Source organism: Actinokineospora cianjurensis (genome assembly GCF_003663795.1).
In the GTDB taxonomy this organism is placed as follows: Bacteria; Actinomycetota; Actinomycetes; order Mycobacteriales; family Pseudonocardiaceae; genus Actinokineospora; species Actinokineospora terrae.
In genome coordinates this window covers 115,343-161,835 of sequence record NZ_RCDD01000010.1, presented here as the reverse complement: position 1 = coordinate 161,835, position 46,493 = coordinate 115,343, and the positions used below count along the sequence as shown (strand labels likewise).

The following is a 46,493-nucleotide window of genomic DNA, read 5'->3' as shown; positions in this document are numbered from 1 at the left end:
CATCTCAAAGGAACCCACAAATGGGGTTCAATCATTCAAGCTCTACTGGCTTAAATCGGCACACTGTTGAGTTCTCAAACAACACACGCACATCCGAATCAACCGCCACCCAGGGCGACCTCATCCGAGGCTGGTTACCGCTGAAGTTCTTGTGTCCGCTCCGTTCCGGTTTTCCCGGCCCGTTCCGCTGACAAGAAGAAAGTTACACGGCCGCCAACGCGGGATCAAATCGGGGGTCCCCCAACGCCAACGGCGGCCACGAAACCCTTGTGCCGCAACGCATCCACGACAACCACCGGTACCGCACCGACGAACCGGCCGACACGCCCCGAACACCGCCCGGAAGCAGAGTTTCCGCTGATCACGATAGCCGCGCGGACACCCGCCGTTCACTTATGGAGGTTCCCCACCCTGGGAAAGTCAAACCCTGTGATCGCGGTCACTATTGCACTGGATCTCCAGGAGCACCGAGTACCCATGGTCACGGGGCACCGCGTCGACCGGGTGCCCCGTGCGTTGAGCAGCGGCAGGTTCGACGTCGTCGCCGTCCCTTCGGCGTGGCCGACCGCATGGCAACCACCCGGGTTCGACCCGTCCCGGCGGGTCGCACAACACCAGGAGATACCCATGCAACGACGAACGCTCGCGTTGATCGCGGCGAACGCCTTCCTCGGCGCCGCCGTCGTGGTCGGGGTCGCCACCCCGGCCACCGCGGCCCAGGACTCGGCGGCTCTGGTCACCACCCTGACCTACGACGACTCCGGCGCCAGCCAGTACCGCACCGAGATCGCCGCGGCCGCGGGCATCTGGAACGCGGCCGCGCCGAACGTCAAGATCGTGAAGGCCACCTCGGGCCAGCGGGTCAACATCCGCATCGTGTCCGACCCGGGCTGGCCGCGGGCCACCCTCGGACCGGTCCGCTCCACCGGATCGGCGCAGGTGTGGTTCGGCAAGCAGGCCGTCGACCAGGGCTACAACAAGACCCGCATCATCACCCACGAGCTCGGCCACAACCTCGGCCTGCCCGACAACCGGACCGGGCTGTGCTCGGACCTGATGTCGGGCAGCTCCGCCCCGGTCAGCTGCGCGAACGCGCAGCCGAGCGCGGCGGAGCGGGCGCGGGTGCAGCGCAACTACGCGACCGGGATCGCGGCGAACCAGCAGCCGCTGACCGTCGTCATCCACGACGCGGCCTGATCCACCGCCGACGGCGGCCGTCCCCACCGGGGGCGGCCGCCGTCGCACATCCGGGGTGAACCGGACCGGCCCCGGCCCCGTGTGGGGTGCGTACCTTCGATCCCCACGGGAGACACCCGATGCGCAAGCTGATCCTGACCGTGTCCGCCATCGCCCTCGCCGCAGGACTCGCCGCGTGCGGTCAGGAGCAGACCGTCCCCGGCGCGGCCCAGTCCGCCGCTCAGTCCACAGTGGACATCGAGCAGAAGGCGGCGGCCGTCGCGCTCACCGCGGGCCTCACGACCGCGCGGTCCGCCGAGGTGGGCGCGTTCGTGACCGATGGCGACGGCCGTTCGCTCTACCGGTTCGACAAGGACACCGCGAAGCCGCCGACGACCGCGTGCGCCGGTGAGTGCGCCACCGCGTGGCCGCCGGTGATGGTCGAGGACCCGACCGCGCTGCGGGTGACCGGGATCGATCCGACGCTGCTCGGCACCATCGAGCGCCCCGAGGGCGGCAGGCAGCTGACGATCGCGGGCTGGCCCGCCTACCGCTTCGCCAAGGACGTGGCGTCCGGTGACCTCAAGGGCCAGGGCGCGGGCGGCACCTGGTTCGCGTTCCAGCCGGACGGCAAGAAGGCCGTGGCGAAGACGGCGGAGGCGGCCAGGACGGTGCCGCTGACGGTGATGAAGGTCGGCAAGCTGGGGCAGATCGTCACCGACCAGGCGGGCATGACCCTCTACCGGTTCGACAAGGACACCGCCAAGCCGTCGACCACGACCTGCGTCGGTGACTGCGCGGTCAAGTGGCCGCCGGTGCTGCTGCCCGACGGCGCGGCGGTCGCCGGGCTGGACCCGTCGGTGGTCGGCAGCGTGACCAGGCCGGACGGCGCCAAGCAGGTCACGGTGGGCGGCTGGCCGGTCTACCGCTTCTCCGGCGACAAGGTCCCGTGCGACACCAACGGCCAGGGCGTCGGCGGCACCTGGTTCGCCCTGGACGCGACGGGCGCCAAGGTCAAGTAGCCCCACAGCAGGAGGCGACCCCGGGCGGGGTCGCCTCCTGTGCTGTCAGGACTTGGCGACGAGGGTGAGCACGTCGTAGCGGGCGGCGGAGGTGCCGTCCTGCTTGGTGACGTCGGCGTCCCAGCGGACCTCGCCGTACTCGGCGTTCTCCCTGGGGATGATCTGCTTGGCGGTCAGCGTCACCGTCAGCTCGTCACCGGGGAACACCGGGGTGGTGAAGCGCAGGTTCTCCAGGCCGTAGTTGGCCAGCACCGGGCCGGGTTCCGGGGAGACGAACAGGCCCGCGGCGAAGGAGACGACCAGGTAGCCGTGGGCGACGATGCCGCCGAAGAACTCGTTGGCCGCGGCCGCCTCGGGGTTGGTGTGGGCGTAGAAGGTGTCGCCGGTGAACTCGGAGAAGTGGTCGATGTCGGCCTGGGTGACGGTGCGGGGGCCCGCGGTCACGCTGTCGCCGACGCGCAGCTCGGCCAGCGACTTGCGGAACGGGTGCACCTCGCCCTCGACGCGGGGCGCGCCGGGGACCCACTCCCCCGTGATCGCCGCGAGCACCCGGGGGCTGGCCTGGATCGCGGTGCGCTGCAGGTGGTGCAAGACGCCGCGGATGCCGCCCATCTCCTCGCCGCCGCCCGCGCGACCGGGGCCGCCGTGGATAAGAGCGGGCAGCGGGGAGCCGTGTCCGGTGGACTCCTTGGCGTTGTCGGTGTCGAGCACCAGCAGCCGGCCGTGCCACGGCGCGACGCCGAGGGTGACGGCGGTGGCGAAGTCAACGTCACCGGTGACGATGGAGCCGACGAGGCTGCCCTGGCCGCGCGCGGCTAGCTCTACCACCTCGTCGACGCCGTCGTAGGGCAAGAGGGTGCTGACCGGGCCAAACGCCTCGACCTCGTGCGGCTCGGCGCGGCCAGGGTCGTCAGCGCGTACGAGCAGCGGGGACAGGAACGCGCCGCGCTCGGAGTCGGCGTCGACGGTGTCGACCCGGTCGAGGTTGCCGTAGACGAGGGTGCCCGCGTCGGTGAGGGCGCGGACCGAGCGGCGGACCTCCTCGCGCTGGTCGAGGCTGGCGAGGGCGCCCATCCGGACGTCCGGGTTGGCCGGGTTGCCGATGGCGATCTTGGCCAGGCGGGCGGTGACGGCGTCGGTCACGGCGTCCAGTTGGCCGCTCGGCACGAACGCGCGGCGGATGGCCGTGCACTTCTGCCCCGCCTTGACCGTCATCTCCGCGACCAGCTGCTTGACGAACAGGTCGAACTCGGGGGTGCCGTCGGTGGCGTCGGGACCCAGGATCGAGCAGTTGAGCGAGTCGGCCTCGGCGGTGAACCGCACGGAGTTGGCGATGACGACCGGGTGGCCGCGCAGCTTGCGCGCCGTGCCCGCCGAGCCGGTGAAGCCGACCAGGTCCTGCGGGGTGAGGTGGTCGAGCAGGTCGCCCGCGCTGCCGCTGACCAGCTGGAGGCTGCCCTCGGGGAGGGCACCGGAGGCGAGCATCAGCTCGACCAGGCCGGCGGTGACGTAGGCGGTCTGGCTGGCGGGCTTGATCAGGCTGGGGACGCCCGCCAGGAACGCGGGGGCGAACTTCTCCAGCGGTCCCCAGACGGGGAAGTTGAACGCGTTGATCTGCACCGCGACGCCGTGCAGCGGGGCGGCGATGTGGCGGCCGACGAAGGTGCCCTCGCGGCTGAGGCGCTCGACCGGGCCCTCGGCGAGGACCTTGGCGTTCGGGAGTTCGCGGCGGCCCTTGCCGCTGTAGGTGAACAGGACTCCGATGCCGCCGTCGATGTCGACGAGCGAGTCGCGCTGGGTGGCGCCGGTGCGGGCGGACAGGGCGTAGAGCTCGGCCTTGTGCTCGGTGAGGTAGGTCGCGAGGACCTTGAGCAGGGCGGCGCGCTGGTGGAAGGTCAGCTCCCGCAGCGCGGGCCCGCCGATCCGGCGGCCGTGCTCGAGCGCGGCGCGCATGTCGACGCCGTCGGAGGAGATCCGGGCTACCTCGTCACCGGTGACCGCGTCCAGCAGCGGGGTGCCGTCCACGCCGGGGGTGTGCCATCGGCCGGATACGTAGCTGCGCAGCAGCGCCATCGGGGTCGACCTCCTGAGTCGATCGCGGACGCGGCCTCGTCGCCGCGCCCCGCGAGCCCGATGCTAGTGGCGGCGGACCCCGGCAGCGGCCGGGCGCGAACCCCGGCACCCCACGCGGCCCCCTCGGGTGAATGTGAAAACACATTCACGCAATCCGGGGGTCGTCGTTACCAATTGCCAATTCGGTGAATGTGAACGCGGTGGGAACATCCGACCCTTGCGATTAGCCGGTTTTGGGTGAAAAAGTGGCTTCCGGACGGTGTGACGGTCCGAGTGCGCACGGTGCCAGGACTAGCTGACCTGGGGTTCCCCCGGGCGCGTCGATCGGATCGGGCCGCTGTCGCCGAAGTCCACACGGGGCCGACTCTGTGGACGATTCCCGATTCACCCCTGCCGCGGCCTCGGCCGCAGAATCGAGAAACGCATGAAGAAGACCAAGTTCGCTGTGGCGATCGCCAGTGCCGCGCTCGCGGTGCTGGCCGCGGCGCCGACCTCGTCGGCGGCGCCCGCCGGGGACCCGGTGCTGACCCCCGCCATCATCGGTGGCGGTACGGCGAGCAACGCGCCCTGGGCGGCGCGGCTGTTCAGCAACGGCCAGCAGTCCTGCTCGGCGACCATCATCGCCCCGCAGTACATCCTGACCGCCAAGCACTGCGTGGCCAGCGGCACGATCAGCTTCCGGGTCGGCAGCCTCGACCAGACCACCGGTGGCACCACCGCCAACGCCTCGCAGATCTACCGGCACTCCGCGTCGGACCTGGCCATCGCGCGCCTGGACCGCAGCGTCTCGGCGACCTACGCGCCGCTGGGCACCACCGCCGACGCCCGCGTCGGCCAGCAGGTCCAGGTCTACGGCTGGGGTGCCACCTGCACCGGCCAGCCCGAGATCAACTGCCAGTCGCGCTACCTCAAGGTCGCGACCGTGCAGGTGACCTCGACCAACGCGCGCGACGCCTACAACGGTGTCGCCGTGCAGGCCCGCCGGGTCAACGGCATCACCGCCGGTGGCGACTCGGGTGGCCCGATGTTCGGCAACGGCCGCCAGATCGGCGTCGCCTCCACCAGCGACCGGCAGAGCATCACCAACTACACCTCGGTGGGCTCCTACCGCAGCTGGATCCAGAGCATCGCGGGCGTCTGATCGAGACCCCGTAGGGAGGGCCGCGACCACTGGTCGCGGCCCTCTCTCTCGTTAGCGGGACGGGTGCTTCACGGGCAGGTGTTGAGCATCCGGGTCAGCTCGGCGAGTTCGACGTCGTCGACGCTGAGCTGGTACTTGGTCTTCACCGCGACGTAGCCGGTGGCGTAGTCGCACCAGTACTCGCGCATCGGCCGCCACTTGCCGGGGTCGCCGTCGCTCTTCTGCTGGTTGGAGCGCGCGGACACCGCGACCAGGTTGACCGGGTCGTTGTAGTAAGCCTTGCGCTGGGCGCCGGTCCAGTCGCGGGCGCCGGAGCGGGCGGCCTCGGCGAGCGGCACGATGTGGTCGATCTGCAGGTCGGCCGGGTCCTTGGTGGTGACCCCGTCGTAGCGGCTGGTCCAGCAGAACGCCCTGGGGCAGGTCGACTTGCACCTGCCGTCCACGGTCTCGCCGTCGCCGTCGCGCACCAGGATCTGCTCACGGGTGCTGCAGCTGTTGGACCGGTCGGTGACCCACTCGCCCCACTCGTCGCGGTTGTAGTGAGCGCCGGTGTCTTCCGGGCGCGGTTGGCCTAACGCGGCGAGTTGGGCCTGATGGTTGCCTGCCGCGCCGGGGGCCGGTGCGGGGACCGAGGTGCCGCCCGCGCCGAGCGCGTTGGGGTCACAGCCGGTCAGCACGAGGGTGGCGAGCACGGCCAGGGTGGGGACAACGGAACGCATGATCACTCCCGAGATGCAGGATTGACTGCATACATTCCATTGATCATCTCCCGATCGCGGGAGGCGCGCCGAACGGTGACGCATGATCGCGGGCACACGCGCGAAGGCCCCGTCGGCCGCTGTATCACTCTCTCCCGCCACCCACCCCCTCGTCCCCGCCTGGCACCGTCACTGCCCAGGAACGGGTGAAGGCCCCGTCGGCCGCAGGGGAGCCGACGGGGCCTTCACCTCACCCCGGCCTGACGACAGGTACCCGTCAGGCCGGGACATCAATCAACTGTCAATGAGACGTCGCTTTCTCGGCGCCGGTGCCGGTGAGGGCGCGGACCTCCATCTCGGCGTACTTGTCGTCGCGGCGTTCCTTGGACAGGACGGTGCCGAGGAAGCCGAGCAGGAAGGCCAGCGGGATGGAGACCAGGCCGGGGTTCTCCAGCGGGAACCAGTGGAAGTCGACGCCCTGGATCATCGACGGTGTGGCGGCCGTCGACGGTTTGCCGGACACCGCGGGCGAGAACACGATCAGCACGATGCTCGCCACGAGGCCGCCGTAGGTGCTCCACAGCGCGCCGGAGGTGTTGAACCGCTTCCAGAACAGCGAGTACAGGATGGTCGGCAGGTTCGCCGACGCCGCCACCGCGAACGCCAGCGCCACCAGGAACGCCACGTTCTGCCCGTTGGCCACGATCCCGCCGACGATGGCGACGATCCCGATCACCACCGCGGTGATCCTGGCGACCCTGACCTCGGCGTTCTTGTCGGTCAGCTTGTCCTTCTTGATGATGTTGGCGTAGATGTCGTGGGCGAAGGAGGCCGACGCGGTGATGGTCAGCCCGGCGACCACGGCGAGGATGGTGGCGAAGGCGACCGCGGCGATCAGTCCCAACAGGACCGGTCCGCCCAGCGCCTGGGCCAGCAGCGGCGCCGCGGAGTTGCCCTTGCCCGGCGCGTTCCTGATGGCCTCGGGGCCGACGATGGCACCGGCGCCGTAGCCCAGGACCAGGGTGAACAGGTAGAAGATGCCGATCAGCCAGATCGCCCAGACCACCGAGCGGCGGGCTTCCTTCGCGGTGGGCACGGTGTAGAAGCGCATCAGGATGTGCGGCAGGCCCGCGGTGCCGAGCACGAGCGCCAGGCCGAGGGACAGGAAGTCGAGCTTGCTGGTCCCGGTGGCGCCGTACTGCTTGCCGGGGCTCAGCAGCGCCTCACCGGTCTTGCCGCCCGCGTCGACGGCGCTGCCGAGCAGGCTGGAGAGGTTGAAGCCGAACTTGGCCAGCACCCAGATGGTCATCGCCAGCGCGCCGGTGATCAGCAGCGCCGCCTTGATGATCTGCACCCACGTGGTGCCCTTCATGCCGCCGACCAGCACGTAGACGATCATGATGACGCCGACCGCGGCGATCACCACGGCCTGGCCGGTCTTGTTGGTGATGCCCAGCAGCAGCGCGACCAGGCCGCCCGCGCCCGCCATCTGGGCCAGCAGGTAGAAGAAGGAGACCACCAGCGTCGAGGTGGCCGCGGCGGCGCGGACCGGGCGCTGGCGCATCCGGAACGCCAGCACGTCGCCCATCGTGTACTTGCCGGTGTTGCGCAGCAGTTCGGCGACCAGCAGCAGCGCGACCAGCCAGGCGACCAGGAAGCCGATGGAGTAGAGGAAGCCGTCGTAGCCGTTGAGCGCGATGGCGCCCGCGATGCCCAGGAACGAGGCGGCGGAGAGGTAGTCGCCCGCGATGGCGACGCCGTTCTGCGGTCCGGTGAAGGCGCGGCCCGCGGCGTAGTAGTCGGCGGCGGTCTTGGTGTTGCGGCTGGCGCGGAACACCACCACGAGGGTGATCGCGACGAAGGCGGCGAAGATGCCGATGTTGAGGGCGGGGTTGTTGCCGGTGACCCCGGCGGCGACGGCGCTCACTGTGCTGCCCCTCCCTCGACGGACTCGCGGATCCGGGTGGCCAGCGGGTCCAGTTTGCGGTCGGCGTAGCGCACGTAGAGGCTGGTGATCACGAAGGTGGAGACGAACTGGAGCAGGCCGAGCACGAGGCCGACGGTGATGTTGCCGACGAGCTTGGTGGCCATGAACCCGTGCGCGTAGTCGGCGAGCAGGACGTAGACCAGGTACCAGACCAGGAACAGCACGGTCATCGGGAACACGAACCGGCGTAATCTGCCGCGCAGTTCGACGAACTCCGCCGAGTCGTGCACCTTCTCCCAGTCGACCGCGGTGCTGTCGGGCTCGGGTTGGTTCGGTGTGCTCATCGGGCGCCTCCCCTCGATGGTGGTCCGCGTCACGGTAGGGAGGGCGCTCGGCGGCCGGGAGAGGTCAGCGGCCCAAACGACGGATGACGCGACGAGTGGCCGACGAACGGCGGGTCGGGGACGACGAGTGGCCTGGGTCACGGCCGGTGTCGCGCCGTTCCCGCAGGTGCAGCCGCAACATGGCGGCCTGCGACCAGGCCGGGGGCCTGCCGAGCAGCGACACCCCGACCATGGTGGCGAAGGCGAGCGGCACCGCCCACGGCGCGGGCTGGGCGATGAGGATCGCGGGCAGCCCCGACACCGGCGGGCCGAACAGGGCGAACGCGATCGCGCCCGCCGTTCCCGCGAGCCCGGCGGCGACCCCGGCGATGGCGCCCGCCGCGGTGAGCCTGGACCACCAGATGCCCAGCACCAGCAACGGGCAGAAGGTGGCGGCCGCGACGGTGAACCCCCAGGTGACCAGCACGCCCGCGTCCAACCTCGCCGAGGGCAGCGCGAGCAGGACCACCACGGCGGCCGCGGCGACGACGGTGAACCGGAGCCTGGCCAGGCCGCCGGGCACCAGGTCGTGCGAGATGGCGCCTGCGACGACGAGCAGCAACCCGAGCGAGGTGGCCAGGAACGCGGCGAACGCGCCAGCGGTGAGCAGGCCGGTGAACACGGTGCCGGTCAGCCCGTCGTCCACTTGGGAGGGTAGGGCGACGACGGCGGTGTCGGTGGCGCCGGAGAGGTAGAGCTGCGGGACGAGGACCTTGGCGAGGGTGCCGTAGATGCCGGGGAACAGGTAGAAGACGCTGAGCAGGCCGACGGTGATCGCGGCGGTGCGGCGGGCGGCGCGGCCGTCGGGGCTGGTGTGGAAGCGCATCAGCACGTGCGGCAGCCCCATGGTGCCGAGCATGGTCGCGATCAGGACGGCCCAGGTGCCCAGGACGGGGTGGCCCGCGTCGTGCGGGTCGAGCAGGGGGCGCTGCCAGTCGGGCCCGCCGGGAGCCGCGCCGCCGCGGACGCCGGGGACGGGTGCGCCCGCGGGGAAGACCAGGGTGGTGCCTTCCGAGACGCGGTACTCCCCCGCTGGGATCGGGATGGGGGCGCCGGTGGCGGACTGGACGGTCAGCGGGTCGTCGAGCAGGAGGGTCACCTCGAGGCCGAAGTCCACCGGGGTATCGCGGGTGAAGTGGGTGAACTCGACCGGGTGCACGGCCTCGTGGCGCACCTGCGGGCCGACCTCGAGCAGCAGCCAGATCGCGGGGACGATGAACAGCACCAACTTGAAGCAGAACTGGAACGCCTGCACGTAGGTCGCCGCCCGCATCCCGCCGACGGCCAGCGTCACGCTCACCACGACCGCGGCGATCACCACCCCCACCCAGTACGGACCGTCGCTGACGACGCTGAGCACGAGCCCGGCGGTGCGGAACTGGGGCACGAGGTAGAGGCCCGCGATCACCAGCACGGTCACGGCGGCGAGCTTGCGCAACGGGGTGGAGGCCAGCCTGGCCTCGGCGAAGTCGGGGACGGTGACCGCGCCGGACCGCCGCATCGGGGCTGCGACCAGGACGAGCATCGCGACGTAGCCCGCGGTGAAGCCGACCGGGTACCAGAGCGCGCCCATGCCGTCCTTGACCACGAGGCCCGCTACGCCGAGGAAAGAGGCGGCGGAGAGGTACTCACCTGACACGGCGGCCGAGTTGAGCAGCGGGGAGACGCGACGGGAGGCGACGAGGAAGTCGGACGTGGTGCGCACGGCGGCTACTCCGCGCAGGCCGACCAGGAGGGTGAGCAGCACTACCGGCGCGACCGCGAACAAGGCGATCACTCGGGCTCCTCGGCTCGCTCGGCGCGCCGCAGCTGCCAGCGGGAGATGGCGACCATGGCGGGGAACGGGATGGCGACGATCGCGATCCAGGACAGGGGGATGCCCAGTAGTCGGACGTCGTCCCAGGTGGGGGTGAGGTCCAGGAGGACGGGGAGTCCGAAGAGGAGGGTTGCCAGGGCTGCCAGGGCTGTGAGGGCGGGGGCGCGTTGGGCTCGGTAGACGCGTTGGGCTTGGCGGGTTTCGGCTGGGTCGAGGGTGGGTGGGCGCCAGGCTGTGCGGTGTCGTCTGCGGGCGTGGGCCAGGCGGGTTTGGGGGCTGGTGACGGCGATGCGGCGGTGGGGGGTCATGGTGTCACCGGTTGGCTTGTGCGGCTCTCGTGCTCGGCTTCGCCGTCGACGATCAACGGCTCGCCTGCGGCATTGCGGTGGGGCGCGAGTTTCGAGCTTTGCTCGATGGGGCGAACTTGTTTTGTGCGGGGCCCCTGAACTACCCGTGGCAGGACCGCAAAGCAGGGGCCGAAAAGCATGGCCCTGTCCGCGAACGACGCTACGGCCAGTCCTCCCCCACACAAAACAAGTCCACCCCATCGAGCCAGCCTGGCACCAGCGGATCCGAGGAGCGGTTGTCGGCCAACGTTGTTTGGGGGCGCTTGTTGGCCGACGTTGTTCGGGGGCGGTTGTCGGCCAACGTTGGTGAGGGGCGCGTTGAGGCCAACGATCGTGGCGGGTGCGTGGGGACCAGCATCGCCAAGTCCCAACCGGTTGGGAGCGGAGACACCGAGGGCCGCGCGGGGACCAACGGTGGCGGGCCGTTGCGGCAGTTGTCCACAACGGACGAGCCATCCACAGCCTGGGCGCGAGGGGTATTGACAGGGTCGGGAAGGCGATAGGTTCAGAGATGGGGCCCCGGGCCCCGGGAGGGTGGGCCCCCGGAGCGGAGTTGATCTTGGTTGGGCCGGGAGCGGCGAAGGGCCTGGGGTCGACGTTGTCTGTCTCGGTTGGCTGCCGAGGATGGTGGCGGGTGCGGGTGGGCCGACGTTGTCGGGTCGTTGTGGCGGGTTGTGTCGCGGTTGTCCACAACGGACGAGCCATCCACAGTCCGGGCCCGAGGGGTATTGACAGGAACGGGAAAGCGATACGTTCAGAGATGGGGCCCCGGGCCCCGGGAGGGTGGGCCCCCGGAGTGGAGTTGATCTTGGGCGGGGGGAAGGCAGCGGGGTCATCGTTTGCCTAGTTCGCCGCGTTGGGCGGCTAGGAGGAGGCGTTCGCGGAGTTCTCGGGCGTGGCGGCGGCTGACGGGGACGTCGCCGAGGGCGGTGTGGGCGAGCATGCCGCCGACGGAGTCCGAGCGGAGTTCGCGGACGGCGTCGAGGGCGACGAGGAAGCCGCGGTGGACGCGGGCGAAGCCGGAGCCCTCCCAGTACTCCTGGAGGCGGGAGATCGGCATGCGGACCAGGTGCACGCCCGACGAGGTGTGCAGGCGGACGTAGTCGCCGTGGGCCTCGGCGAACTCGACCTCGGCGCGGCGGACGTAGCGGGTGCGGCCGTCGGACTCGACCGGGAGGGCGGGCATGGCGTCGGGGCGGACGGACTCGGCGACGGTGGCGCGCCGCGCCGCCGTGGCGCGGACGACCCTGGTCAGCGCGTCGGCGAGGCGTTCGGCGCGGACCGGTTTGAGCAGGTAGTCCACGGCGCCGATGCCGTAGGCGGACACCGCGTGGCCGTCGTAGGCGGTGACGAACACGATCACCGGCGGGTCGCTGAGCTTGGCCAGCAACGACGCGAGCTCCAGGCCGTTGAGGCCGGGCATGGAGATGTCGAGGAACACCGCGTCGAACGGCTCGGCCTGGATCACCTTCAGCGCGCTGAGCGCGTCACCGGCGCCGCGCACCTGCTCGACGTCCGGGGCGGCGCGCAGCAACCGGCACAGCTCGTCCAGCGCGGCCCGCACGTCGTCGACGGCCAGCACCCGCACTCCGGTCACGGCACCACCACCCCCGGGGCGAACATCGGCATCCGGACGACCACCTTGGTGCCCGCGTCGCGCTCGGTCTCGACCACCAGCCCGTACCAGGAGCCGTAGACGGTGCGCAGCCTGCGGTCGACGTTGGACAGCCCGACGCTGCCCTCCGGTCCGCGCCCGGCCAGGATCGCCTCGGCGTGCGCGGGGGCCATGCCGACCCCGTCGTCGTCGACGGTGATGACGCAGTCGCCGCCCTCGGCCTCGCCGCGGACCTGGACCAGCCCGCCGGTGGCGCGCGGCTCGACGCCGTGCCGGACGGCGTTCTCCACCAGCGGCTGCAGCACCAGGTACGGGATCGCCACGGCCAGCACCTCGGGGGCGACCCGCACCTGCACGCGCAGCCGCTCACCGAGCACCGCCCGCTGCAGCGCCAGGTACGTCTCGATCGCGTGGAACTCCTCGGCCACGGTGGTGTACTCGCCGTGGCGGGCCAGGCTGTATCGGTTGTAGTCGGCGAAGTCGAGCATCAGCTCGTGCGAGCGCTCCGGGTCGGAGTGCACGAGCGCGGCGATGACGGTGAGCGCGTTGTAGACGAAGTGCGGCGAGATCTCCGCGCGCAGGGCCCGCAGCTCGGCACGGGCGGCGTGCTCGGCGGACGCCTCAAGCCTGGCGCGGCTGAGCGCGGCGACCACGACCTCGGTGGCCTCACGGGTGGCGCGCGCGGGGACCTTGCCCGCGATGAGCAGCGTCCCGGCCAACTCGTCGTGCACGTGCAGCGGGAGGACGACCAGCGGCGGCCTGCCCGCGCGCGCCTCGCTGTGCATGACCTCGTCGACGAGCGCCGCCCAGCGCGTCCCCCCGGGAACCGGCCCCGCCCAGGTCGACCGCCCCGACAGATCCGCCAGCCCCACCGCGTCGGCACCGAGCAACCCCCGCAACCCCCGCGCGGCGGACGCGACCCCGGCACCGGTGAGCCCCTCGGCGAGGTCCTCGGTGACCCGCCTGGCCACGGCCAACACGGCGGCGGGGTCGACCGGGGGTCTTCGGACGAACGGCAGCCGCGCGCGCGGGCGCACTGGCTCGTCGTCCTCCGACATCGCGGGTCCCCTTCGGCAGTTTCGTAGATGTTAAGCGCCCACGGCACACCGGGGTGAGCCTCCCCACGCCCATCGACGGCACCACCAGGTCCTCGACACCCGGAGCCCTGACCCACCGCGGCGGCCGGGTTGTCCACATGGGCTGGACCTGTTCACAGGCCCTCGGTTCACCCTCTTGACAAACGCCGCGAAACGATAGGCTGGATGCGGGTGGCCCCCGGGTGGGTGGGGGTCTGCCGTCCGCCGGGGGTGGTCCGCCAGGGTGGGCGGTGAGCTGGTTTTCGCGGGATGGTCGGGGGTTCTTGGGGGGATCCGGGAGGGTCGGGGTCGGGACACAGCGCTGGGCGGGTGGCGGCTCTTGGGCTGGAACGGCCGAGGGGGCAGGTCCGGGGGTGGCGGCCTAGGTCGGGGTGGCGATCCGTGGCCTGGGAGCGGTCGAGGGTTGGGGGTAGGTCAGAGTGGCGACCCGTGGCCGGAAAGCGGCCGGGGGTTGAGGGGAGATCGGAGTGGGCGACCCACGGCCGGGGGTTCAGGGCAGGTCGGGGTGGCGCGCTTGGGTCGGTGGTTCGCGCGTTGCCGGGCCGGACAACGGCTGCCTCAGCGGGGTGAGCGTGATCGCGGATCGGGCGGCACCACATCGATGACGTCCTCGACCGGGAGCGGCCGCGGTTGCCGGCGGTGATCGGCACCCCCGGCAGCGGCAAGACCACCCTGTTGCGCCACACCGCCCGGCAGATCTGCAAGCAGCAGGGCCGCCGCAGGCGCGTCCCGGTGCTGCTGTACCTGCGCGACCACGTGGACGCGATCACCGCGAAGCCGCCCGCGCGCCTGGCCGACCTGGTCCGGGCAGGCATCGGCGACCTGGCCGCGCTCGAACCGGCGGGGTGGCTGGAGCAGCAGTTGCGCGGCGGGAACTGCGTCGTGCTCCTCGACGGGCTCGACGAGGTGGCCAGGGCGGAGTACCGGCGCGCGGTGTCGGCGTGGGTGGAGCAGCAGACCAGGCAGTACCCGGCCAACGACTTCGTGATCACCTCCCGTCCGCAGGGCTACTCGGAGGCCAAGGTGGAGGGCGCCGCGGTGCTGGCCACCCGCCCGTTGAGCCCGGCGCAGGTCGAGGTGTTCGTGCGGTCCTGGTACACCGCGACCGAGCGGATCACCACCGGCACCCGCGACGAGCACGTCGACGCGGCGGCCACGGCGGCGGCCGACGACCTGCTGATCCGACTGCGCGGCGCGCCGAACCTGGTGGACCTCACCACGAACCCGCTGCTGCTCACCATGATCGCCAACGTCCACCGCTACCGCGGCGCGTTACCCGGGCGGCGGGTGGACCTGTACGGGGAGATCTGCCAGGTGATGCTCTGGCGCCGCCAGGCGGCCAAGCAGCTGCGGCAGGCCATGCCGGGTGAGCGGCTGGAGGTGCTGCTGCGCGCGCTGGCGCACCACATGATGGTCGAGGGGGTGCGCGAGTTGCCCGCGCGGGAGATGGTGGGGGTGTTCGACCAGCTGATGCGGCGGATCTCCACGCCGTTGACCTCGTGGGACGTGCTGGTGGAGGTCGTGGGCACGGGGTTGCTGGTGGAGCGGGAGCAGCTGCGGTACTCCTTCGCCCACCTGACCTTCCAGGAGTACCTGGCCGCGGTGCACATCCGCGACCGCGGCTCGGTGAACACCCTGACCGAGAACGTCAACGACTCGTGGTGGCGGGAGACGACCCTGCTCTACTCGGCGCTGGTGGACGGTGACCAGGTCGTGGCCGCCTGCCTGGACTCCACCAAGGCCGTCGCGCTCGCGCCGGCCTTCGACTGCATCCAGGACGGGGCCGACCTGGACTCGGTGCTGCGCGACCGCACCCTCGACCTGGTCGACCAGGCCCAGCGCGACGACTGCCCCGACGACGTCCGCGCCCTGGTCACCAAGGTGCTGACCACCCGCCTGCTGCGAGACAGCACCCCGCTGGAGAGCGGATCGGCCCAGTGCCGCACACCGGTGCCCAACAACCTGCTGCGGCTGTGGCAGCGGGCCGAGCGGCCCGGCGGCACGGTGCCGTGGAACGACGAGCCCGCGACGGCCGTGCCGTTCTCGGACGCGAGGGCTTTCAGCGCGTGGCTGGCCACCGCGGTCGAGGATCCCGGGATCCGGCTGCCCGCGTCGGAGGAGCTCGGTGAGCGGGTGGTCGCGCCCCTCGGGCATTTCGCGTGGACCTCCGATGGCCTGCACGTGCCGAGCGGGCAGCACCCGCACCACGTCTCGCAGCACCCGCACCACGTCTCGCAGGACGCGCTGCTCGACCAGCTGATGCTGGACCTGGACCCCGAGGTGGAGCACGTCATCGCGCTGCTGCGGGCCCAGGCGGAGGCGAGAGTCGTCTCCGGTCGGGACGAGGCGGCCGACTACCAGCGGTGGATGAAGCCCTTCCTGGCTCGTGCCCGGCTGCGCGCGCCCGACCAGCACATGGACGTCTCGGTCATGCGGCGGGAGATCATCGCCGCCGCCGATGACGCACTGCGCGGCACCAGCCTGGCCGCGCGGGAGCTGTTCGACTGGAGCACAACAGCTCGGACTTCACCCAGGTGGCGGGCTGGACGATCCGCAACTACTACCGCTACGCGCACGGGAAGGCCAGTCATGACGTGGCCTCGCTGTGGTCCGAGCTCGCGCGGGGCTGGCCGGACGAGCCAGTGGCTTGGGAGGGCACCGGGGCCCTGGTCGCCTCCGCGCTCGCGGTCTCGGACAGCCAGCCGTCCCGCGACTCGTGGGAGCGGCTGATGTGGGAACGACTCGTCGACGCCTGCGAGCGGATCGCCGACGGGGCACCGCCGGAGGACGAGGCGTTCCGGCGGGCCCGGGTGATCGCGCTGGTGCTCGCGGCGCAGTCCGACGAGAGCGGCCCGATCCAGCGGATCGCGGCCATGGCCACGGTGATCCAACGCAGGCGGGCCGGGGTGGTGCCCGCGCGCGAGGTCATCGTGCTGGTGCGCGATGCGTGGGCGTCCCTGGGTAACGCACCGCGTGGGTGAGACGGGCAGGCGGTGGGGTCAGCCGGACTTGATGGGGGTGAGGACACCGGTCATGGCGGCCAGGCGGGCGGTGGCTCGGCGGTGCAGGAGGCGGCGGAACTCCTCGGGGGCTCGGGCGCGGTTGACCAGTTCGCCCGCTGCCTGCAGGACCACGGCGGTGACCACGTCGGCGCCGATGGTGGTGTGCGCGCCGACCAGCGCGCAACACGCGTCCTCGGTGATCTGGCGCGGGTCCGGGGTGTTCGCTTGGCGGGCGGCAGGTGGCATTGGTCAAGCATGACGTGGCTGTGAAGTCCCCCGGTTGCCGTAGTGTTACCGCTCCCCTGGCGTTGAGCTGCAAGGCTTCCACGATCGACTGACTGTCCACAGCGGACGAACGGGTGAAGTTGGGAAGGACTTCACCCGTTCGGCGCGCGACAATCGGGTGACGGATCCGGCCTCAGGCGGCGGCGGGGACCTCGTCGGTGAACTGGGTGCGGTACAGCTCGGCGTAGCGGCCGCCCGCGGCGAGCAGGCCCGCGTGGTCGCCGCGTTCGACGATCCGGCCCGCCTCGACGACCAGGATCTGGTCGGCGGCGCGGATGGTGGCCAGCCGGTGCGCGATGACGACGGCGGTGCGCCCGGCGAGCGCCTCGGTGAGCGCGGCCTGCACGGCGGCCTCGGAGGTGGCGTCGAGGTGCGCGGTGGCCTCGTCGAGCACGACGACCCTGGGGCGGGCCAGCAGCAGCCTGGCGATGGTCAGCCGCTGGCGCTCGCCGCCGGAGAGCCGGTAGCCGCGTTCGCCGACGACGGTGTCGAGCCCGTCGGGCAGTGCGGTGACGAGGTCGACGAGCCTGGCCCGGCGCAGCGCGTCCCACAGGTCGTCCTCGTCGGCCTCCGGCCTGGCCAGCAGCAGGTTCGACCGGATCGACTCGTGGAACAGGTGCCCGTCCTGGGTGACCAGGCCGACGGTGTCGCGCACCGACTCGGCGGTCAGGTCCCGCACGTCGACCCCGGAGAGCCGGACCGCGCCGGTGTCGACGTCGTAGAGCCGGTTCATGAGTTGGGCGATGGTGGACTTGCCCGCGCCGGACGAGCCGACCAGGGCCGTCAGCGTGCCCGCCTCGGCGCGGAAGGAGATGTCGTGCAGCACCTGCTCGCCGCCGCGGGTGTCGAGGGTGGCGACCTCCTCCAGCGAGGCGAGCGACACCTTGTCCGCGGCGGGGTAGGCGAAGCCGACGTGGTCGAACTCGACCGCGACCCCGCCCGCGGGCACCGGGCGCGCGTCGGGGGCGTCGGCGATCAGCGGCGGCAGGTCGAGCACCTCGAAGACCCGCTCGAAGCTCACCAGCGCGCTCATCACCTCGACCCTGGCCCCAGCCAGCGCGGTCAGCGGCGCGTAGAGCCTGGTCAGCAGCAGTGCGAGGGCGACGACCGCGCCCGGTTCGAGCGCGCCGGTGAGCGCGAGGTGCCCGCCGAGCCCGTAGACCAGGGCCAGCGCGAGCGCGGAGACGAGGGTCAACGCGGTGACGAACACCGTCTGCACCATCGCCGAGCGCAGCCCGATGTCGCGGACCCTGGCGGCGGTGGCGGCGAACTCGGCCGACTCGTGGTCGGGGCGGCCGAAGAGCTTGACCAGGGTGGCGCCGGGCGCGGAGAACCGCTCGGTCATCCGGGTGCCCATCGCGGCGTTGTGCTCGGCGGCCTCGCGGCGCAGGCCCGCCAGCCGCGTCCCCATCCGGCGCGCGGGGACGACGAACACCGGCAGCAGCACCAGCGCGAGCACGGTGACCTGCCAGGAGATGCCGAGCATCACGACCAGGGTGAGGGTGAGCGTGACGAGGTTGCCGACCACGCCGGAGAGGGTGTCGCTGAACGCGCGCTGGGCGCCGATGACGTCGTTGTTGAGCCTGCTGACCAGGGCGCCGGTGCGGGTGCGGGTGAAGAACGCGACCGGCATCCGCTGCACGTGGTCGAACACCCTGGTGCGCAGGTCCAGGATCAGGCCCTCGCCGATGCCCGCGGACAGGTACCTGGCCAGCAACCCGATCCCGGCCTCGGCCAGCGCGGCGACGGCGATCACAACCGCCAGCCACACCACCACCCCCGGGTCGGCTCGACCGACGATGGCGTCGACCACCCGCCCGGCCAGTACCGGTGCGGCGACCGCCAGCGCCGAGAGCACCACGCTGACCAGCAGGAACCAGCCGATCCGGCGCCGGTGCGGCCGGGCGAAGCCGACCACCCTGCGCAGGGTCGCCGCGGTCGTCGGTCGGCCGTCCACCCTGGTGTTCACCGTGCGGTAGAGCGACTCCCACGCCGCCATCTGCATGTCCACGCCAGCCTCCTCGGCCGTTGTCCTGCCCAGACGGTAAAAGCTCCAGCAATGTCGAGGTCAAGGAATCCGTAGGATGCCGTTCGTGATCACAGTGCTGCGCGACCTCGGAACCGGTGTCGGCCTGCTCGGGCGCGGCCTCGCCCTCGTCCTGGGCAACCGGCGGCTGCTCGTGCGCGGCGCGCTGCCCGCGTTGCTGACCAGCGTCCTGCTCTTCGCCGGGCTCACCGCGCTGGCCCTGTTCGCCGACGACCTGGTCACCTGGGCGACGCCGTTCGCCGACGACTGGTCGCAGACGTGGCGGACAGTGCTGCGGATCGGGGCGGGGATCTCGCTGGTGGTCGGCGCGGTGGCGCTGTCGCTGCTGCTGTTCGCGGCGTTGACGCTGATCGTGGGCGCACCGTTCTACGAGAGCATCGCCGAGGAGGTCGAGGACCGGGAACTGGGCGGCGTGCCCTCGGCGCAGCAGATCGGCTGGGGCCGCTCGGCGTGGATCGGCCTGCGCGACGGGGTGCTGCTGGTGCTGCGCGCGCTGGTGTGGGCGGTCGTGCTGTTCGCGCTCGGCTTCATCCCGGTGCTGGGTCAGACGGTCGTCCCGGTGCTGGCCGTGTGCGTCGGCGCGTGGCTGCTGACCATCGAGATGACCGCCATCCCGTTCGTCCGCCGCGGCGCGAGCCTGCGCGACCGCCGCCGCGCGTTGCGCGGTCGCCGGGCGTTGACGCTGGGGTTCGGCATCCCGGTGTACCTGCTGTGCCTCATCCCGTTCGCGGCCCTGCTGGTGTTCCCGGCGGCGATGGCGGGCGGCACCCTGCTCGCGCACCGGGTCAGCGGAGGAGCTCCCGCGGGTCGAAGGTGACCGGTCCCTCGCGGCGCTCCTGGGCACCGTTCGCTTGGCCTGAGCAGCGGCTTGTTCCCTGTGCCGGAACTGTTGCCAGCGCGTAGGTGTGGCGGCTCGACGGGGAACTGGCGCTGTTCGACCACCCGGGGCGCGGGCGGCGGTTTGGGCCACTGTGGACACTCGGTCGCGTTGTCGGGTCGGGGGTGGAGATCCGCCCTCTTACACCGCACCAAGCCTCTTACCCCACCCAGACGCTCCAGCCCCACCGGAACGGCTTCGCGCGCGCACGCCAGTCCTGCCCTAGCCCCCACCCTCTCCGGGGGGCGTCCCAGTGCCAGTCTATCGGGACCCACCGACAGTCGATCTTCACACGGGGCGCCAGAGATCCACATGTGGATAACTTCTGTCGCTGGAACGGGTGAAAGTCTGGGACACGGCGATGCGACCGGCGCGGAGATCGCGCAGGTCAGGGGTGGGAGGGGGCGGGGTCAGAGTTTTTGGCCCATGCCGCAGAGCATCATGAAGTTCATGTCGTTCAAGGGGGTCATGCGGGGGCCGTCCGGCCACCACTCGTGCAGGAAGGAGAGGCCGGGTTCGACCATCTCCAGGCCCTTGAACCAGCACTCGATCTCGGTGCGGTCGCGGAACGCGGTGGCGATCTTGGTGCTGCGGAAGACGTCGCGGAGGGTGGCGGCGAGGGCGGAGTGGTGGCTGCCGTCGGCGGGGTCGTACTGCTGGCTGATGACGACGTACGAGCCGGGGGCGAGGGCGTCGACCCAGCCGTGGACGGTGGCGCGGGCGACGACGTCGTCGAGGAGGTGGCCGGTGACCGCGCACAACATCAGGCCGACGGGGCGGTCGAAGTCGATCCGGCGGCGCAGGTCGGGGTCGGTGGTGACGTACTCGGGCTCGGTGATGTCGTAGTCGAGCATGTGCGTGTTGTCGTTCTCCTCGAGCAACGCCCGCCCGTGCGCGAGGACCACGGGGTCGTTGTCGACGTAGACGACCTTGGCGTCCGGGTTGTGCCGCTGCACGATCTGGTGGGTGTTGTCCACGGTGGGCAGCCCCGAACCGAGGTCGATGAACTGGTCCACACCACGCTGGGTGACCAGCAGCCGCAGCGCCCGGCAGAACCACTCACGGTGGTCCTTCGCCATCTGCCGAACACCGGGGGCCAGCACCGCGAGCTGCTCGACGGCCGCCCTGTCGGCCGCGTAGTTGTCCCTACCACCGAGAAGGGCGTCGAACAGGCGCGCCTGGTTCGGCGCGTCGAAGTCGATCGCCATGCCCTTGGCGCAGTCTTCCCAGGGCTCGGACTCGGCAGCAGGCATGTGACTGACTCCACAGGAAGCGGCAACGGACGGTGAACAGACTAGGACACGCGGCGACCGCTTCGAACGGACCCCACCGTACGTCGTACTCGTCAGAGTGGTTCTCGCGCGCCCCCTGGCGCAACCGTCACCCGGATGACGGAGCCCGGTAGGGGTCATATTGGGCCGAATGGCGGCGTTGTCGGACCTCTGACAACCGGGGTCGGGTTAACCCGTAAGGGTGGTGCACGAACACCGAGTGTCAGCCGGATGTCGGACCGAGCACCTCGGCCACCACACCCAGTTCGGACGCCCGGGGTGAGTCGGCACCCGCACGGGAACAGGTGACCGCCCCGACCGTGGTGGCGACGGCGAGAGCGTCACCCACGGTGATCTTGTCGAGCCTGCCGAGCGGAACTCGACGGCTGGCGAGCACCATCAGCAGGCCCGCGGTGAACGAGTCGCCCGCGCCGACGGTGTCGACGACGTCGATCTCGGGGGCGGCGCGCTCGACGGCGAACGACGTGGTTACGGCTAGAGCGCCGCGCGGGCCTCTAGTCAGCACCACGAGGCGCGGCCCGAGGATGAGCAGCGACTCGGCACGGCCGACCGGGTCTGTGCCCGGGTAGAGCCACTCAAGGTCCTCTTCGCTTACCTTCAGCACGTCCGCGAGCCCGGCTTGGCGCTCGAACCGCGCCCGGGCGACCTCGGGGCGTCCGGCGAGGGTGGGGCGGATGTTCGGGTCGAGGCTCACCGGGGTGCCCGCCGACCTGGCCGCGCGCATGGCGGCCTCCACGACGCTGGGGGCGAGGGCGGCGGCGAGCGAGCCGGTGTGCAGGAACGCGGCGCCGGGGACCGGCGGGACCTCGCGGACGTCCCAGGCGACCCGGAAGTCGTAGCGGGCGACACCGTGCTCGTCGGTCGCGGCGAAGGCCACGCTGGTCGCGCCGGTCGCCGACGGGAGCACCCGGGTGTCCACACCGGACTCATCGAGGTGCGCGCGGACCATGGCGCCGAACAGGTCCGTGCCGAGGCTGGTGCTCAGCACCGCCCGCCCACCCAGCCTGGCGACGGCGATCGCGGCGTTGGCGGGCCCACCACCGGGGTGCGCGGTGAACGTCCGCCCATCCGCCGCGGCGACCAAGTCCACCAACGCCTCGCCGACCACGCTGATGACGCCCTGCTGCTCCATGCCGAGCACGGTAGACCTACCGCTGTCCGGCACACGCTGTCCGGCACACGCTGGACTCCGCGCCGTTGCCTGCCGTACCGCGGAAACCCCGGTGCGCGCGGGGAATCGGGCCGTACGGGACTGCGGCTAGGAGGGGAACGGCAATTGGGGCTGCGAGGCCGCGGAGCTGGTGATGGCGGCCGCGCGGGCTTCGGCGGAGGCCAGGCAGTGGCCGCAGTTGACCGGTTCCGCCACCGGGTGCAGCTCCCCCGCGCCCGCGCCGGACCAGCCCTGGCCGCAGGCGGGGGCGGGCATCGCGAGGCCCGCGACCCAGGGGGTCATCCGGACCGCGTGCACGACCGGGGATCGGCGGACGCGCAGGTTGCGCTCGGCGAAGCGGGTGGTCTCCTGGGCGGCGAGCGACGACAGGCCCGCGTAGAGCGGGTCCGGGATCAGCGGCTCGGTGGTCACCTCCCCAGCATGCCGCACCGGCCCGACAATCCCCCCGCACGAGTGAGACCCCCGCGTGGACCCGCGTGTTCCCCCAGGTCGCGCCATCCACAACCCGGAAGTTGTCCACAGATCCCACCAACCCGCCCCGTCGATCTTGCGCACCCACTAGACTGGCCTAGGGGACGCCCCCCGGAGAGGGTGGGGGCTGGGAGGGTTCCGGGGGCGGCCTCCGCCAAGTCGCGGGCGGGGGGCGAGATGCCGGTGGTGGGCCGTCGTCGAGGCAGGGTCGGGGGGGTTACGGGGTGCCCCAGGCCCAGCGGATGCCGTAGCGGCCGGGTTCGAGGTCCAGGGCCAGGGCGTGGGCGGTGTAGGCGGAGTCGAGGGTGAGGGCCCTGACCTGTTCGCGGCCGTCGACCTCGGCGAACTGGACGCAGTAGCGCGGGAGGGCTCGGGGGTCGAAGCGGACCTCCAGCAGGTACTCGCGGACGGGCATGCGGCTGACGCGCTGGTGCCCGTAGGCCGTCTGGCGCGGGGTCGGTAAGTGCGACTCGTGCTCGACGATGATCGTCTCGCGGCGGCCGAGGGGGCGGTCGAACAGCAACTCGGCGGCGACCTGGCCGCCGCGCAGGTCGACGTTGACCTTGCCGAGGGAGCAGTTCCTGGTGCCGGTCAGCGACGGCGGTTGGCCGCCCTTGCGCTCGGCCCAGCCGGTGACCACCAGGCGGTCGACGCCGTCGCGTTCGGCGCGCAGCACCTGGCGGGTGCGCTGGACGCGCTTGGCCCGGTCGGCGCCGATCTCGACGCGGTCGTGGGCGGACAGCCGGGTCAGCGCGGCGTCGTGGGACAGGTCGAGTTCGGCGACCAGGCGGCGGAACTCGGTGGTGTCGGCCCACGGGGCGGACGCGGCCAGCGGCTGCGGGGCGCGGCGGGCGGAGCGGCCGCGGGGCCGGGGCGCCTCCAGGAGACCACGGAGCGCACCCGCGGCCAGGCCGAGCAATTCCTCCAGATGGCCCAACGCGGCCATCGAGCGAGGACGCTCGGGTCGGCTGCGACCGGTCTGCCAGTAGCTCAGCGTCGCGAGGCTGACTGGAGTCCCCCTGGCGCGCAGCTGTTGGGCTACCCGTTCGAGGGTTGTCTCACTGTCGGCAATGGCCGCGCGCAGGGCGTCGGCGAAGCAGTGCGGGGCCGGGTCCACCTACCGGAAGGTAGCCCCGGCCGCCCGGAAGTGGAAGAGGTGGTTCGTTGCACAACCGGCAGCCCCACGTTCGATATCGCGGCAGCCCGTTGCGAAATCACCGGGTTATTCACCACGTATCCGGCCCCCGATTGAGAGATACCCGATCCGGTAACGGCAGCGATATCCCGACACCTACCGAAACCGGAGCCGGACAAGGCAGGCACCCGGTATCGGCCGACCGGGTAGGCAAGGGTTTTCACTGTTGACAGATAGCCGCGCTTTCGGTCCGTCACCGGCCTGACCAGCGGTTGGTCCACGCAGGCCCGACCATCGTGCGTTCCCGTGCGGGTACGGGACACCGTGTCGCCCGGTCATACCAGCGATTTCCCACCGCGACCCGGACGCTGATCAACAGATGGGAAGAAACGGCAACATCCCACCCCGGCCGCGCTCTTGCCGACTGCGCGGAAGAGGGGCCAGTATTCGCCGGTAACGCTGTTGGTGCCGTGTCCTGGCGGACTCGACCCGGTGGCGGCAAACCCTCCAGCGCCGTCCGCGGCGCTCCCTGCGGGAGGAACGTTGAAACGCACTCGATTCACCCTGATCGCCGCGATCACCGCGGCGGCAGCGGTGGTCATGTCCACCGGCGGCGTCGCCAGTGGCGGTCAGTCGGCCCAGGCCGAGCAGCGCGCGACAGCCGAGTACGCCGTGTCCGGTGTGCGCACCGCGCAGCAACGCACCGCGATCGCGGCGACCGGGGCGGCGGTGAACGGCCGGGAGGACAGCAGGCTACTGATCACCGCGACGCCGGGTGAGGTCGCGCGGATCCGCGCGCTCGGGTTCGGGGTCGTCGCCGACGCGCAGACGCCCAGCGAGCGCGGCGGGGCCGGGGTGCTGGACTTCCCCAGCGCCGACGCCGGCTACCACAACTACGCCGAGATGGTCGCCGAGCTGAACCAGGCGGTCACCGACCACCCCGGCCTGATCAGCAAGCAGGTCATCGGCAAGTCGTACCAGAACCGCGACCTGTACGCGTTCAAGATCTCCGACAACGCCGCGACCGACGAGAACGAGCCCGAGGTCCTGTTCACCCACCACCAGCACGCGCGTGAGCACATCACCGTGGAGATGGCGGTGTACCTGGTGAACCTGTTCACCGACAACTACGCCACCGACAGCCGGATCAAGGGCCTGGTCGACTCGCGGGAGATCTGGATCCTGCCCGACCTCAACCCCGACGGCGGCGAGTACGACATCGCCACCGGGTCCTACCGCAGCTGGCGCAAGAACCGGCAGCCCAACTCGGGCTCGACCGCGGTGGGCACCGACCTCAACCGCAACTGGGACTTCAAGTGGGGCTGCTGCGGCGGCTCGTCGACCAGCCCCAGCTCCGACACCTACCGCGGCCCGTCCCCCGGCTCGGCGCCCGAGGTGTCCACGGTGCAGAACTTCGTCAAGAGCCGGGTCGTCGGCGGCAAGCAGCAGATCAGCACCGCGATCGACTTCCACTCCTACGGCGAGCTGGTCATGTGGCCGTTCGGCTGGACCTACGACCAGGTCGTGCCCGGCATGACGCGCGACGAGTACAACACCTTCCAGACGCTGGGCAAGTCGATGGCGGCGACCAACGGCTACACCCCGGAGCAGGACTCGACGCTCTACATCACCGACGGCGCGATCGACGACTACCTGTGGGGCGCGCACAAGATCTGGGCGTTCACCTTCGAGATGTACCCGACCGGGTCCAGCGGCGGCGGTTTCTACCCGCCCGACGAGGTCATCGCCCGGGAGACCGCGCGCAACAAGGCGGCCGTGCTCAACCTGCTCGACTACTCCGACTGCCCGCCGCGGGCGATCGGCAAGACCTGCGGTGGCACCACCCCGCCCGACCCGGGCGGCAAGGTCTTCGAGAACACCGCCGACGTCACCATCCCGGACGCCGGTGCCGCGATCACCAGCGACATCGCGGTCTCCGGGGTCACCGGCAACGCCCCTGCCACGCTCAAGGTCGACGTCGACATCAAGCACACCTACCGCGGTGACGTCGTGCTCGACCTGGTCGCGCCGGACGGTTCGGCCTACCGGCTGAAGAACTCCTCCACCAGCGACTCGGCGGACAACATCATCGCCACCTACACGGTGAACGCCTCGACCGAGGTCGCGAACGGCACCTGGAAGCTGCGCGCCCAGGACACCTACCGCTCCGACACCGGTTACATCGACAGCTGGAAGCTCACCTTCTAGCCGTCCCCCGGATTCCACACCCTGCTACAGCGCCACGACCCGGTGCTGTGTGGACATGAGAGGACAGACCCTTGAAGAGGTTGACCAAGCTCCAGAAGGCGCTGGTGCTGGCCGTCGGGACAGTGGCCGCCGCCGCAGCCGTGGCGGGCCAGGCACTCGCCGCGTCCCCGAGCGCGCAACCGCCCACCGACATGAGCCCGCAGGTCGTCGGCGGCACCGCCGCCGCGCAGGGGGAGTTCCCCTGGATGGTCCGGCTGTCGATGGGCTGCGGCGGCGCGATGTACTCGGAGAGCCTCGTGCTGACCGCGGCGCACTGCGTGAACAGCACCGGCAACAACACGGGCATCACCGCCACCTACGGCGTCGTCGACCTGCAGAGCTCGTCGAAGGTGACCCGCACGTCGAAGTACGTCTACCGCAACCCGGGCTACTCGACCTCCGCCGGTGGTGACTGGGCGCTGATCCAGCTGTCCAGCCCGATCAGCGGCGCGTCCCTGCTGCCCATCGCCACCAGCACCGCCTACGACTCCGGCACGTTCAGCATCGCGGGTTGGGGCGCGGCGTCCGAGGGCGGCGCGCAGCAGCGCTACCTGCTCAAGGCCCAGGTGCCGTTCGTGTCGGACTCGTCGTGCAAGTCGGCGTACCCGAGCCTGAAGGCCAACGTCGAGATCTGCGCGGGCTACACCCAGGGCGGCACCGACACCTGCCAGGGCGACTCGGGCGGCCCGATGTTCCGCCGCGACAACGCGAACAACTGGGTCCAGGTCGGCATCGTCTCCTACGGCCAGGGCTGCGCCCGACCGAACTACCCCGGCGTGTACGCCGAGGTGAGCGCGCTGTCGTCGGCGATCGCGGCGAAGGCCAGTGAGCTGGGCGGCACTCCGCCGACCACCACTCCGCCGACCACCACGACCCCACCCACCACGACGACCACCCCGCCGTCGGGCCGCACGTTCGAGAACACCAACGACGTGAACATCCCGGACGCGGGCGCCGCCATCACCAGCGACATCGCGGTCTCGGGCATCTCGGGCAACGCCCCGGCGACCCTCAAGGTCGACGTCAACATCGTCCACACCTACCGCGGTGACCTCGTCATCGACCTCGTCGCGCCGGATGGTTCCGCCTACCGGCTGAAGAACTCGTCCACCAGCGACTCGGCGGACAACGTGGTCGCCACCTACACCGTGAACGCCTCCACCGAGGTCGCCAACGGCACGTGGAAGCTGCGGGTCCAGGACACCTACCGCCAGGACACCGGCTACATCAACAGCTGGAAGCTCACCTTCTAGTCGTACCGGGGCCCTGTGGGTCTGGACAGTCCGAACACGACACCCCCGCCTTGGTCGGTCAGGCGGGGGTGTCGCCCGTTCTCGGGTCCCGGCAGCGCGGACCGCGGTCCGGAAAGGGAACGGCACCGCAGGCGTGCCCGCGGTGCCGTTCGGGAAGTGGTGCTAGCGGGGGAGTTTGACCGTCCAGGTCACGGGGATCGGGCCCGCGGCGCCGAGGATCGTGCCGGTGTTGTTGATGGCGACCGGGGTCACGCTCGCCTGGCCCGCCGTGCCCAGGTCGTAGGACTTGCCCGCGCGCCAGAGGAAGGCGCGGCTCTGACCGAGGGGGGTCTCCGACCAGCCCACGACGTCGCCAAGGTCGTTCACCGCGACGGCAGCGCTCGCCCCACCCCCCGGGGACCCGAGTTCGATGGCCACCCCGTCGCGCCAGAGCGTGGCCCGGCCGCCGGAAGCGCCGACGATGTCGCCGTTGGCGTTGATCGCTCGGCGGTTGCTCGACACCGTCGCGGTCGTCGCCCCGGGGAGCGCGGGCAGCGCGAGGACCTGGTCGCCGACCCAGCGGTACCCGGTGTTGCCCTGGTTTCCGACGACGGTCCCGCTGTCGTTGGCCGCGACCACCCGCACCTCGCCGCTGCCGCCGGTGGGCAGCCGGGTGCACTGCCGCGCGACGCACCGGAACGCGTACGGGCCGGTGCCGAACATGGGCAGGAACGAGCCCGCCGCGGTGCCGTTCTCCGTGACCACCGGCAGGCTCACGTGCGGTCCGGACGTCGGGGCGCCGAGCCGGGCGAACGACCCGTTCTGCCAGAGGCCGATGTTCTCCATGTGGTAGCCCTGGTTGGAGTTGGGGTACGTGATCGGGACGATGCCGCTGTCGGTGATGTCGCCGGTGATCACGTACGACTTGCTGGGACCGTTGAGCACCTGCGTGGTCCCGTCCTGCCACAGTTTCGGTGTCTGCTCGTAGGTGCCGCTGGTGCTGCTCACGTACTCGGTCCCCACGACCTGCCCGCGGTTGTTGAGCCCGGTCGGCGACCCGGGCCCGAGCACGCTCACCGCGCCGCCCTGCCACAACAACGCCTGCTGCGGCCCTGTCCCGTAACCACCGGCGATGACATCACCGCGATCGTTGAGGTCGATCACGGACGCGCTCGTGTACCCCGGCGGCAACGGCAACACCGCGTCGGACAACAGCGGACTGCGGACCGCCCCCTCCGCCGCCGCGAGCCCCAGGAACGGCGCCACGAACCCGACCAGCACAACCCCGACAACCGCTTGCTTGCGCTTCATGGTCCGAATCTAGCGGCGGCACGACCACCGCAAACAGCACCCGGACAGCCCAAAGTGGTCATCTCGAACCTCGAACCTCTTGCCGCGCAAGGGTTTCGCGCAGGGTTTGTCCTGGCCGACAACCTCGGCTGGACTTCGTTGACACCGCGCCCCACCGGTTCCTAGCGTCGGAAGACACCCCTGGGAGGCGCGATGGCACCGAAGCCGCCGGGGCGCACGGCGGTCCCGCTGTGGGCGTCGGTCGTGCCCGAGTTGGCGGACCGGGTGCGGCCGCTGGCGCCGACGCTGATCCGCGACGCCGTGCTGGCCATCCAGGCGGCGGTGCCCGAGTACCGGCGGCCGTTGGCGGGCCGGTTCCGGGAGGTGCTGGTGGGGGCGGTGCGCGCGGCGGTCCTCCAGTGCCTCGCCTGCATCGCCGACCCCGGTGCCTGCCGCGACGAGTGGTACGCGGTGCTGCGGCACGCGGGTCGGGTCGAGTACCACGAGGGCCGCACGATGGACGCCCTGCAGACCGCGGTCCGGGTCGGCGCCCGCGCGGTGTGGCGGCACGTCAGCGCGGCGGGCCAGGAACTCGGCGTCGAGCCGGACACCCTGCTCACCGTGGCCGAGGCGATCTTCGCCTACGTCGACGACCTGTGCGTCATCGCCGTCGCGGGGTACACGGAGGCGCGCGCGGGCGGGTCGCGCGAACAGGACCGCAAGCGACTGCTGCGCGCGTTGCTCGCCGAGCGGCCATCGACCGCGATCGAGAACCTCGCCGCCGCCGCGCAATGGCCCCTGCCGGAGCGGCTCTGCGTCGTCCTCCTCGACCGTCCGGTCTCACCGCCCCCGGAGGGAACCCTCGCCGACCTCGACGGCGCCGAACCGTGCCTGGTGGCCGCCGCACCAGTCGAGCCGGGCGACTGGGCGGCCCGGGTCGTCGTCGGCCCGTCCGTCCCGGCCGGAGACGCCCACCGCTCACTCGGGTCGGCCCGCCACGCCCTAGCCCTCGCGCGGCGCGGTGTGCTGCCGGACGACCCGGTCCTGCGGTGCGACCAGCACCTGTGCACCCTGCTGCTGTTCACCGACGAGACCCTGGTCCGCCAGGCCGCGGGCCCGGTGCTCGCCGCCCTGGGCACCCTCACCGACAAGCAACGCGACCGCATCGCCACAACCCTGCGGACCTGGCTGCACACCCGCGGCGACATCACCGAGACCGCCACCCGCCTCGCCGTCCACCCCCAGACCGTCCGCTACCGGATGCACCACGTCGACGCCCTCCTCGGCCCCCGACTCGCCGACCCGGAGCAGCGCTTCCTCATGGAACTCACCGCGCACATCTGGTCCGCCCCTCGCTGATGCCCTGGTGGTCGGCCAGCCGCCGGGCGCGGAGGGCCACCTCCAGGGTGAAGCGGTGGTCTGGGTCGCTCAGGCGGGTGCCGAAGAGACGGGTCAGCTGGCGGAGGCGGTAGCGGACGGTCTGGGGGTGGATGTCGAGGTGGTGGGCCACCTCGGGGGCGCCACCGCGGGCGTGCAGCCAGGTCAGGAGGGTGGCGGCCAGCTTGGCGGCCTGGAGGGGGTTGAGGGTGGCGAGGGGGGCCAGGGCCCGGGTGGCCATCTCGCGGAGCAGGGGCGGGTCGTTGAGGAGCCAGAGGGTGGAGAGGTGGTGGTCGAACCAGGTCAACGGGGCGGCGGGCAGGACGCCGTCGGTGACCAGGGCCAGGGTTCGGCGCGCCCAGTGCAGTGACTCGGCGGCGGCGGCCAGGGGGACGGCGGGGCCGATGGCGGCGCGGTGATCGGCGAGGTGGTCGGCGAGGTGGTCGGCGAGGTGGTCGGCGAGGTGGAGAAGGATCGGCGGACCCGTGCGGCGGTCGGCAGGGGTGAGCGGTTCCGGGGGGCTCGCGTGATCGGGGAGGCCGAACGGGGTCGGCGAACCGGCGGGGCGGCGGGCGGGGGTGGACGGACCAACAGAGAGATCGCCGGGATCTGGCCGGACCGACGCACCGGCTGGGCGGCGGGCGAAGTCGACGGGGATCGACTGACCGGCAGGGGGATCGACGGAGTCGGGCTGGACCGGCGAACCAGCTGAGCGGCGGGCGAAGTGGACGGGGACCGACAGACCGGCAGGGGGATCGGCGCGGTCGGGAGCAGTGGTCGAACCAGCGCTGCCTGCGGGGTTGGGCAGGATCGGCAACCCGGCGGGGGCGGCGCGGTCGAGGTGGGCCGCAAGGCTGGTGTGGGCGGCAGGGTCAGCGCAGCTGGCGCGGTCAGCGCGGCCTGTGCGGTCGACACGATCGGAAGAGTCGGTGCGATCGGCAGAGTCCGCGCAGCCAGCGCAGTCGGCGCAGTCGGCACGATCCGCACGATCCGCGCGATCGGCGCGATCGGCGCGATCGGCAGAGTCCATGCAGCTGGCAGAGCTCATGCAGCTGGCGCAGTCGGCAAGGGCGGTGTGGGCAGCAAAGTCGGCGCAGACCGCAAGGTCGGTGTGAGAGGCAGAGTCGGCGCGGTCGACGCGAGCCGCAAGGTTGGCATGGGCAGCAGAGTCGGTGCGATCAGCAGAGTCGGGGGCCGGAGCACGGCCGCCAGCTCGGGTGGCAACTGCGACCAGAGGTCCGCGGTGGGGCCGAGCGGTGGGACGTGCTCCGTGCGCTGCGCCACCGCGTGCCTCCTGAGGGGACCGTCCAGCATGCCGGAGGCGAATCTACCGGCGCTGCGGTGCGATTCCCCAGGAGCTGGTGTCCGGCCCGCGAACAGTTGTCACCTGTGGACAACCCGCGCCACTTCCGCACGCGGCCGCGGCGCAACAACCGCCGTGCGCAGCAACCGGTCCGCCCGCAACGCGATCTCCAGGTCCAGCCGCGCGTCCGGGTCGGTGAGCTGGTCGCCGAAGAGCTTGTCCACCTGCCGCATGCGGTAGCGCACGGTCTGCGGGTGGATCGCCAACCTGCGGGCGATCTCCGGGGCGCTGCCCCTGGTCTCCAGCCACGCCAACAGGGTCTCGGCGGTGCGGGCGCGCTGCTTGGCGGTCAGCTCGGCCAGCGGCGCGAGGGTGCGGCGCAGCAGTTCGCGCACCAGGAACTCGTCGGCGAGCAGCCAGAGCGTGGACAGGTGGTCGTGGCACCAGGTGACCTGCGCCCCGTCGGCGCCGATGATGCCGCGCCGCACCAGGGTCATCGCGCGCCGCGCCCAGTTCAGCGACGTGGGCGCTTCCCGCAGCGGCACAAGCGGTCCGACGCACACGCGCCTGCCGCGCAACTGGGGCCGCAGTGCCCGCAACTGCCTGCCGGGGTCGGACAGCACCAGGCACGGCGGGTCGCCGTCGAGGTCGAGCAGGACGTCGGTGAGGTGGTCGCCGTGCGGGCCGGTCAGCTCGTCCGGCTCACCCTCCCCGGCCTGCTCGACGACGACAACGGCGACGGTGTCCGGCACCCGCCACCGCGCGGTGGACGCGAGCTTCGTGATCGCGGCCATCGAGGCGGGCGGTTCGCTCAGCACGAGCTCGACCAGCCTGCGCCTGCCGCGGTCGACGACCCCGGCCGACTGGGCCTGCGCGGCGGTGTAGCCCTCGATGGACAGGGTGGAGATCTCGTCGACGTAGGCGAAGATCGCCTCGGCCGCGACGGTCAGCATGGCGGTGGGCAGCCGCTGCTGCTGGCCCCAGGCGGCGAGATGGCGCCACGCGACCCGGCCGCCGACCCGGTAGGCGGTCTGCAGGCAGTCCAGGCTGCGGCCCTCGCCGTACTCGACCCGGCCGAGCCTGCGGAACACCGCGGCCCAGTTCTCGTCGGACGGGCCGCCGATGCCGACGGTGTCGAGGATGCGCAGCACCGACTGCTCCACACCCGCGGTCATGATCGCGCCGAAGTGGCCCTCCATCGGCTGGGCGTAGGCGGGCACGGCACGCTGGATCTCGCGGATCATGTCCTGGGTGAGCCTGCCGACCACCGGCCGGAACCGGACGACCAACTCCCTGGGCAGGCTCGCCCACAGCGCGGTGGCCCGTTCGTCGAGCGTCGCCGGGCGGTGCGGTGCCAGAGCACCGGCGTGCGGCCGGATCGGCGGAGTCGGCATGGTCGTCCCCCTGGTCGTCGAGCGGGGTGGTGGCGCGGAACTGGCCGGTCGCGGTGTCGGCTAGTGGTGCCAGCGACCATAAGTTCGGCCGAGACGACGTGTCAAACAAAACCGTTACCCGGCAGCAACAACACTCGTCCGGCGCAGAATTCGCCTGCCGTGAGGTGCGGTCAGGGCGGAAATCGGATCACCGTCTTGTGCGTTCGTGACAAGAACACCGCGGCCGCGGGACTGCGCGATCGGACAAAGTCACCGGCGAGATCCATACGCGGGTGACAAAACCGGCCACGGACCTATCCGCGCGGCGCGGCGTTTCAGTACGGTTCCGCCAACCCCGAAATGGCTCTCCCGCGAGGAGGACGAATGACATCGTCGCGTGTGCCGACCCTGTTGGTGAGCGGCCTGGGCGCGCTGGTGCTGTGCGCGGCCTGCTCGGCGGGACCGTCCAGCGAGGCGCCCCGGCAGAACCCGGCCGTCGGCTGGGTGGACCGCGTCTGCCAGGCCACGGTCATCAACGGCGCCCGGCTCTCGCAACTGCCCGCGATCGACCCGACCGACCCCGCCAAGGCCAAGGACGGCATGCTCGCCTTCCTCACCTCGCTCAGCGACTCCCTCACCGCCGTCGGCGACGGCATCACCACCGCGGGCACTCCCCCGGTCTCCGACGGCGCCGCCGCGGTCAGCAAGGCGATGGCGAACCTCGACGGCGCCCGCACCTCGGTCGACTCGGCCAAGTCCAAGCTGGCCGCGGCGCCAGTGACCGACCCGGTGGCGTTCCAGCAGGCGGTGGACGCCCTCGCACCAAACCTGGGCGCACTACAAGACAACCAGGGTCCAGTGCGAGACCTCCGCGAAAACCCGGAAATCAACGACGCCTACCACCAAGCCCCAACCTGTCACACCCTAGATGGAACTTCTTAGTCAGACAGCGGCAAGCGTCGGACGGAAGTTGACTGGAGCCTCCCCAAGGCGACGGACCACAATGGAGGGAAGGTGGCGGGAGCCGAGCTCCCGCCAACCTCCGTCCGCTGTCAGCCGCCGTCCAAGGACAGTAGTTCCGACAGGGAGTTGCGCAGTCGAGGTGTGTCCTGGGTGGGGAAATAGGTGCCGGGTTTGGTGGCCGGGGGCACGCCTGGTGACGGGACGTTCTGGGAGCCGCGCACATTGCCCGACCCCGGTGGCAGAGAACAGCGCGCGTTGGTGTTCCACGGGGCCGGGGAGATGTCGAGACCATTGCGGTACCGGGTGCCCTCATAGCCCGTCACGCACGGCATGGGGTCGAAGAACGTTGTGGTCAGGGCAAAGTGGGCGCCGTCAGGACGGATGACGTCCGCGGCGGCGGCGACAGCCTGGGGTGTGGTGACGAGCAGTTGCTCCAGGCCCGCGCGACGAGGAGCCAGGACGTTCGCGGTCGTGAGCAGATCAGCGAACAGCACGCCCAGGGTGGGCCCGGTGTCGCGGAGCAACGTGCTGATCTCGGCGGCCGCCCCGGGGGCGTTGGCCAGGACGGCGCGCAGGTCCCCGTCCGAGCGGCCCACTTGCTCGGCGATGAGCTTGGTGTTGGCCGCGAAGTCCTTGATGGCGGCACCGGTGGCGACCTGGGTGGCGAGGACGGTGCCCGCGTCGGTGATGAGCGCGGTCGTCTGCGGCAGGTGCTCGGTGGCCGCCTTGGTGAAGCTGTTGGAGGCGTCCAGCAGCGCTTGCAGGCCGGGACCGGTGCCCTGGGTGGCCAGGTACAGCTCGTCGACCACGGACCGCAGTTCGTCACCAGGCACGGACTCGACGAGCCGGTCCAGGTTGAGCAGCACGGTCTCGCTGGGCAGCGGGAGCGTGCCGCGGTCACGGGAGATCACCGACCCGTCCCGCAGGTACGGCTCGCCGTCACGGCGCGGGCGCAGGTCGAGGTACTGCTCACCCACGGCGGACCGGTTGGCGACGATGACGTCCACGTCCGCGGGCACCGGGGGCGCGTCGTCGCGCAGCCGCAGGTCCACCTCGACGCCGTCCGCGACCAGGTGCAGCTCGCCGACCCGGCCGATCCCGACGCCCCGGTAGGTCACCTCGGCGTTGGTGAACACGCCGCCGGAGTCCGCCAAGCGTGCCTTCACGACGTACGCGTTGGCGCCGAACAGCGTGTCCAGCCCCGCGTAGCGCGCGCCGACGTAGCTGACGCCGACCAGAGCGATCAGCACGAACGCCACCACCTGCGCCCGGACCCGTCGCGTGATCATCAGCGGCCGCCGCGGGAGTCGAACGCGAGGTGCGCGTTGAGGTAGTCGCCCTTGATGGCGTCGAGCGCGGCGTCGGTGAAGGGGAAGGTGAACAGCAGGTCCATCGCCTGCGGGAGCCTGCTGCCCGCCTTCTCCAGTTGCCGCAGCGTGGGTTCGAGCGCTCGCAATGAGGCGACCAGGTCGGCGCGGACGCGGGTGACGGTGTCGGTCGCGACCCCGGACAGCGAGTCGAGCGCGGTGAGCATGCCGACGAACTGGCCGCGTTGGTCGACCAGCACCTGGATGCCCGGCCCCAGCCCGTCGAGCAGCCCGGCGATCTGCGGTCCCCGCTCCCCCAACGACTTCGACAGCCGGTCGAGGCCGTCGAGCGCGCGGGTGATCTCGGCGCGGTGTGTGTCGAGGCCACCCGCGAAAGTGTCCAGATTGGACAGTAGGGCGCGGATGTCGCCGGTGTTGCCACCCAGGGCGTCGTTCAGCTCACGGGTGATCTCGCGCAGTTGGGCGACGCCACCGCCGTTGAGGAGCATCGACAGCGCGCCGAAGACCTCCTCGATCTCGGGGTTGCGGTTGGTGCGCTCCAACGGGATGACGGCGCCGTCGACCAACGTGCCCGCCCTGGCCTCCTCGACCGGGTCGTCCAGTTCGACGAACTTCTCCCCCAGCACGCTCGACTGCCGCAGCCGGGCCAGCGCGGTGCCCGAGAGCCGCACCGAGCCGTTGACCACCATCGTCACCCGCGCCGACCGCCCGTCGGGCTCCAGGTCGATCCGCTGCACCTCCCCCACGGCGACGTCCTCGACCTTCACCCCCGCCTGCGGCACCAGGTCGAGCACGTCCCGGAACACCGCGGCGACCCGGTACGGCCGGTCGCCGACGTCCGCGCCTCCTGGGAGGTCGACGCCGTAGAGCCCGGATCCGCACCCGGAGGCGAGGATCGCGACCAGCAGCAGGATCAGCACCCGCATCAGCGGCCTCCCGGCGTCGAGTACTCGTTGAGGTTGGCCCGGCTGTCGATGGTGCGGGTGGCCGGGTCGTAGGCGCGCAACAGGTTCGACAGGGCGAGCGGGGTGGCGTCGAGCGCCTCGGCCAGCGAGGCGCGTTGGTCGACCAGCAGCCTGGTTGTCACCACCAGGTTGTCCACATTGGACCTCACCAGGCCGCGGTTGTCCCGCACGAAGCCCTGCACGACGCCCAACGCGCCCGCGAGCTCGTGCAGCGCGGCGTCGAAGTTCGCCCGTTCGTCGACCAGGAACCCGGTGACCGTGGACAGCTTCTCGTTGACCTGGCGCAGTTGGCGGTCGTTGGCGGCGAGCACGGCGGTGAACCGGGACAGGCCGTCGATGGTGGTGAAGAGGTCGTCCTGGGAGCCGTTGAGGGTGCGGGCGAGGTCACCGAGGTCGCGGATGGTGCGGCCCATGTCGGCGCCGTTGCCCTCCAGGTACGCCTGGCTGGTGTGGACGAGCTCGCTGAGCGCGCCATCGGCGTTGGCACCGTCCGGACCCAGCGCGGTGGTGAGCCGGTCGAGGCTGGAGAACAGCTGGTCCAGCTCGACCGGGACGACTGTGCGGGTCTGCGGGATCACGGCGCCGTCGGGGATGCGGCGGTCGTCGGTGGCGACCGGCGCGAGTTGGACGTAGCGGTCGCTGACCAGGCTCGGGGTGATGACGAGCGCGGTGGCGTCGGGCGGCACGGGGGCGGAGGCGTCAATGGTCATGGTGACCTTCACGTTCGGCCCCAACGGGTGCACGGCGTCGACCGTCCCGACCGCCACTCCGAGCACCCGCACGTCCGATCCCGGGTAGAGGCCGATCGCGGCGGTGAAGTAGGCGGTCACGGTGCGGTACTTGCCGGTGTCGAACAGCGCGGCCGTCCCGACGACCACGAGCAGCACCGCGACCGCGCCGAGCGCGAGGACCTTGAGCCCGCGGCGCGCCATCAGCGTCCCCCTGCCTTGGGCGGGACGCAGCCCGCGGACCCGTCGGCGACCGGGATGAGGCCGCAGATGTAGCTGTCGATCCAGTGCCCGTTGCCGACCGCGTTGCCGACGAGCCGGTAGAACGGCCCGGCCAGGCGCAGACCGCGGTCGAGGTCGTCCTGGTTGCGGCGCAACACTTCCGTGACCCGCTCCAACTGCCGCAGCGCGGGTGCCAGTTGCGCCTGGTTCTCCGCGACGAGCCCGGAGAGCTGCCGGGACAGGTCCCTGGTCCCGGTGAGCAGCCCGCTGATCGCGTCACGGCGGCGGGCGAACTCGGTGAGCAGGGTGTCGCCGTCGGTGATCAACGCCTGGAACTGCTCGCCGCGGTCGGCCAGGGTCGTGCTGACGCCCTTGGCGCTCTCCAGCAGCCGCTTGAGGTCCTGGTCGCGGCTGGAGATGGTGTGCGACAGGCGCGAGAGCCCGTCGAGGGCGGTGCGGACGCTCTGCGGGGTGGTGGCGTCGAAGGTCTGCGACAGGGTGCGGAAGCTCTCCGCCAGCAGACCCGTGTCGATCTGCCCGGTGGTCTTGGCCAGGTCGGCGAACGCGTCGGTGACGTCGTAGGCGGTCACGGTGCGGTCGAGCGGGATAGGGGTGTCCGGGTCCAGTTCCTCGGTGCCCAGCGGGTCGAGGGCCAGGTTCTTCTGCCCCAGCAACGTCTTGATCTTGATGGCGGCCACGGTCTGGTCGCCGAGCCAGACGTCCCTGGCCCGGAAGGTGACGGTGACGTGGGTGCCGGTCAGCTCGACCGAGGTGACCACGCCGACCTTCACGCCCGCGACCCGCACCTCGTCGTCCGGTTTGAGCCCGGCGGCCTCGCGGAACTGGGCCTGGTAGGTGGTGCCGCCGAGCGCGGGCAGGTGGTCCCAGCCCAGCACCACCAGCGCGGCCACCGCGACCAGCAGCACACCGGCCAGACCCATCCGGACGGGGTCGCGGTCCTGGAACGCCTTCACGGGCGGCACCTCGCGTCGGTGATCGGGATGCCGAGGTCGCCGGGTGTCTGGCCGGGGGCGGGCGCGGCGTCGGTGGTGGCCGAGCAGAGGTAGAAGTTGAGCCAGGACCCGTAGGACGCGGTCCGCCCGATGGCCTCGTACTTGACGGGCAGCCGGTCGAGGAACTGCTCGAACGCGGGGGTGTTGTCGGCCAGCGCCTTGGACAACGACCCGAGGGCGTCGATGTCGCGGCGCAGCGGTTCGCGGCCCTGGTCGAGCAGACCGGCGGTGGCGTTGGTGAGCGCGGCGATGCCGTCGATGGCGTCGCCGATCGGCTCGGCGTCGGCGGCGAGCCCGCTGACCAGCTGCTGGGCGGTGAGCACCACTGTGGACAGTTGGTCGTCCTTGGCGTCGACCTGGGCGAGCACGGTGGTGAGGTTCTCGATGACCCGGCCGATGACGTCGTCCTTCTCGGCCAAGGTGGTGGTCAGGGAACCGATGTGCCGCACCAGGTTCTCGACCGTGCCGCCCTCCCCTTGCAGGACTTGGACGACCTCCAGCGACAGTCTGTTGACGTCGTCCGGTGACAGTGCCTGGAACAACGGCCTGAAGCCGTCGAACATGGCGGTGAGGTCGAGCGCCGGACGGGTCCGTTCCAACGGGATCGTGACGCCCTCGGCCAGCCGCCCGGACTCGCCACCCTGGTCGAGGGCGATGTAGCGCTGGCCGATGAGGTTGCGGAACCGGACGGTCGCGGTCACCGAGGGCGCGAGGGCGTAGCGGCGGTCCACTTCGAACTCCACCTCGCTGAACCGCCGGTCCACCACCGAGATGTCGCGCACCTGGCCGACCCGCACCCCGGCCATCCGGATGTCGTCGCCCTCGTTGAGCGAGGTCACATCGGTGAAGCGGGCCTTGTAGGTCGCGGTGTCGCCGGTGCCGCCGTTGGCGATGGTGATGCCCAGGACCGCCGTGGCCAGAGCCGTCACCACCGTGAAGACCGCGCCCTTGATCAGCGGCCCACGCAGGCTCTCCGTCATGACAGTTCCACCTCCGCCCCGCGCAGCAGCGGCCCGACGAGCAGCCCGCCCCAGTCGCCGACCTCGCTCGGACCGACCCCCTCGACCGGTGCGATGAGCTCCGCGATGAACCGGCCCTCCTGTGGCGAGTTCGCCACCGCGGGCACAAACCCGCCCTGGCTGAGTCCGGCCGTGAAGCAGCGGGGTCCGCCGGTGGCCGTGTAGGTCGGGGCGTCGCGGCCGGGCTGGTACGGGCCGCGACTGGGCTTGGTGGTGAGCCGGACGTGCAGGCCCGGTTCGTCCGTGCCCTTGCCGAGCGCGGCGTCGATCCTGGGTTTGAGGGCGACGGCCGCGTCGGCGAGGCAGGGGAACTCGGGCGCGTACCTGGCCAGCAGTTCCAGGGTGGGGCGGCTGGCGGCGGACAGGCCGATGAGGTTCGTCCGGTTCGCGCGCACGAACGCCTCGACGTCGGTGGCCGTGTCGGTCATCGTGGCGAACAGGGCGGCCACGCTGTCGCGCTGCTCGGCGAAGGTCTTGGTCGTGGTGGTCAGACCGTTGAGCGCGTCGACGATGTCGGGCCCGGCGGTCTCGTAGACGGCCAGGGTGTCGGCGAGTCGGGTGAGGTCGGCCTGGACCTGCGGCAACAGCGGGTTGAGCCGGTCGAGGTACTGGTTGAGCCCGACCAGCGTCTCCCCCAGCGACTTCCCGCGGCCCTGCAGCGCCTGCGACAGCGCGCCGAGGGTGCTCGACAGCTTCTGCGGTTGGACGGCCTGCAGGACCGGCATCAGGTCGCGCAACGCCTTCTCGACCTCGATCGCGCGGACGGTCTTGTCCTGCCGGATGACATCGCCGTCCGCCAGCGGTCTGGCGGGCTCCGCGGGCAGGACCAGGCTGACGTAGCGCTGGCCGAACAAGGTCTTGGGCAGCAGCCGGGCGGTGCTGTTGCTGGGCAACTGTTCCAGCTTGTCCTCGTCGATGGCCAACTCCACCGCCACGCCGTCCCCGGTCGTCCGCACAGCCCGGACCGCGCCCACGACCACGCCGCGCACCTTCACGTCCGCGTTCGTCTTGAGCTGGCTGCCGACCCGGTCCACGCGCAGGGTCACCACGGCGGCGGAGGCGAACTGCTTGGCGTACACCGCGACCGCGAGCCAGCCGAGAGCGCCGAGCAGCAGGACGAAGACCAGCCCGAGTGCCTGGTCACGGGCGCGGCGGCTCATCCGGCCACCCGCACGGTCGTGGTGGCGCCCCAGATCGCGAGGCTGAGGAAGAAGTCCATAATGGACACCACGACGATGGCCGTGCGCACCGACCGTCCCACCGCGACACCGACCCCGGCCGGACCGCCCGCGGCTCGGTAGCCGTGGAAGCAGTGGGTCAGGATGATCGCGACGCTGAACACGAGCACCTTCACGAACGACCAGAGGACGTCCTCCGGCGGCAGGAACAGCGAGAAGTAGTGGTCGTAGGTGCCAGCCGACTGGCCGTAGACGCCGACGGTGGTGACCCGGGCAGCGAGGTACGAGGTGAGCAGGCCGATGACGTAGAGCGGGATGACGGCGACGAACCCGGCCACGATCCGGGTGGTCACCAGGTACGGCATCGACCGCACGGCCATCACCTCCAGCGCGTCGATCTCCTCGGAGATCCGCATCGCGCCGAGCTGCGCGGTGAACCCGGAACCCACGGTGGCCGACAGCGCGAGCCCGGCCACCAGCGGCGCGATCTCGCGGGTGTTGAAGTAGGCGGAGAGGAACCCCGCGAAGGCGGAGGTGCCGATCTGGTTGAGCGCGGAGAAGCCCTGCAACCCGACGACGGTGCCGGTGAACACGCTCAGCCCGACCATCACACCGATGGTGCCGCCGATGACCGCGAGCGCGCCGCTGCCGAAGCTGACCTCGGCCAGCAGCCGCACGACCTCGCGGGAGTAGCGGGTCACGGTGAACGGCACCCACGCCAGCGCGCGCAACGAGAAGCGGAGCTGGTCACCAAGCCGCTCCAGCGCGCCCGCGGTCCTGGTGATCATCAGGCCCCCTTCGCCGGGACGATCCGCAGGTACACCACGCTGATCACGAAGTTCACGAAGAACAGCAGCAGGAAGGTGATCACCACGGACTGGTTGACGACATCGCCGACACCCTTCGGCCCGCCCCTGGGGTTGAGGCCCCGGTAGGCGGCGACCAGCCCGGCGAGGAACCCGAACACCAGCGCCTTGAGCTCGCCGACCCACAGGTCCGGCAGCTGCGCGAGAGCGGAGAAGCTGGACAGGAACGCGCCGGGGGTACCGTCCTGCACGACGACGGTGAAGACATAACCCCCACACACCCCGACGACGCTGACCATCCCGTTGAGCAGCGCCGCGACCGCCATCGCCGCCACCACACGCGGGACGACGAGCCGGTGGATGGGCGAGACCCCCAGGACCCGCATGGCGTCGATCTCCTCGCGGATGGTGCGCGACCCGAGATCCGCGCAGATCGCCGACCCCCCGGCCCCGGCGACCACCAACGTGGTGACGATCGGACTGGCCTGCTGGATGACGGCGAGCACACTGGCGGCACCGTTGAACGAGTCCGCGCCGATCTGCGCCGTCAGCGACCCCAACTGCAGCGTGATCACCGCGCCGAACGGGATGGACACCAGGGCCGCGGGCAGGATCGAGACACTGGCGATGAACCAGAACTGCTGCACCACTTCCCTGACCTGCACCGGCCGCCGGAACATACCGACGACCACGTCCAGCGCCATGGAGAAGAGAGCGCCGAGCTCGCGCAGAACGCCGGTCAGCGCGCCGGTCAATGCCCGGACGGGGGCGGTCATCGGCTGCTCCCCCAACGGGAACTGCGGACCGGTTCCTCAACGCCGGTCGCCACGCCAGTCGGCACGGCGGTTGTCGGGGTGGTGGTTCCTGGGGTGGCGATGGCGATGGCTGAAGCCCGCCGGCGCCGGAAGACGCTGTCGATTGCTTCCAGCGCCATGGAGCGGACATCGGGCTCGCGCAGCACGCCGGCCAGCGAACAGGCAGGAACGGTCATCGGCTGCTCCCCCAACGGGAACTGCGGGCAGGTTTCTCAACGCCGGTCGCCACGACGGTTGTCGGAGTGGTGGCGCTCGGGGTCGCGACGGGGGTGGCTGAAGCGCGGCGGCGCTGGGAGGCACCGCCGACTACGTCCAGCGTCACGGAGGCGAGGGCACCGAGCTCGCGCAGAACGCCGGTCAGCGCGCCGGTCAATGCCCGGACGGGAGCGGTCATCGGCTGCTCCCCCAACGGGATCTGCGGACCGGTTCTTCAACGCGGGTTGTCGGGGTGGTGGTTCCTGGGGTGGCGATGGGGATGGCGGAGGTGCGGCGGCGCCAGTTGGCGTAGTCGTCGAGGTCGGTGGGGGTCATGGTGGTGAGGACGGCTTGTCGGGCTGGGGTGGGGAGGGTGTGGAGGGACTGCATGAGGCGGAGTTTGCGGCGGCGGACGGCGTCTCGGTGGGGGAGGCCGGGGGTGGGGTCGAGTTGGGGGACGATGCCGCGGGCGTCGTCGGGGGTGTCCGGGGGTGGGGTGGGGTCGTCGGCGGTGTCGCGTTCCTCGGACATGCCGATCGGGCCTTTCTTGCGGCCGTTGAGGAATTGCGCCACCACCGGCACGTCGCTGGTCAGCAGGAGTTCGCGGGGGCCGAACAGGACCAGCTCGCGGCGGAAGAGCATGCCCAGGTTGTCCGGGACGGTGCGGGCGACGGTGATGTTGTGGGTGACGATCAGGATGGTGGCGTCGAGTTGGGCGTTGAGGTCGATGAGCAACTGGCTCAGCAGGGCGGTGCGGACCGGGTCGAGCCCGGAGTCCGGTTCGTCGCACAGGATGATGCTCGGGTCGAGCACCAGCGCGCGGGCCAGCCCGGCCCGTTTGCGCATGCCGCCGGAGATCTCACCGGGCAGTTTGCGCTCGGCGCCGAGCATCCCCACCATGTCCACCTTGGACATGACGATCCGGTTGACCTCCTTCTCGCTCTTGCGGGTGTGCTCCCGCAACGGGAAGGCGATGTTGTCGTAGACCGACATCGAACCGAACAGGGCGCCGTCCTGGAACAGCACGCCGAACAGCTTGCGGATCTCGTAGGTGTCGCGCTCGGCGCACGAGCACAGGTCGACCCCGTTGATCAGCACCCGGCCGCGCTCCGGGCGCAGCAACCCGATGAGGCACTTGAGGAACACCGACTTGCCGGTGCCGGACGGCCCGAGCAGCACGCTGACCTCACCGGCGGGCAGGGTGAGCGTCACGTCCCGCCAGATCGCCTGCGTGCCGAACGACTTGCCCAACCCCTCGACCACGACCTCAACGCCCATCTCGCCTCCGGCTCGGCTCGACGCCCATCTCGTCTCCCCTAGACCGGCGGCCGGGTGACGAGCCGGTTGGTCAACCCGTTGCCCGGACCGGACACCAGACCGGTGACCAGCGGGTCGAGGTCCTCGGTGGTGCCGCAGCCGGTGAACGGCGGGATGGTGACGGTGCTGGTGAGCGTGCTGACCGAGCCGGGGACCACCAACACCTTGCCGCGCAACCGGATCTCCAGCGGGCTGACCGTGCGGCACCGGTCCCCCACCGCCAGCGGCAGGCCGTCCTGGAACACCTCCGACACCCGCAGGTCGACCCGCAGCGTGACGTCGATGTCGGCGTTGGCGTTCGGGGTGCCGTCGATGGTGAGCACCGCGCTGCCGGTCGCCTGGCCCGCCGGGGTCAGCGTGATGGTGCTGGTGACCGGCATGAACCGGAAGGCCACCATGGCGGCCTTGGCCGGGGGCAGGTCGAGGTCGCCGGTCAGCGGGAGGCGGCCGTCGGGGCCGGGCAGGAAGCCGATCACCGAGCGGAACGAGCCGGGGCCGATGACCACGTCGGAGTTGAGCTTGGCCAGCCGCGTGGTGACGGTCAGGTCGAAGTCGTACGGCAGCCCGGGCGGCAACTCGGCCACCCGCGCCTTCCCAGCAGCGCCGGTATCCGGCGCGGCACTGGTCCCGGATACGGCGTCTGCCCCAGGAACGGCACTGGTCCCGGGAACGGCGCCGGACTCGGACGCGGCACTGGTCCCGGGTGCAGCGGCGGGCTCGGTCGCGGGCGCCGCGGAGGCCGGGCCTTCCGCGAAAGAGGTTTCCGCGGGCGGGGTCGTTTCCGGTGCCGTCGCGGGAATGGCCCGGTCGCCCTCGACACCGTCGGCGACGCCCACGTGCACGACCAACCCGGCCACCGCGGCCACCGCGGCGAGCGCCCACCGGCGCGCCACTGCGGACCGCGTCATCGCCACCACCCCGGATCCGTTGTGCCGCAACGCTTTCCGCGCCGATTCCGGGGACGTTACCAGCGGGTCACCACGGCCGACAACGATGTGTTCTGGCGGCCGCGGTTGTTGTCACCGGACGCGCAAAACCGGGCCGGGGCTTTGTGCCGCACGTCCGAGAATCGCGGGTTTGTCGCGATCCGCTGAACCGGGGGCGGTGATTGACACCGGCGGAGGGCCGTATTTATCGTCGGCCGAGCAAAACCCCGCCGCGGGAGGTGGACCTTGGCAGGCACGCCGGAGACCGGACGGCCCGCCGAGCTGTGGGCGGCGCTCCCGACGGAGGTGGCGCGGCGGATCCGCCCGGCCGAGCTGGTCGCGGAGGTCGTCGCCGAGATCCAGGCCGCGGTGCCCGAGTACGCGGGTCCGCTGCGCGGGCGGGTCGGGCAGGTGCTGCTGGACTCGGTGGCCGCGGTGGTGCGCCCGGACGGCGACCACGCGACCCGGGCGGCGGCGCTGCGGTACGCGGCGCGGGTCGAGCACGCCGAGGGCCGCACGCTCGACGCGTTGCAGACCGCGGTGCGGGTCGGCGCGCGGGTGGTGTGGCGGCGTGTCAGCGACCTCGGCCGCGGCGCGGGCGTGCCCACCGCCGAGCTGTTCGACCTGGCCGACCTCGTGTTCGCGCACGTCGACGCGTTGTGCGCGACCGCGATGGCGGGCTACGCCACCGCCGAGGGCCTGGACGCCGTGCGGGGTCGCAGGCGGGCGCTCGTGCGGCTCCTGCTCGCCGAACACCCACCGGTGGACATCGCCGACACCGCCAACGCCGCGCAGTGGCCGCTACCCGACGAGGTCACCGTGGTGCTGGTGGAGGGTTCGGAGGCGGTGGAGGTGTGGGCCGCGGCCACCGACGCGCTCCTGGACACCGAAGGCGCGCAGGCTTGTCTCGTGATCGCGGGCCATGGCCTCCCGCCCGCCGAGGGCTTGGTCGTAGTCGGCCCTACCGTGCGCACCGCGGACGCGCGCGACTCTCTCTCGTTGGCTCGTCGCGCGTGGGGGTTGGCTCGCCGGGGCGTGCTCCCGGACGCCGGTGTCCTGCGGTGCGCCGACCACCTGGCCGAGTTGCTGCTGCTGGCCGACGAGTTCCTGCTCGCGCGGCTGGCCGACCGGGAGTTGGCGCCGTTGGCGGGCCTGTCGCCCAGGCAGCGGGAGCGGCTCACCGCGACGCTGCTGGCCTGGCTGCGCACCACCGGCGGGGTGGCCGAGGTCGCCGCGGCCCTGGACATCCACCCGCAGACCGTGCGCTACCGGCTGCACCAGTTGACCGACCTGCTCGGCGACCGGCTCACCGACCCCGCGGGTCGGCTGGCGCTGGAGATGGCCCTGCGCGGGCGGGCCGTGCTGGAGACCCGCTAGTCGCTGGGCTGCCCGGTGCGGACAGCCCAGCCACCGGATCACGCGGACGCGAAAGCCCGCTTCGGGGTGCGGGGGCGTCGGGTGGCGCGGGACATGGCGGGATCCTTCCCAGCGGGGACGGGTACTGCGGAGGAGGTGTGCACCGGCCAGCCTGCCCCCGCGCCCGGCGGCGGGCGAGGGCCGAACAGGACAACGGCGCAATCAGGACACGCGTGGATTTTCACAGCACCCGCCGCGAGGGGCTGTGATGGTGACGCGCCCGCGCCTAGTGTGTCGCCATGGCGCACCTGTTAGGGCCGGTCGGGCTCAGCGAGACGGACAACGCGGTGTACCTCGCGCTGGCCACCACCCCGCGCGGCACCGCACTGGACATCGCCGACTCCGCCGAGCTGCCGCTGCCCGCGGTGCGCCGCGCCCTGCGCACCCTCACCGCCGCCGGGCTGGTCACGACCCTGCTCGCGCGGCCCATGCGGTACGTGGTCGCGCCGCCCGAGGTGTCCATCGAGGCGCTGGTGTCGCGCAGGCAGCAGGAGCTGGAGGGGTTGCGCGCGGCGGCGCGGGAGTTGGCGCTGCGGCTGCGGGAGACGCCGGCGTCGGCCGAGTCGACCCTGGTGGAGATCCTGGAGGGCAACGACGTCATCCAGCACCGGCTGGCGCAGATGCAGCTCGGCGCCCGCGAGGAGGTGCTGATCATCGACGCGCCGCCGTACCTGCACGGCACCCCGGTGCAGAACGACCAGGAGCTGATCGCGCTCGACCGCGGCGTGCGGTACCGCTCGCTCTACCACGGCCCGGCGTTGGCGCTGCCTGGCCACTACGCGCAGATGATGGCCTGCATCGAGCTGGGCGAGGAGGCCAGGACGCTGGCGTCGGCGCCGATGAAGATGATGATCGTGGACCGGCGGGTGGCGCTGATGCCGGTGTCGTTCGCCTCCGCCGAGACCAGGACCCGGCTGCTGGTGCACGCCGCGCCGCTGGTGGAGGGCCTGGTGATGTGCTTCGAGGCGCTGTGGGACCAGGCGGCGCCGGTGCTCGGCGGGCAGGCGGCCGCCGAGCGGGCGGCGACGCTGTCCGAGCGCGACCGGCAGGTGCTCTCGCTGATGGCCGCCGGGCTCAAGGACCAGGCGATCGCCAGAGCGCTCGGCGTGGCGCAACGCACGGTGGTGCGCCGCATCGGGGAGATGATGAGCACCCTCGGTGCCGACACCCGGTTCCAGGCGGGTCTGCTCGCCGCGCGGCGCGGG

40 protein-coding genes and 1 pseudogene (1 of these 41 cut by a window edge) are annotated in these 46,493 nt (G+C 71.5%); 13 read left to right on the top strand and 28 right to left on the bottom strand.

Features of this window, described 5'->3' with window-relative positions:
- Positions 1 to 627 precede the first annotated feature (627 nt).
- Together CLV68_RS32290 and CLV68_RS32285 are read left to right on the top strand one after the other, a co-directional pair.
- Complete coding sequence (locus CLV68_RS32290; RefSeq protein ID WP_121394833.1) at positions 628 to 1,197, top strand: snapalysin family zinc-dependent metalloprotease; 570 nt, start codon at positions 628 to 630, stop codon at positions 1,195 to 1,197.
- 119 nt (positions 1,198 to 1,316) lie between these two features.
- Positions 1,317 to 2,198, top strand: a complete 882-nt coding sequence (locus CLV68_RS32285) for a hypothetical protein (RefSeq protein ID WP_121394815.1) — start codon at positions 1,317 to 1,319, stop codon at positions 2,196 to 2,198.
- A gap of 45 nt (positions 2,199 to 2,243) precedes the next feature.
- Here CLV68_RS32285 and paaZ read toward each other — a convergent pair whose 3' ends face one another.
- Positions 2,244 to 4,271: a phenylacetic acid degradation bifunctional protein PaaZ gene (paaZ, locus tag CLV68_RS32280; RefSeq protein WP_121394814.1), complete on the bottom strand. Its 2,028-nt coding sequence runs from the start codon at positions 4,269 to 4,271 to the stop codon at positions 2,244 to 2,246.
- Positions 4,272 to 4,695: 424 nt separating this feature from the next.
- Here paaZ and CLV68_RS32275 point away from each other — a divergent pair, with 424 nt between their 5' ends.
- Positions 4,696 to 5,412 carry a S1 family peptidase gene (locus CLV68_RS32275; protein WP_121394813.1) on the top strand — a complete coding sequence of 239 codons (717 nt, stop codon included), beginning with the start codon at positions 4,696 to 4,698 and terminating at the stop codon, positions 5,410 to 5,412.
- Between the two features lie 68 nt (positions 5,413 to 5,480).
- Here the strand turns inward: CLV68_RS32275 and CLV68_RS32270 are convergent, their stop codons facing one another.
- The 7 genes from CLV68_RS32270 to CLV68_RS32240 form a co-directional block, all read right to left on the bottom strand.
- Entirely contained in the window at positions 5,481 to 6,131 is a 651-nt protein-coding gene (locus CLV68_RS32270) for an HNH endonuclease family protein (RefSeq protein WP_121394832.1), read from the bottom strand.
- A 280-nt stretch (positions 6,132 to 6,411) separates the two neighbouring features.
- Positions 6,412 to 8,037 (bottom strand): solute symporter family protein, encoded by a 1,626-nt coding sequence (locus CLV68_RS32265; RefSeq protein WP_121394812.1) that lies wholly within the window; start codon positions 8,035 to 8,037, stop codon positions 6,412 to 6,414.
- The gene (locus tag CLV68_RS32260; protein WP_121394811.1) at positions 8,034 to 8,381 is read right to left on the bottom strand and encodes a DUF485 domain-containing protein; all 348 of its coding nucleotides are present in this window, start codon (positions 8,379 to 8,381) and stop codon (positions 8,034 to 8,036) included. The genes CLV68_RS32265 and CLV68_RS32260 overlap by 4 nt, the downstream gene beginning before the upstream one ends.
- A gap of 64 nt (positions 8,382 to 8,445) precedes the next feature.
- Positions 8,446 to 10,197 carry a sodium/solute symporter gene (locus CLV68_RS32255; protein WP_121394810.1) on the bottom strand — a complete coding sequence of 584 codons (1,752 nt, stop codon included), beginning with the start codon at positions 10,195 to 10,197 and terminating at the stop codon, positions 8,446 to 8,448.
- The gene (locus tag CLV68_RS32250; RefSeq protein WP_121394809.1) at positions 10,194 to 10,544 is read right to left on the bottom strand and encodes a hypothetical protein; all 351 of its coding nucleotides are present in this window, start codon (positions 10,542 to 10,544) and stop codon (positions 10,194 to 10,196) included. The genes CLV68_RS32255 and CLV68_RS32250 overlap by 4 nt, the downstream gene beginning before the upstream one ends.
- 871 nt (positions 10,545 to 11,415) lie before the next feature.
- Positions 11,416 to 12,180, bottom strand: a complete 765-nt coding sequence (locus tag CLV68_RS32245; RefSeq protein WP_121394808.1) for a LytR/AlgR family response regulator transcription factor — start codon at positions 12,178 to 12,180, stop codon at positions 11,416 to 11,418.
- On the bottom strand, positions 12,177 to 13,256 hold the full coding sequence (locus CLV68_RS32240) for a sensor histidine kinase (protein ID WP_121394807.1): 1,080 nt from the start codon (positions 13,254 to 13,256) through the stop codon (positions 12,177 to 12,179). The genes CLV68_RS32245 and CLV68_RS32240 overlap by 4 nt, the downstream gene beginning before the upstream one ends.
- 678 nt (positions 13,257 to 13,934) lie before the next feature.
- Here CLV68_RS32240 and CLV68_RS32235 point away from each other — a divergent pair.
- Positions 13,935 to 16,025 (top strand): NACHT domain-containing protein, encoded by a 2,091-nt coding sequence (locus tag CLV68_RS32235; RefSeq protein ID WP_147460254.1) that lies wholly within the window; start codon positions 13,935 to 13,937, stop codon positions 16,023 to 16,025.
- Positions 16,025 to 16,276 (top strand): hypothetical protein, encoded by a 252-nt coding sequence (locus tag CLV68_RS32230; RefSeq protein ID WP_147460253.1) that lies wholly within the window; start codon positions 16,025 to 16,027, stop codon positions 16,274 to 16,276. The genes CLV68_RS32235 and CLV68_RS32230 overlap by 1 nt, the downstream gene beginning before the upstream one ends.
- An 18-nt stretch (positions 16,277 to 16,294) precedes the next feature.
- On the opposite strand, the gene CLV68_RS32225 is transcribed toward CLV68_RS32230, so the two are convergent.
- Together CLV68_RS32225 and CLV68_RS32220 are read right to left on the bottom strand one after the other, a co-directional pair.
- A complete protein-coding gene (locus CLV68_RS32225) occupies positions 16,295 to 16,543 on the bottom strand; it encodes a hypothetical protein (RefSeq protein WP_121394804.1) in 249 nt (82 codons plus the stop codon).
- Positions 16,544 to 16,715: 172 nt separating this feature from the next.
- The gene (locus CLV68_RS32220) at positions 16,716 to 18,587 is read right to left on the bottom strand and encodes an ABC transporter ATP-binding protein (RefSeq protein WP_246010238.1); all 1,872 of its coding nucleotides are present in this window, start codon (positions 18,585 to 18,587) and stop codon (positions 16,716 to 16,718) included.
- Positions 18,588 to 18,666: 79 nt separating this feature from the next.
- Here CLV68_RS32220 and CLV68_RS32215 point away from each other — a divergent pair, with 79 nt between their 5' ends.
- The gene (locus CLV68_RS32215; protein WP_170224714.1) at positions 18,667 to 19,446 is read left to right on the top strand and encodes an EI24 domain-containing protein; all 780 of its coding nucleotides are present in this window, start codon (positions 18,667 to 18,669) and stop codon (positions 19,444 to 19,446) included.
- A 470-nt stretch (positions 19,447 to 19,916) separates the two neighbouring features.
- Here the strand turns inward: CLV68_RS32215 and CLV68_RS32210 are convergent, their stop codons facing one another.
- The 4 genes from CLV68_RS32210 to CLV68_RS32195 all read right to left on the bottom strand — a co-directional run bounded on the left by CLV68_RS32210 (position 19,917) and on the right by CLV68_RS32195 (position 23,557).
- Entirely contained in the window at positions 19,917 to 20,759 is an 843-nt protein-coding gene (locus tag CLV68_RS32210; protein ID WP_121394802.1) for an SAM-dependent methyltransferase, read from the bottom strand.
- A 241-nt stretch (positions 20,760 to 21,000) separates the two neighbouring features.
- Positions 21,001 to 21,930, bottom strand: coding sequence for a carbohydrate kinase family protein (locus CLV68_RS32205; RefSeq protein ID WP_121394801.1), 930 nt, complete (start codon positions 21,928 to 21,930; stop codon positions 21,001 to 21,003).
- A gap of 126 nt (positions 21,931 to 22,056) precedes the next feature.
- Entirely contained in the window at positions 22,057 to 22,380 is a 324-nt protein-coding gene (locus CLV68_RS32200) for a hypothetical protein (RefSeq protein ID WP_121394800.1), read from the bottom strand.
- 277 nt (positions 22,381 to 22,657) lie between these two features.
- On the bottom strand, positions 22,658 to 23,557 hold the full coding sequence (locus CLV68_RS32195) for an XRE family transcriptional regulator (RefSeq protein WP_147460252.1): 900 nt from the start codon (positions 23,555 to 23,557) through the stop codon (positions 22,658 to 22,660).
- Positions 23,558 to 24,118: 561 nt separating this feature from the next.
- Between CLV68_RS32195 and CLV68_RS32190 the strand changes: the two genes are divergently transcribed.
- From CLV68_RS32190 to CLV68_RS36055, 3 genes and pseudogenes are all read left to right on the top strand, one after another.
- Positions 24,119 to 25,783, top strand: coding sequence for a M14 family metallopeptidase (locus CLV68_RS32190; protein WP_246010236.1), 1,665 nt, complete (start codon positions 24,119 to 24,121; stop codon positions 25,781 to 25,783).
- A 71-nt stretch (positions 25,784 to 25,854) separates the two neighbouring features.
- Positions 25,855 to 26,655, top strand: a pseudogene (locus CLV68_RS32185) (S1 family peptidase); the annotation flags it as partial.
- Positions 26,656 to 26,754: 99 nt separating this feature from the next.
- A complete protein-coding gene (locus CLV68_RS36055; RefSeq protein WP_425454895.1) occupies positions 26,755 to 27,075 on the top strand; it encodes a proprotein convertase P-domain-containing protein in 321 nt (106 codons plus the stop codon).
- Positions 27,076 to 27,237: 162 nt separating this feature from the next.
- Here CLV68_RS36055 and CLV68_RS32180 read toward each other — a convergent pair whose 3' ends face one another.
- Entirely contained in the window at positions 27,238 to 28,365 is a 1,128-nt protein-coding gene (locus tag CLV68_RS32180; protein ID WP_121394798.1) for a hypothetical protein, read from the bottom strand.
- 192 nt (positions 28,366 to 28,557) lie between these two features.
- Here CLV68_RS32180 and CLV68_RS32175 point away from each other — a divergent pair, with 192 nt between their 5' ends.
- Positions 28,558 to 29,703 (top strand): PucR family transcriptional regulator, encoded by a 1,146-nt coding sequence (locus CLV68_RS32175; protein ID WP_121394797.1) that lies wholly within the window; start codon positions 28,558 to 28,560, stop codon positions 29,701 to 29,703.
- Here CLV68_RS32175 and CLV68_RS34870 read toward each other — a convergent pair.
- On the bottom strand, positions 29,672 to 30,538 hold the full coding sequence (locus CLV68_RS34870; protein ID WP_211346851.1) for a PucR family transcriptional regulator: 867 nt from the start codon (positions 30,536 to 30,538) through the stop codon (positions 29,672 to 29,674). The genes CLV68_RS32175 and CLV68_RS34870 overlap by 32 nt on opposite strands.
- Positions 30,539 to 31,104: 566 nt before the next feature.
- Positions 31,105 to 32,418 carry a PucR-like N-terminal domain-containing protein gene (locus CLV68_RS32150; protein ID WP_121394793.1) on the bottom strand — a complete coding sequence of 438 codons (1,314 nt, stop codon included), beginning with the start codon at positions 32,416 to 32,418 and terminating at the stop codon, positions 31,105 to 31,107.
- A gap of 363 nt (positions 32,419 to 32,781) precedes the next feature.
- Between CLV68_RS32150 and CLV68_RS32145 the strand changes: the two genes are divergently transcribed.
- Positions 32,782 to 33,339: a hypothetical protein gene (locus tag CLV68_RS32145; RefSeq protein WP_147460251.1), complete on the top strand. Its 558-nt coding sequence runs from the start codon at positions 32,782 to 32,784 to the stop codon at positions 33,337 to 33,339.
- Positions 33,340 to 33,449: 110 nt separating this feature from the next.
- Here the strand turns inward: CLV68_RS32145 and CLV68_RS32140 are convergent, their stop codons facing one another.
- The 11 genes from CLV68_RS32140 to CLV68_RS32095 form a co-directional block, all read right to left on the bottom strand.
- Positions 33,450 to 34,649, bottom strand: a complete 1,200-nt coding sequence (locus CLV68_RS32140; RefSeq protein ID WP_121394791.1) for an MCE family protein — start codon at positions 34,647 to 34,649, stop codon at positions 33,450 to 33,452.
- The gene (locus CLV68_RS32135) at positions 34,649 to 35,614 is read right to left on the bottom strand and encodes an MCE family protein (protein WP_121394790.1); all 966 of its coding nucleotides are present in this window, start codon (positions 35,612 to 35,614) and stop codon (positions 34,649 to 34,651) included. Before CLV68_RS32135 ends, CLV68_RS32140 begins: the two co-directional genes overlap by 1 nt.
- Positions 35,614 to 36,585, bottom strand: a complete 972-nt coding sequence (locus CLV68_RS32130) for an MCE family protein (protein WP_121394789.1) — start codon at positions 36,583 to 36,585, stop codon at positions 35,614 to 35,616. Before CLV68_RS32130 ends, CLV68_RS32135 begins: the two co-directional genes overlap by 1 nt.
- On the bottom strand, positions 36,585 to 37,577 hold the full coding sequence (locus CLV68_RS32125) for an MCE family protein (protein WP_246010234.1): 993 nt from the start codon (positions 37,575 to 37,577) through the stop codon (positions 36,585 to 36,587). The genes CLV68_RS32130 and CLV68_RS32125 overlap by 1 nt, the downstream gene beginning before the upstream one ends.
- Positions 37,574 to 38,596 carry an MCE family protein gene (locus CLV68_RS32120; RefSeq protein ID WP_121394788.1) on the bottom strand — a complete coding sequence of 341 codons (1,023 nt, stop codon included), beginning with the start codon at positions 38,594 to 38,596 and terminating at the stop codon, positions 37,574 to 37,576. Before CLV68_RS32120 ends, CLV68_RS32125 begins: the two co-directional genes overlap by 4 nt.
- Positions 38,593 to 39,795: an MCE family protein gene (locus CLV68_RS32115; RefSeq protein WP_121394787.1), complete on the bottom strand. Its 1,203-nt coding sequence runs from the start codon at positions 39,793 to 39,795 to the stop codon at positions 38,593 to 38,595. The genes CLV68_RS32120 and CLV68_RS32115 overlap by 4 nt, the downstream gene beginning before the upstream one ends.
- Positions 39,792 to 40,601, bottom strand: a complete 810-nt coding sequence (locus CLV68_RS32110; protein WP_121394786.1) for an MlaE family ABC transporter permease — start codon at positions 40,599 to 40,601, stop codon at positions 39,792 to 39,794. The genes CLV68_RS32115 and CLV68_RS32110 overlap by 4 nt, the downstream gene beginning before the upstream one ends.
- A complete protein-coding gene (locus CLV68_RS32105) occupies positions 40,601 to 41,395 on the bottom strand; it encodes an MlaE family ABC transporter permease (RefSeq protein ID WP_121394785.1) in 795 nt (264 codons plus the stop codon). The genes CLV68_RS32110 and CLV68_RS32105 overlap by 1 nt, the downstream gene beginning before the upstream one ends.
- Entirely contained in the window at positions 41,392 to 41,610 is a 219-nt protein-coding gene (locus tag CLV68_RS33590; RefSeq protein WP_147460250.1) for a hypothetical protein, read from the bottom strand. Before CLV68_RS33590 ends, CLV68_RS32105 begins: the two co-directional genes overlap by 4 nt.
- 214 nt (positions 41,611 to 41,824) lie before the next feature.
- Complete coding sequence (locus CLV68_RS32100) at positions 41,825 to 42,907, bottom strand: ABC transporter ATP-binding protein (RefSeq protein ID WP_121394784.1); 1,083 nt, start codon at positions 42,905 to 42,907, stop codon at positions 41,825 to 41,827.
- A gap of 38 nt (positions 42,908 to 42,945) precedes the next feature.
- Positions 42,946 to 43,854, bottom strand: coding sequence for a hypothetical protein (locus tag CLV68_RS32095; RefSeq protein WP_121394783.1), 909 nt, complete (start codon positions 43,852 to 43,854; stop codon positions 42,946 to 42,948).
- 264 nt (positions 43,855 to 44,118) lie between these two features.
- Between CLV68_RS32095 and CLV68_RS32090 the strand changes: the two genes are divergently transcribed.
- The gene (locus CLV68_RS32090; protein ID WP_121394782.1) at positions 44,119 to 45,249 is read left to right on the top strand and encodes a PucR family transcriptional regulator; all 1,131 of its coding nucleotides are present in this window, start codon (positions 44,119 to 44,121) and stop codon (positions 45,247 to 45,249) included.
- 278 nt (positions 45,250 to 45,527) lie between these two features.
- A protein-coding gene (locus CLV68_RS32085; protein WP_121394781.1) for a helix-turn-helix transcriptional regulator crosses the window boundary here: on the top strand, positions 45,528 to 46,493 show its 5' portion. It continues 9 nt past the right edge of the window; 966 of the gene's 975 nt are visible here — the first part of the coding sequence; the start codon lies at positions 45,528 to 45,530; its stop codon lies beyond the right edge, outside the window.

Bases quoted from the DNA above. Each gene is read 5' to 3' on its own strand.
- CLV68_RS32210 (WP_121394802.1), bottom strand. From the start codon at position 20,759: ATGCCTGCTGCCGAGTCCGAGCCCTGGGAAGACTGCGCCAAGGGCATG.
- CLV68_RS32095 (WP_121394783.1), bottom strand. From the start codon at position 43,854: ATGACGCGGTCCGCAGTGGCGCGCCGGTGGGCGCTCGCCGCGGTGGCC.
- CLV68_RS32180 (WP_121394798.1), bottom strand. From the start codon at position 28,365: ATGAAGCGCAAGCAAGCGGTTGTCGGGGTTGTGCTGGTCGGGTTCGTG.
- CLV68_RS32100 (WP_121394784.1), bottom strand. From the start codon at position 42,907: ATGGGCGTTGAGGTCGTGGTCGAGGGGTTGGGCAAGTCGTTCGGCACG.
- paaZ (WP_121394814.1), bottom strand. From the start codon at position 4,271: ATGGCGCTGCTGCGCAGCTACGTATCCGGCCGATGGCACACCCCCGGC.
- CLV68_RS32115 (WP_121394787.1), bottom strand. From the start codon at position 39,795: ATGAGCCGCCGCGCCCGTGACCAGGCACTCGGGCTGGTCTTCGTCCTG.
- CLV68_RS32150 (WP_121394793.1), bottom strand. From the start codon at position 32,418: ATGCCGACTCCGCCGATCCGGCCGCACGCCGGTGCTCTGGCACCGCAC.
- CLV68_RS32110 (WP_121394786.1), bottom strand. From the start codon at position 40,601: ATGATCACCAGGACCGCGGGCGCGCTGGAGCGGCTTGGTGACCAGCTC.
- CLV68_RS32290 (WP_121394833.1), top strand. From the start codon at position 628: ATGCAACGACGAACGCTCGCGTTGATCGCGGCGAACGCCTTCCTCGGC.
- CLV68_RS32215 (WP_170224714.1), top strand. From the start codon at position 18,667: ATGCCGTTCGTGATCACAGTGCTGCGCGACCTCGGAACCGGTGTCGGC.
- CLV68_RS32145 (WP_147460251.1), top strand. From the start codon at position 32,782: ATGACATCGTCGCGTGTGCCGACCCTGTTGGTGAGCGGCCTGGGCGCG.
- CLV68_RS32220 (WP_246010238.1), bottom strand. From the start codon at position 18,587: ATGCAGATGGCGGCGTGGGAGTCGCTCTACCGCACGGTGAACACCAGG.
- CLV68_RS32105 (WP_121394785.1), bottom strand. From the start codon at position 41,395: ATGACCGCCCCCGTCCGGGCATTGACCGGCGCGCTGACCGGCGTTCTG.
- CLV68_RS32205 (WP_121394801.1), bottom strand. From the start codon at position 21,930: ATGGAGCAGCAGGGCGTCATCAGCGTGGTCGGCGAGGCGTTGGTGGAC.
- CLV68_RS33590 (WP_147460250.1), bottom strand. From the start codon at position 41,610: ATGACCGTTCCTGCCTGTTCGCTGGCCGGCGTGCTGCGCGAGCCCGAT.
- CLV68_RS32260 (WP_121394811.1), bottom strand. From the start codon at position 8,381: ATGAGCACACCGAACCAACCCGAGCCCGACAGCACCGCGGTCGACTGG.
- CLV68_RS32120 (WP_121394788.1), bottom strand. From the start codon at position 38,596: ATGACGGAGAGCCTGCGTGGGCCGCTGATCAAGGGCGCGGTCTTCACG.
- CLV68_RS32135 (WP_121394790.1), bottom strand. From the start codon at position 35,614: ATGCGGGTGCTGATCCTGCTGCTGGTCGCGATCCTCGCCTCCGGGTGC.
- CLV68_RS32285 (WP_121394815.1), top strand. From the start codon at position 1,317: ATGCGCAAGCTGATCCTGACCGTGTCCGCCATCGCCCTCGCCGCAGGA.
- CLV68_RS32140 (WP_121394791.1), bottom strand. From the start codon at position 34,649: ATGATCACGCGACGGGTCCGGGCGCAGGTGGTGGCGTTCGTGCTGATC.
- CLV68_RS32230 (WP_147460253.1), top strand. From the start codon at position 16,025: ATGTGGGAACGACTCGTCGACGCCTGCGAGCGGATCGCCGACGGGGCA.
- CLV68_RS32175 (WP_121394797.1), top strand. From the start codon at position 28,558: ATGGCACCGAAGCCGCCGGGGCGCACGGCGGTCCCGCTGTGGGCGTCG.
- CLV68_RS32240 (WP_121394807.1), bottom strand. From the start codon at position 13,256: ATGTCGGAGGACGACGAGCCAGTGCGCCCGCGCGCGCGGCTGCCGTTC.
- CLV68_RS32270 (WP_121394832.1), bottom strand. From the start codon at position 6,131: ATGCGTTCCGTTGTCCCCACCCTGGCCGTGCTCGCCACCCTCGTGCTG.
- CLV68_RS32225 (WP_121394804.1), bottom strand. From the start codon at position 16,543: ATGCCACCTGCCGCCCGCCAAGCGAACACCCCGGACCCGCGCCAGATC.
- CLV68_RS32250 (WP_121394809.1), bottom strand. From the start codon at position 10,544: ATGACCCCCCACCGCCGCATCGCCGTCACCAGCCCCCAAACCCGCCTG.
- CLV68_RS32275 (WP_121394813.1), top strand. From the start codon at position 4,696: ATGAAGAAGACCAAGTTCGCTGTGGCGATCGCCAGTGCCGCGCTCGCG.
- CLV68_RS32130 (WP_121394789.1), bottom strand. From the start codon at position 36,585: ATGGCGCGCCGCGGGCTCAAGGTCCTCGCGCTCGGCGCGGTCGCGGTG.